General features: G+C 67.3%; 54 protein-coding genes and 1 pseudogene (2 of these 55 running past the window's edge). 26 read left to right on the forward strand and 29 right to left on the reverse strand.

The window, feature by feature from the left end; genetic code table 11:
* From mdcE to RZE77_RS29870, 6 genes are all read right to left on the reverse strand, one after another.
* Positions 1-480 carry the 5' portion of a biotin-independent malonate decarboxylase subunit gamma gene (mdcE, locus tag RZE77_RS29845; protein ID WP_319443309.1) on the reverse strand. 222 nt of this gene lie to the left of the window's left edge, so the window shows 480 of its 702 coding nt (coding positions 1-480); its start codon is at positions 478-480; its stop codon lies off the left edge, out of view.
* A gap of 14 nt (positions 481-494) precedes the next feature.
* Positions 495-1,382: a biotin-independent malonate decarboxylase subunit beta gene (locus tag RZE77_RS29850; RefSeq protein ID WP_319443310.1), complete on the reverse strand. Its 888-nt coding sequence runs from the start codon at positions 1,380-1,382 to the stop codon at positions 495-497.
* Positions 1,379-1,711, reverse strand: a complete 333-nt coding sequence (mdcC, locus tag RZE77_RS29855) for a malonate decarboxylase acyl carrier protein (protein ID WP_319443311.1) — start codon at positions 1,709-1,711, stop codon at positions 1,379-1,381. Before mdcC ends, RZE77_RS29850 begins: the two co-directional genes overlap by 4 nt.
* A 13-nt stretch (positions 1,712-1,724) precedes the next feature.
* The gene (gene mdcA, locus RZE77_RS29860) at positions 1,725-3,407 is read right to left on the reverse strand and encodes a malonate decarboxylase subunit alpha (protein WP_319443312.1); all 1,683 of its coding nucleotides are present in this window, start codon (positions 3,405-3,407) and stop codon (positions 1,725-1,727) included.
* A 42-nt stretch (positions 3,408-3,449) separates the two neighbouring features.
* Positions 3,450-4,823 carry an SLC13 family permease gene (locus RZE77_RS29865; RefSeq protein WP_319443313.1) on the reverse strand — a complete coding sequence of 458 codons (1,374 nt, stop codon included), beginning with the start codon at positions 4,821-4,823 and terminating at the stop codon, positions 3,450-3,452.
* A gap of 159 nt (positions 4,824-4,982) precedes the next feature.
* Positions 4,983-5,897 carry a LysR family transcriptional regulator gene (locus tag RZE77_RS29870; protein ID WP_319443314.1) on the reverse strand — a complete coding sequence of 305 codons (915 nt, stop codon included), beginning with the start codon at positions 5,895-5,897 and terminating at the stop codon, positions 4,983-4,985.
* A gap of 132 nt (positions 5,898-6,029) precedes the next feature.
* Between RZE77_RS29870 and RZE77_RS29875 the strand changes: the two genes are divergently transcribed.
* Entirely contained in the window at positions 6,030-7,055 is a 1,026-nt protein-coding gene (locus RZE77_RS29875; RefSeq protein ID WP_319443315.1) for an AraC family transcriptional regulator, read from the forward strand.
* 13 nt (positions 7,056-7,068) lie between these two features.
* Here the strand turns inward: RZE77_RS29875 and RZE77_RS29880 are convergent, their stop codons facing one another.
* The gene (locus RZE77_RS29880) at positions 7,069-8,256 is read right to left on the reverse strand and encodes an ABC transporter substrate-binding protein (protein WP_319443316.1); all 1,188 of its coding nucleotides are present in this window, start codon (positions 8,254-8,256) and stop codon (positions 7,069-7,071) included.
* Between the two features lie 188 nt (positions 8,257-8,444).
* On the opposite strand from RZE77_RS29880, the gene RZE77_RS29885 reads away from it, so the two are divergent.
* Genes RZE77_RS29885 through RZE77_RS29910 form a run of 6 tightly spaced genes read left to right on the forward strand, consistent with a single transcriptional unit; the run spans position 8,445 to position 13,859 of the window.
* Positions 8,445-9,707, forward strand: a complete 1,263-nt coding sequence (locus tag RZE77_RS29885) for a dienelactone hydrolase family protein (RefSeq protein WP_319443317.1) — start codon at positions 8,445-8,447, stop codon at positions 9,705-9,707.
* The gene (locus RZE77_RS29890) at positions 9,704-10,669 is read left to right on the forward strand and encodes a PDR/VanB family oxidoreductase (protein ID WP_319443318.1); all 966 of its coding nucleotides are present in this window, start codon (positions 9,704-9,706) and stop codon (positions 10,667-10,669) included. Before RZE77_RS29885 ends, RZE77_RS29890 begins: the two co-directional genes overlap by 4 nt.
* 16 nt (positions 10,670-10,685) lie before the next feature.
* On the forward strand, positions 10,686-12,002 hold the full coding sequence (locus tag RZE77_RS29895; RefSeq protein ID WP_319443319.1) for an aromatic ring-hydroxylating dioxygenase subunit alpha: 1,317 nt from the start codon (positions 10,686-10,688) through the stop codon (positions 12,000-12,002).
* Positions 11,999-12,484, forward strand: coding sequence for an aromatic-ring-hydroxylating dioxygenase subunit beta (locus RZE77_RS29900; RefSeq protein ID WP_319443320.1), 486 nt, complete (start codon positions 11,999-12,001; stop codon positions 12,482-12,484). The genes RZE77_RS29895 and RZE77_RS29900 overlap by 4 nt, the downstream gene beginning before the upstream one ends.
* The gene (locus RZE77_RS29905; RefSeq protein WP_319443321.1) at positions 12,481-13,074 is read left to right on the forward strand and encodes a cysteine hydrolase family protein; all 594 of its coding nucleotides are present in this window, start codon (positions 12,481-12,483) and stop codon (positions 13,072-13,074) included. Before RZE77_RS29900 ends, RZE77_RS29905 begins: the two co-directional genes overlap by 4 nt.
* Positions 13,071-13,859 carry an SDR family oxidoreductase gene (locus RZE77_RS29910; protein WP_319443322.1) on the forward strand — a complete coding sequence of 263 codons (789 nt, stop codon included), beginning with the start codon at positions 13,071-13,073 and terminating at the stop codon, positions 13,857-13,859. Before RZE77_RS29905 ends, RZE77_RS29910 begins: the two co-directional genes overlap by 4 nt.
* Before the next feature lie 18 nt (positions 13,860-13,877).
* Here the strand turns inward: RZE77_RS29910 and RZE77_RS29915 are convergent, their stop codons facing one another.
* On the reverse strand, positions 13,878-14,852 hold the full coding sequence (locus tag RZE77_RS29915) for a tripartite tricarboxylate transporter substrate binding protein (protein WP_319443323.1): 975 nt from the start codon (positions 14,850-14,852) through the stop codon (positions 13,878-13,880).
* A gap of 45 nt (positions 14,853-14,897) precedes the next feature.
* Positions 14,898-16,160, reverse strand: coding sequence for a flavin-dependent oxidoreductase (locus tag RZE77_RS29920; RefSeq protein ID WP_319443324.1), 1,263 nt, complete (start codon positions 16,158-16,160; stop codon positions 14,898-14,900).
* Positions 16,161-16,277: 117 nt separating this feature from the next.
* Between RZE77_RS29920 and RZE77_RS29925 the strand changes: the two genes are divergently transcribed.
* Together RZE77_RS29925 and RZE77_RS29930 are read left to right on the forward strand one after the other, a co-directional pair.
* Complete coding sequence (locus RZE77_RS29925) at positions 16,278-17,177, forward strand: LysR family transcriptional regulator (RefSeq protein ID WP_319443325.1); 900 nt, start codon at positions 16,278-16,280, stop codon at positions 17,175-17,177.
* A 158-nt stretch (positions 17,178-17,335) separates the two neighbouring features.
* The gene (locus RZE77_RS29930; RefSeq protein ID WP_319443326.1) at positions 17,336-17,839 is read left to right on the forward strand and encodes a nuclear transport factor 2 family protein; all 504 of its coding nucleotides are present in this window, start codon (positions 17,336-17,338) and stop codon (positions 17,837-17,839) included.
* A 111-nt stretch (positions 17,840-17,950) separates the two neighbouring features.
* Here RZE77_RS29930 and RZE77_RS29935 read toward each other — a convergent pair whose 3' ends face one another.
* Positions 17,951-18,583, reverse strand: coding sequence for an FMN-binding negative transcriptional regulator (locus tag RZE77_RS29935; protein WP_319443327.1), 633 nt, complete (start codon positions 18,581-18,583; stop codon positions 17,951-17,953).
* Between the two features lie 83 nt (positions 18,584-18,666).
* Here RZE77_RS29935 and pdxR point away from each other — a divergent pair, with 83 nt between their 5' ends.
* Positions 18,667-20,223: a MocR-like pyridoxine biosynthesis transcription factor PdxR gene (gene pdxR, locus RZE77_RS29940; RefSeq protein ID WP_319443328.1), complete on the forward strand. Its 1,557-nt coding sequence runs from the start codon at positions 18,667-18,669 to the stop codon at positions 20,221-20,223.
* Here pdxR and RZE77_RS29945 read toward each other — a convergent pair.
* Positions 20,171-21,574 carry a heavy metal sensor histidine kinase gene (locus RZE77_RS29945; RefSeq protein ID WP_319443329.1) on the reverse strand — a complete coding sequence of 468 codons (1,404 nt, stop codon included), beginning with the start codon at positions 21,572-21,574 and terminating at the stop codon, positions 20,171-20,173. The genes pdxR and RZE77_RS29945 overlap by 53 nt on opposite strands.
* Positions 21,571-22,242, reverse strand: a complete 672-nt coding sequence (locus RZE77_RS29950) for a heavy metal response regulator transcription factor (RefSeq protein WP_319435345.1) — start codon at positions 22,240-22,242, stop codon at positions 21,571-21,573. The genes RZE77_RS29945 and RZE77_RS29950 overlap by 4 nt, the downstream gene beginning before the upstream one ends.
* Positions 22,243-22,369: 127 nt before the next feature.
* On the opposite strand from RZE77_RS29950, the gene RZE77_RS29955 reads away from it, so the two are divergent.
* Genes RZE77_RS29955 through RZE77_RS29965 form a run of 3 tightly spaced genes read left to right on the forward strand, consistent with a single transcriptional unit; the run spans position 22,370 to position 24,353 of the window.
* Positions 22,370-23,002, forward strand: coding sequence for a hypothetical protein (locus tag RZE77_RS29955; protein ID WP_405547953.1), 633 nt, complete (start codon positions 22,370-22,372; stop codon positions 23,000-23,002).
* Positions 23,003-23,004: 2 nt separating this feature from the next.
* Positions 23,005-23,619 carry a cytochrome b/b6 domain-containing protein gene (locus RZE77_RS29960; RefSeq protein ID WP_319443330.1) on the forward strand — a complete coding sequence of 205 codons (615 nt, stop codon included), beginning with the start codon at positions 23,005-23,007 and terminating at the stop codon, positions 23,617-23,619.
* Positions 23,616-24,353 (forward strand): molybdopterin-dependent oxidoreductase, encoded by a 738-nt coding sequence (locus RZE77_RS29965; protein ID WP_319443331.1) that lies wholly within the window; start codon positions 23,616-23,618, stop codon positions 24,351-24,353. Before RZE77_RS29960 ends, RZE77_RS29965 begins: the two co-directional genes overlap by 4 nt.
* 104 nt (positions 24,354-24,457) lie before the next feature.
* Here the strand turns inward: RZE77_RS29965 and RZE77_RS29970 are convergent.
* From RZE77_RS29970 to RZE77_RS29985, 4 genes and pseudogenes are all read right to left on the reverse strand, one after another.
* Positions 24,458-25,427 (reverse strand): annotated as a pseudogene (locus RZE77_RS29970) (tripartite tricarboxylate transporter substrate binding protein).
* 414 nt (positions 25,428-25,841) lie between these two features.
* Positions 25,842-26,195, reverse strand: coding sequence for a DUF4148 domain-containing protein (locus tag RZE77_RS29975; protein WP_319443332.1), 354 nt, complete (start codon positions 26,193-26,195; stop codon positions 25,842-25,844).
* Positions 26,196-26,417: 222 nt separating this feature from the next.
* Complete coding sequence (locus RZE77_RS29980; RefSeq protein WP_319443333.1) at positions 26,418-26,867, reverse strand: MarR family winged helix-turn-helix transcriptional regulator; 450 nt, start codon at positions 26,865-26,867, stop codon at positions 26,418-26,420.
* A 21-nt stretch (positions 26,868-26,888) separates the two neighbouring features.
* Positions 26,889-27,479 (reverse strand): TetR/AcrR family transcriptional regulator, encoded by a 591-nt coding sequence (locus RZE77_RS29985; protein WP_319443334.1) that lies wholly within the window; start codon positions 27,477-27,479, stop codon positions 26,889-26,891.
* Positions 27,480-27,688: 209 nt separating this feature from the next.
* Between RZE77_RS29985 and RZE77_RS29990 the strand changes: the two genes are divergently transcribed.
* Genes RZE77_RS29990 through RZE77_RS30025 form a run of 8 tightly spaced genes read left to right on the forward strand, consistent with a single transcriptional unit; the run spans position 27,689 to position 37,163 of the window.
* A complete protein-coding gene (locus RZE77_RS29990) occupies positions 27,689-28,561 on the forward strand; it encodes a branched-chain amino acid ABC transporter permease (RefSeq protein ID WP_319443335.1) in 873 nt (290 codons plus the stop codon).
* Positions 28,562-28,565: 4 nt separating this feature from the next.
* Positions 28,566-29,639: a branched-chain amino acid ABC transporter permease gene (locus RZE77_RS29995; protein ID WP_319443336.1), complete on the forward strand. Its 1,074-nt coding sequence runs from the start codon at positions 28,566-28,568 to the stop codon at positions 29,637-29,639.
* Complete coding sequence (locus RZE77_RS30000) at positions 29,636-30,400, forward strand: ABC transporter ATP-binding protein (protein WP_319443337.1); 765 nt, start codon at positions 29,636-29,638, stop codon at positions 30,398-30,400. The genes RZE77_RS29995 and RZE77_RS30000 overlap by 4 nt, the downstream gene beginning before the upstream one ends.
* Before the next feature lie 4 nt (positions 30,401-30,404).
* Entirely contained in the window at positions 30,405-31,187 is a 783-nt protein-coding gene (locus tag RZE77_RS30005; protein ID WP_319433351.1) for an ABC transporter ATP-binding protein, read from the forward strand.
* A 15-nt stretch (positions 31,188-31,202) separates the two neighbouring features.
* Positions 31,203-32,402, forward strand: coding sequence for an ABC transporter substrate-binding protein (locus tag RZE77_RS30010; RefSeq protein WP_319443338.1), 1,200 nt, complete (start codon positions 31,203-31,205; stop codon positions 32,400-32,402).
* Positions 32,403-32,407: 5 nt separating this feature from the next.
* Positions 32,408-34,180, forward strand: a complete 1,773-nt coding sequence (locus RZE77_RS30015) for an AMP-dependent synthetase/ligase (protein ID WP_319443339.1) — start codon at positions 32,408-32,410, stop codon at positions 34,178-34,180.
* Positions 34,181-34,183: 3 nt separating this feature from the next.
* Positions 34,184-35,368 (forward strand): acetyl-CoA C-acyltransferase, encoded by a 1,185-nt coding sequence (locus RZE77_RS30020; RefSeq protein WP_319443340.1) that lies wholly within the window; start codon positions 34,184-34,186, stop codon positions 35,366-35,368.
* A gap of 16 nt (positions 35,369-35,384) precedes the next feature.
* Positions 35,385-37,163, forward strand: coding sequence for an acyl-CoA dehydrogenase C-terminal domain-containing protein (locus RZE77_RS30025; RefSeq protein ID WP_319443341.1), 1,779 nt, complete (start codon positions 35,385-35,387; stop codon positions 37,161-37,163).
* 34 nt (positions 37,164-37,197) lie between these two features.
* Here RZE77_RS30025 and RZE77_RS30030 read toward each other — a convergent pair whose 3' ends face one another.
* A complete protein-coding gene (locus RZE77_RS30030; RefSeq protein WP_319443342.1) occupies positions 37,198-38,184 on the reverse strand; it encodes an NAD(P)H-dependent flavin oxidoreductase in 987 nt (328 codons plus the stop codon).
* A 7-nt stretch (positions 38,185-38,191) separates the two neighbouring features.
* A complete protein-coding gene (locus tag RZE77_RS30035; protein WP_145746850.1) occupies positions 38,192-38,932 on the reverse strand; it encodes an SDR family oxidoreductase in 741 nt (246 codons plus the stop codon).
* A 158-nt stretch (positions 38,933-39,090) separates the two neighbouring features.
* Between RZE77_RS30035 and RZE77_RS30040 the strand changes: the two genes are divergently transcribed.
* Both RZE77_RS30040 and RZE77_RS30045 read left to right on the forward strand, forming a co-directional pair.
* Positions 39,091-39,681, forward strand: coding sequence for a 2-hydroxychromene-2-carboxylate isomerase (locus tag RZE77_RS30040; protein ID WP_319443343.1), 591 nt, complete (start codon positions 39,091-39,093; stop codon positions 39,679-39,681).
* 27 nt (positions 39,682-39,708) lie between these two features.
* A complete protein-coding gene (locus RZE77_RS30045) occupies positions 39,709-41,349 on the forward strand; it encodes an AMP-binding protein (RefSeq protein ID WP_319443344.1) in 1,641 nt (546 codons plus the stop codon).
* Positions 41,350-41,367: 18 nt separating this feature from the next.
* Here the strand turns inward: RZE77_RS30045 and RZE77_RS30050 are convergent, their stop codons facing one another.
* From RZE77_RS30050 to RZE77_RS30080, 7 genes are all read right to left on the reverse strand, one after another.
* Positions 41,368-42,078: a gamma-glutamylcyclotransferase gene (locus RZE77_RS30050; RefSeq protein WP_319443345.1), complete on the reverse strand. Its 711-nt coding sequence runs from the start codon at positions 42,076-42,078 to the stop codon at positions 41,368-41,370.
* 115 nt (positions 42,079-42,193) lie between these two features.
* Positions 42,194-43,207, reverse strand: coding sequence for a zinc-dependent alcohol dehydrogenase family protein (locus RZE77_RS30055; RefSeq protein ID WP_319443346.1), 1,014 nt, complete (start codon positions 43,205-43,207; stop codon positions 42,194-42,196).
* Positions 43,207-43,785, reverse strand: coding sequence for an amino acid synthesis family protein (locus tag RZE77_RS30060; RefSeq protein WP_319443347.1), 579 nt, complete (start codon positions 43,783-43,785; stop codon positions 43,207-43,209). Before RZE77_RS30060 ends, RZE77_RS30055 begins: the two co-directional genes overlap by 1 nt.
* 10 nt (positions 43,786-43,795) lie before the next feature.
* Positions 43,796-44,767, reverse strand: a complete 972-nt coding sequence (locus RZE77_RS30065) for a tripartite tricarboxylate transporter substrate binding protein (protein ID WP_319443348.1) — start codon at positions 44,765-44,767, stop codon at positions 43,796-43,798.
* Between the two features lie 70 nt (positions 44,768-44,837).
* Positions 44,838-45,701, reverse strand: a complete 864-nt coding sequence (locus tag RZE77_RS30070; protein WP_319443349.1) for a fumarylacetoacetate hydrolase family protein — start codon at positions 45,699-45,701, stop codon at positions 44,838-44,840.
* 43 nt (positions 45,702-45,744) lie between these two features.
* Positions 45,745-46,296, reverse strand: coding sequence for a VOC family protein (locus RZE77_RS30075; RefSeq protein ID WP_319443350.1), 552 nt, complete (start codon positions 46,294-46,296; stop codon positions 45,745-45,747).
* Positions 46,297-46,329: 33 nt separating this feature from the next.
* Positions 46,330-47,049, reverse strand: coding sequence for an FCD domain-containing protein (locus tag RZE77_RS30080; protein WP_319443351.1), 720 nt, complete (start codon positions 47,047-47,049; stop codon positions 46,330-46,332).
* 31 nt (positions 47,050-47,080) lie between these two features.
* Between RZE77_RS30080 and RZE77_RS30085 the strand changes: the two genes are divergently transcribed.
* Positions 47,081-47,680, forward strand: coding sequence for an NADPH-dependent FMN reductase (locus RZE77_RS30085; protein ID WP_319443352.1), 600 nt, complete (start codon positions 47,081-47,083; stop codon positions 47,678-47,680).
* 33 nt (positions 47,681-47,713) lie between these two features.
* Here RZE77_RS30085 and RZE77_RS30090 read toward each other — a convergent pair whose 3' ends face one another.
* Both RZE77_RS30090 and RZE77_RS30095 read right to left on the reverse strand, forming a co-directional pair.
* Positions 47,714-48,256 carry a cupin domain-containing protein gene (locus RZE77_RS30090; protein ID WP_319443353.1) on the reverse strand — a complete coding sequence of 181 codons (543 nt, stop codon included), beginning with the start codon at positions 48,254-48,256 and terminating at the stop codon, positions 47,714-47,716.
* An 8-nt stretch (positions 48,257-48,264) separates the two neighbouring features.
* Positions 48,265-49,374, reverse strand: a complete 1,110-nt coding sequence (locus RZE77_RS30095; RefSeq protein ID WP_319443354.1) for an alcohol dehydrogenase catalytic domain-containing protein — start codon at positions 49,372-49,374, stop codon at positions 48,265-48,267.
* 149 nt (positions 49,375-49,523) lie between these two features.
* On the opposite strand from RZE77_RS30095, the gene RZE77_RS30100 reads away from it, so the two are divergent.
* Complete coding sequence (locus RZE77_RS30100) at positions 49,524-51,104, forward strand: bifunctional 3-(3-hydroxy-phenyl)propionate/3-hydroxycinnamic acid hydroxylase (RefSeq protein WP_319443355.1); 1,581 nt, start codon at positions 49,524-49,526, stop codon at positions 51,102-51,104.
* Positions 51,105-51,111: 7 nt separating this feature from the next.
* Here RZE77_RS30100 and RZE77_RS30105 read toward each other — a convergent pair whose 3' ends face one another.
* Both RZE77_RS30105 and RZE77_RS30110 read right to left on the reverse strand, forming a co-directional pair.
* Positions 51,112-53,046, reverse strand: a complete 1,935-nt coding sequence (locus RZE77_RS30105; RefSeq protein ID WP_319443356.1) for a phospholipase D-like domain-containing protein — start codon at positions 53,044-53,046, stop codon at positions 51,112-51,114.
* 78 nt (positions 53,047-53,124) lie between these two features.
* On the reverse strand, positions 53,125-54,915 hold the full coding sequence (locus RZE77_RS30110; RefSeq protein WP_319443357.1) for a SulP family inorganic anion transporter: 1,791 nt from the start codon (positions 54,913-54,915) through the stop codon (positions 53,125-53,127).
* Positions 54,916-55,009: 94 nt separating this feature from the next.
* On the opposite strand from RZE77_RS30110, the gene RZE77_RS30115 reads away from it, so the two are divergent.
* Positions 55,010-55,036: the beginning of a hypothetical protein gene (locus RZE77_RS30115; RefSeq protein ID WP_319443358.1), read on the forward strand. The gene runs 507 nt beyond the window's last position; only the first 27 of its 534 coding nucleotides appear in the window; its start codon is at positions 55,010-55,012; its stop codon lies off the right edge, out of view.

Below are 55,036 nucleotides of genomic sequence, written 5' to 3' on the forward strand. Positions count from 1 at the left end.
CCTGTCCTCCGGCAGCTTGGTCACGCGCGCCATGGCGGGGATGCGCATCACGCGAATCTCGGCGTCGGGCAGCGCATAGCAGGCATCGGCAATCAACCCCGAGGTGATGAAGCCGCCGGACAGCGCCTGGTCGTACACCAGGCCGAGCACGCGGTGGCCGCGGCGCCGCGCCAGGTCGATGCTGGCGCCCAGGTGCGCCATCGCCCGGTTGATGCCGAGCAGTTCGTCGCGCCGGCGCAATTGCTGGCCCTGGGTGTCGATCAAGAGCAGGATCGGCCGGCCCGGATGCCGTGCGATGGTGTCCAGCACGACGCGGGCCTGCGCGAGCGCGAGCCGGACCCCGATCGGCGCATGGTGGGTGGTGCCGATCACCGCAACAGGCTCGCCATCGAAGATGACTTCGCCCTGCAGGAAATCGCCGTCTTCGCGCATGCCGTGGTACGGGCCGAAGAGCTGGGTGACCAGGGAACTCCATTGCATGTGATGCTCCTCGTTCAGATGGTGCGCAGCGCGCGGACGGCTTCGACCGAAAGCTCCGGCACCTGCTGCGCATCGGCAATGCCGAGTGCGCTCCAGAGCAGCGCCGCTTCGTCGTGGCCGGCGCTGTCGATGCTGTCGGCGGGCAGGGCGTGCAGGCGTGCGGTGAGCAAGGCGTGCTCCTGTTCCAGCGCCGCCAGGGTCAATGGGCTCGATTGCCCGATCGCGGCGATGGCCGCCGCGCGAAACGCGGCCACATCGTCTTCGACCAGCGCATCGCAGTCGCCAATGAGCCAGCGGTGCTTGCCGCCGGTCGTGCGCCAGACCAGCGCCCGGTCGCGCGAGTCGAATTCATCCACGCCGTGGGAGGCCTCGATCACTTCGGGGCCCGACATCGCCAGCCGGCCGACATCGCTCATGACGATGTAGTCGGCACAGCGCGCCACGATGCCCATGCCGCCGAAGCAGCCGTTGGCACCGCCGATCAGCACGAGCACCGGGATGCCGGCGGCGCGCACGTCGAGCAGGGCGCGCATCACTTCGGATACCGCGATCAACCCGGCGTTGGCCTCGTGCAAACGCACGCCGCCCGATTCGGCCAGCAGCAGCACGGCTGCAGGACGGTCGCGCAGCGCGCGCTGCAGCAGGCCGACCAGCTTGGCGCCATGCACCTCGCCCACGCCGCCGCCCATGAACGCGCCCTCCTGCGCGGCCGCGAAGACCTCCCGGCCATCGAGCATCGCGCGGCCCACCGCCACGCCGTCATCGAACGCGGAGGGCACACCGAGCTGTGCCAGGTGCGGGCTCATGACCCGCTCGCTCGGCGGCAGCCATTCGTGAAAACTGCCGGGGTCGAGCAGCAGCGCCAGCCGCTCGCGCGCCGAGCATTCGGCATAGCTGATCATGGTTGGCCTCCGGTGATCTCGGCCACCGCCTGGTCCAGCCGCAGGCTCACCACCGCGGGCGTGGCGCCCATGTCGTTGATCGACACGCGCACGCCGGCCAGCGGATGGCGCGCGTGGAAGTCGTTCATCACGGCCTGCCAGATCGGCCCGAAGCCGCGCGCCGATGTCTCGACACGCACGGCGCAGCCACTGCCGCCGGCGGGCTCGAGCAGCACCTCGAGGTTGCCCGAGCCGACCACGCCGACCAGCACCGGCGCAAAGGCACCGGCCGGCCGGCCGCCGGAAAAGGAAAAGTCCAGGGTTTCGAGCCCTGCGGGAACGTCGCTCATCATGAATCTCCTGCTACCAGTTTCTGAAGCGCTTGGGCGGCTGGTACAAGCCGCCGGAGGCGCGCACCAGGTCGCGCATGCTGCGTGCGGCCAGCAGGTTGCGCGTGGCCTGGCGGGGGTCTATCCCCAAGTCCTGCGGCCGGCGGATCACGCCGCGGTCGCGCAGGTTCTCGACCGCGCGCTTGTCGCGCGCCAGGCCCACCGCGGTATAGCCGGCCACGCCGCGGATGGCCTGCTCGCGCTCCGCGTCGCTGCGGCACAGCAGCAGGTTGGCAATGCCCTCTTCGGTGAGGATGTGCGAGACGTCGTCGCCGTAGATCATGATCGGCGGCAGGTCCATGCCGGCCTGCTCCTGCAGCGTCCAGGCGTCGAGCCGGTCGACGAAGGCCGGCTGCATGTGCTCGCGGAAGGTCTCGACCATCTGCACCACCAGCTTCTGCCCGCGCGGCGTGCCGGCTGCGCCGGTGCGGCCGGCACGCGCCTCGCGCCCAGCCTTGAGCCAGGCCGGGCTCGCATGGCGGCGGCCGCGCGCATCGGCGCCCATGTTGGGCGCACCGCCAAAGCCGGCGATGCGGCCCAGCGTGGCGGTGGAGCTGTTGCCGTCGAGGTCGATCTGCAGGGTCGAGCCGATGAACATGTCGCAGGCGTAGTGGCCCGCCGCCTGGCAGAACGCGCGGTTGCTGCGCAGGCTGCCGTCGGGGCCGGTGAAGAACACGTCGGAGCGCGCGCGGATGTAGTCCTCCATGCCCAGCTCGGAGCCGAAGGAATGCACCGACTCGACCCAGCCCGCCTCGATGGCGGGTATCAGCGCCGGGTGCGGGTTCAGCGCCCAGTGCTTGCCGATCTTGCCCTTGAGGCCGAGCGACTCGGCATAGGTCGGCAGCAGCAGCTCGATGGCCGCGGTGTCGAAGCCGATGCCATGGTTCAGGCGCTGCACGCCGTACTCGGCATAGATGCCCTTGATCGCCATCATCGCCATCAGGATCTGCACCTCGCTGATCTGCGCCGGGTCGCGCGTGAACAGCGGTTCGATGAAGTTCGGGCGTGGTGCCTTGACCACGAAGCTCACCCAGTCGGCGGGAATGTCGATGCGCGGCAGCGTGGTGGTCCTGCCGTCGACCATTTCGTTGACCTGCGCGATCACGATGCCGCCCGAGAACGCCGTGGCCTCGACGATGGCCGGCGTGTCCTCGGTGTTGGGGCCGGTGTACAGGTTGCCTTCGGCATCGGCCGCCTGCGCCGCGACCAGCGCGACCTTGGGCGTCAGGTCGACGAAGTAGCGGGCGAACAGTTCGAGGTAGGTGTGGATCGCCCCGATCTCGATGCGCCCGGCCGACACCAGCTTGGCCAGCCGCGCGCCCTGCGGCCCCGAGAAGCTGAAGTCCAGCCGGGCGGCCACGCCGTTCTCGAACACGTCCAGATGCTCCGGCAGCGCCAGCACCGACTGCACCATGTGAAGGCCGTGGATGCGCTGCGGATCGACCTGCACCAGCGCCTGCGCCAGGAAGTCGGCCTGCTTCTGGTTGTTGCCTTCGAGGCAGACCCGGTCGCCGGGCGAGAGCACGGCTTCGAGCAGGGTGGCGATGGCTTCGGTCTCGACACGCTTGCCGGCGAGCCGCGTCCCGAGCGCATCGGCCGCGCGCGCGAGCCGGGCATTGCGGTCGTCGGCCTTGGAGGTCCAGGAACTGGGGGTCATGAGAGGAGGGGGGTTTGAAGGTCGATCGAACGGGGGAGGGCCTCAGAGCACCACGAAGAGCAGCCACACCACCACGGGAGCCACCAGCGTCACGATGGCGCCGTACACCATCAGCTGCCGGAAGAACACGTCGCGGTCCACGCCCTTGGCATTGGCCAGCACCAGTGCGCCATTGGTCGAGAACGGGCTGACGTCGACGATGGTCGAGGACACGGCCATGGCCGCGATGAAGCCGATGGCGCTGACGCCGCTGTCGCCCTGCAGGAAGGGCACCGCCAGCGGGATCAGCGAACCGAGCACGGCGGTCGACGAGGCGAAGGCCGAGACCACGGCGCCCACGAAGCACAGCAGCAATGCGGCCACCATGGGCGAGGTGAGCCCGGCCACGCTGTGGCCGACGAAGTCGATCGTGCCCATCTTGTCCATCACGCCCACGTAGGTGCTGACGCCCACGATCAGCATGATCTCCGGCCACGACACCTGGCCCAGCGCGCGCTTCTGCAGGTTGGGCGCCATCAGCGTCAGCACGAGGCCGATGGTGATCGAGACGAAGCCGATGTCCTGCTTGAAGAACAGCGTCAGCACGGCCAGTGCCAGCAGGCCGGCCACGGTTGCGATCTGGTAGGCGCGCGAGCCGGCGTTCGCGGCTTCGGCGGGCGCCGATTCCATCAGCGAGTTCTCGGCCCGCGCCGCGGTACGCCGCTCTTCGGGGAACGATTCGCCCTCGGCGTCGCCATACACCTGCGCGCCGCTCTGACCATGCGAGGCACGCGGCACGACCGGCGCGCTGCCGTCGGCATTCGCCCTCTGGCGCATCAGCTTCATGCCGCCCATGAGGAAGAACAGCAGCAGCGACACCGACAGGTTGACGCCAAGGCTGGCCAGCATGGTGGCGATCTCGTTGAGCGGCAGGCCGGCCTTGGCGACGATCTTGTTGGTGATGCCGCCGTAGATGCTGATCGGCGAGAAGCCGCCGCCCTGCGCACCGTGCACGACCATGAGCCCCATGAGCAGCGGATTGATGCCGTACTTGGCGGCAAAGCCGAGCGCGATCGGCGCGATGATGGCCACCGCCGCCGGGCTGACCGCACCCACTGCCGTGAGCAGCGCGGCGATCAGGAACATGATCCACGGAATGGCGGCAATGCGCCCGCGCACGGCGCGCACCGCCAGCCTGACGAGCCAGTCGATGGTGCCGTTGTTCTGCGCCAGCGCGAACAGGTAGGTGATGCCCACCAGCGTGAGAAACAGGTCGGCGGGAAAGCCGCCCATGATCGCCTTCGCGTTCATGCCGGCCACCAGCGTGCCGACCAGGAAGGCGCCGACGAAGGCGATCACGCCCATGTTGATGGGCAGCACCGTGGCCAGCACGAACATGCCGACCAGTGCGTAGATCGAAATCCAATGTGAACTCATCGAGGCGTCTCCGGTGTTTTAGGTGCGGCGCACATGCACCGTGCGCCTGGGTCCGTACGTTACGGACCCCCTCCGGGGCGATCAATGAAGCGGCGTGGCCGACCCTTACGCCTTGCGAAACGATCGAGGGTTAACCCGAACCAGGCCGATGGCGCGCGTTCAGCCGAGTTCGGCTTTGGCCAGCCGGCACACCGACAGCAGCGCAAGCAGGTTGGGATCGCGCTCGCGCGTACGCAGGAAGTTCAGCGCGATGGTCTGGCGCATCAAATACCGGGGCTGCAGCGGGATCAGCTGCACCTTCTGCGGCATGACGCCGCGCACCCGCCCCGGCAGCAGCGTGTAGCCGACGCCGCCGCTCACCAGGTTCATCAGCGAGAAGATGTCGTCGGTCTTCATCACCACGTTCGGCGTGAAGCCGGCGATGCGGAAGGTCTCGACAAAACCCCGGTAGGTGACGAACCCTTCGCTCAGGCTCACGAAGCGTTCGCCGGCGCAGCTGCTCAGGTCGATCTCGCCCAGCGCCGAGTAGGGCGAGCCGACCGGCGCGGCAAACTGGATGTCGTCCTCGAACAGCGGCTCCGACTCGACATCGGAAACATCCTCCGGAATGGCCATCAGCGCCGCGTCGATCGCGCCATCGCGCAGCTTCTGCAGCAGGAGCGCGTTGGAGCCGAGCACGAGCTCGGTGTGCAGGTCGGGCTTGCGCAGCTTCATGCCCATGATCAGCTGCGGCACCGTGCGGCTCGTGAGCGAATAGAGCGAACCGATGCGGATGCGGTCGGCCGAGTAGCCGGCGACCTCCCGCGTGGCGCGGATGCCCTGGGCCATGGTGCGGAGCACCTCGCGCGCCACCTCCGCCAGCGCATGCGCGGCTTCGGTCGGGTGCAGGTTGCGGCCTTCATGCCGGAACAGCGCGCAGCGCAGCCCGGTTTCCAGCGAATGCAGGGCGCGGTGCACGCTGACGGCACTGATCTCGAGCTTTTCCGCCGCGCGCGCCAGGTTGCCGGTCTCCATGAAGGCCAGCAGGATCTCGAGCTTGCGGAAGGTGATCTCTTCGTCGACGTGGAGGAGCATGGGGGGACCTGCGAATGATGTCCGATCGTAATCCTGGAATCGCGAGCGGCCGCGCGCTGGAGCGGGCCCGCAAATTGCGGTACAACGCGGCGCTGAGCAAAACTGTCTCAACGTTGAACCTGAGGAATGCCTATGGACGCGTGGTCGAACGAGCAGCTTTCCCCCTTGTACGAGAGAGAACTCTTCCGTTCGCACGATGCGGAGGAGACGCATGCGCGTGTCTCCCGCGAGCTCAAGCCGCACCGCAGCGTGTGGGGCCGCGGCGACGTCGACGCCATCTTCTGCCGCGCGGAGCTGAGCGCGCTGTCCTTGTGCATCCTGCGCTACGGCTGCGACGTGGACATCGAGCCCGACGCGCTCGGCAACTTCGTGCTGGTGCAGATGCCGCTGCGCGGCCATGCCGACGTCCATACCGGCGGGCACACCCTGCAGATCCATCCCGGCCAGGGCGCGGTCATTTCCGCCCACAAGCCGGTGCGGCTGCACTGGCATGCCGACTGCGAACAGCTGATACTGAAGATCGAGCTCAGCCGACTGCAGGAGGTGGCACGCCATGCCTTCGCCTTGCGCGGCACCGACGACGTGGGCGAGATCGATTTCGCGATGCCCTTTTGCCTGGACGACGCCGCCGGCACGCAGTGGTGCCGCATGGTGGCCGGCCTGGCGTCGCTGCTGCCCTCGGGCGACCTGGGGACCTACGACCCGCGGTGGATGGCGCACTGCGAAGACAACCTGATGCTCTACCTGCTGTGCCACCGGCCGAATTCAGCCCTGCAACGACACGCCGCCGCGCGGCGCGGCTCCGAGGAAGCCGGCCTGCGGCAGCTGCGGCGAGCCGAGGAGTTCATGCGCGAGCGGCTCGACACGCTGCTGTCGCTCGAAGACGTGGCACAGGCCGCGGGCGTCACGCGCCGCAGCCTCGCCTTGCTCTTCAAGCGCTATCGCGACCTCTCGCCCGGCGAGGTGCTGCGCAACATGCGGCTGGACGCCGCGCACGCCCAACTGGCGCGGCACGACGGTGCCAGCGTCACCGAGGTGGCGCTGAACTGCGGCTTCTCGCACCTGAGCCGCTTTGCCGCCTGCTATCGCGAGCGCTTCGGCCAGCTGCCGCGCGACACCTCCCGCGATCCCGCACCGCTGCCGGCCGCGCGGCACTGAAGAGCACGCATCCTCAGGACTTCATCGCGCACTGCGCGGCGGTCCGGTCCTGGTAGCGCTCCAGCACGGTGCCGATCACCTTGTTGGCGATGCGCCCGTTCGCGTCCTTGGCGATCACGCGCAGGTAGTAGTTCTGGATCGGGAAGTTGTTCGGGCCATAGCGGAACTCGCCGCGCACCGACTTGTAGTTCGCCGCCTTGATCGCCTTGAGCAGCGCGGGCTTGTCGGCCACGTTGCCGCCGACGTCGCGCACCGCCGCATCCATCGCCATCAGCACGTCGTAGGCTTGGCCGGCATAGAACGACGGGTTGCGTCCATTGTTCTGCTGGCGGAATGCCGCCACGAAGCGCTGGTTGGCCGCGTTGTCGAGGTCGAACGACCAGTGCGCCGTGTTGAAGAGCCCGAGCATCGGCTCGCCGACGGCGGGGATCATGTCCTCGTCGGCCGAGAACGCGGTGGAGATCAGCGCCACCTCCTTCGACAGCCCCGCGCCGACGAACTGCTTGATGAAGCTCACGCCCATGGCGCCGGGCAGGAAGAAGTACAGCGCATCGGGCTTCGACGCGCGAATCTGCGCCAGCTCGGCCGAGTAGTCGAGCTGCCCGAGCTTGGTGTACAGCTCGTCGCCCACGCCGCCCCTGAAGGTGTGCTTGAAGCCGTTGATGGCGTCCTTGCCGCCGGGGTAGCTGGGCGCGATCATCGCGACCTTCTTGAAGCCCTTGTCCGAAGCGAACTTGCCGGCCGACTCGTAGTACGCATCGTTCGGGTACGAGGCACCGAAGAAGTACGGGTTGCAGCGCGCGCCCGAATAGTCGCTCGGGCCGGTGTTGCTCGACAGGTAGGGCACCTTGGCCGCGAAGAGCGGCGGGCCGACGGCCAGCGCGACCGACGAGCCGATGGGCCCGGTGAACAGGTCGATCTTGTCGCGCAGCAGCATGCGCTCGACCACCTGGCGCGCCATCTCGGGGTTGCCTGCCGTGTCGGCCTCGACAAATTCCACCGGCACGCCGCCGAGCTTGCCGCCCAGCTGTTTCATCGCAACGGCGAAACCGGCCTTGGCCTCGGCGCCGCCCACGGCGAAGGGGCCGGACAGGTCCATCGCCAGGCCGACCTTCACGGTCTGCGCCTGAGAGGGCAATGCCAGCGCGCCCACCAGGACGGTGAGCGCGCACAAGACGGATCGGGGCGTGGCCTGCGACATGAAAGATCTCCTCGGGGTGGGTTCGTTGAACGTGGGTGGGGCAGCAAATGCAGGCCGCAGTCTCTGTGCGGCAGGGGCGGCCCGCTATCCGTTTCGTGCGTCGCAAACCGCTGCACGAAATGGACAGACAAGGGCCCGGCGCGCTCCACAGAATCGCCGCCGACCCCACCACTTCGAGAGACGAACCGATGAGCGACACCATCGACATCCCGGCCGGCGACGGCACCCAGACCTTTCGCGGCTACCTGGCCCTTCCGGCCTCGGGGCGCGGCCCCGGCATCGTGCTGTGCCAGGAGATCTTCGGCATCAACGACTACGTTCGCGAGGTGGCCGACCTCTACGCCGAAGAGGGCTACGTGGTGCTCGCGCCCGACCTGTTCTGGCGCATGGAGCCCGGCGTCGAGCTGGGCTATTCGCCCGAAGACTGGCAGCGTGCCTTCGGCTTCTTCCAGAAGTTCGACATCGAGGCCGGCGTGGCCGATGTCACGGCGAGCGTGAAGGCGCTGCGCGCGCACCCGGCCTGCACCGGCAAGGTCGGCGCGCTGGGCTTCTGCCTCGGCGGCAAGCTGGCCTACCTGGCCGCCGCGCACTCGGGCGTGGACGCGGCCGTGGGCTACTACGGCGTCGGCATCGAGGGCGCGCTCGACCTGGTGCCGCAAATCCAATGCCCGATCGCCCTGCATTTCGCCGAGCTCGACCAGTTCTGCCCGCCCGAGGCCCGCGCCCAGGTGCTCGAAGCCTTTGCCGGCAAGCCCGATGCGCAGATGCATGTCTACCCCGGCGTCGACCATGCGTTTGCGCGCACGGGCGGCGAGCATTTCGACAAGCCCTCCACGCTCATGGCGCACCAGCGCTCGATGGCGCTGTTCAAGGACGCGATCGGCCCGGTGTACGACCTCTCGGCGCTATGGGACAAGCACTGCGAATACGAGTTCGCCACGCGCGACGTGGTCGCCACCATGGCCACGATGGTGGGCGAGCCCTATGTGAACCACATCCCGACCATGACCGGCGGCGTGGGCGCCAGGGAGCTGTCGCGCTTCTACAAGCACCACTTCATTCCGACGACGCCGCCCGACACGCGGCTCACGCCCATCTCGCGCACGGTGGGTGCGACGCAGATCGTGGACGAGATGCTGTTCAGCTTCACCCACACGGTCGAGATCGACTGGCTGCTCCCGGGCATCGCGCCCACCGGCAAGCCGGTGGAGATTCCGCTCGTGGCCATCGTGAAGTTCCGCGGCGACAAGCTCTACCACGAGCACATCTACTGGGACCAGGCCAGCGTGCTGGTGCAGATCGGCCTGCTCGATCCGAAAGGCCTGCCCGTGGCCGGCGCCGAGACCGCGCGCAAGCTGGTCGACGAAACACAGCCGTCGAACACGCTGATGCCGCGCTGGGAGAAATCGGCCGCGCTCACCATCGCCGACCCGGCGCTGCCCTTGGGATGAGCGGCGACCCCGACATGCTGGCGCTGGTCGTGGACGCGGTCACGCCGCTGACGCCGGCCATCAAGGCCTTCGTGCTGCGCTCGGCGAACGGCGAGCCCGTGCCGCCGTTCGCGCCGGGCGCGCACCTGGGCGTGCAGGTGGTGCAGGCCAACGGCCACGCGGGCCAGCGCGCCTACTCGCTCGCCCGGCCGCACGACGGCTCGGACCGCTGCGAGATCGCGGTGCTGTGCGAGCCCCAGGGCGCGGGCGGCTCGGCCTGGATGCATGCGCTGCAACCCGGCGCGTCGCTGGCCGCGCACGCGCCGCGCAACGACTTCGCGCTGCACGCCGGCAGCGCGCCGCCGCTGCTCCTTGCGGGCGGCATCGGCATCACGCCGCTGCTGTGCATGGCGCGTGCGCTGGCGGCCGAAGACCGCCCCTTCGAATTCGTCTATGCCACGCGCAGCGAGGAAGCCACGGCCTACCTGCACGAGGTGCGCGCGCTGGGTGGCACGGTGGTGCACGACGGCGGCGATCCGGCACGCGGCCTCGACCTGCGCGCGCTGCTGGCCGCGCCCGTGCCCGGCCGCCACCTGCATGTGTGCGGCCCGCGCGGCATGGTGCAGGCCGTGGTCGACACTGCCCGCGCGCTCGGCTGGCCCGACGACCATGTGCACTTCGAGCTCTTCGCCGGCGCCATCGAGCAGGCGGGCGACGCGGCCTTCGAGGTGCGCACGCTGCGCTCGGGCAAGACGCTGGCCGTGCCGCCCGGCCAGAGCCTGCTCGACGTGCTCATCGCCGCGGGTCTGGACCCGCTGTACGACTGCCGCCAGGGCGACTGCGGCGTGTGCGTGATCGACGTGGTCGAGGGCGTGCCCGACCACCGCGACCACAACCTCAGTCCGCGCGAGAAGGCGGACGGCAAGACCCTGTGCACCTGCGTGTCGCGCGCGAAGACGCCGCACCTGGTGCTCGACATCTGATCAGGAGACCCACCCCATGACCATCGACCTGCAAGGGCTCGTGCAGCCCGACCGCGTGCACAAGCGCGTCTACACCGACCCCGCCATCTTCGAGCTGGAGATGGACCGCGTGTTCGGCCAGGCCTGGCTCTACGTCGGCCACGAAAGCCAGGTGCCCAAGCCCGGCGACTACTTCACCACCCGCCTGGGCCGCGAGCCCGTGGTGATGGTGCGGCACACCGACGGCCAGGTGCATGTGATGTTCAACCGCTGCCCGCACAAGGGCGCCAAGCTCGTGCCCGACGGCAGCGGCAGCGCCGGCAAGTTCCTGCGCTGCCTGTACCACGGTTGGACCTTCAAGTGCGACGGCAGCCTGCTGTCGGTGCCGCTGCGCAGCGGCTACGAATGCACCGCGCTCGACCTGAAGGATCCGCAGTACGGCGTGCGCAAGGTGGCGCGCGTGGCCACGCACCGCGGCTTCGTGTTCGCGAGCCTGTCGGCGGACGGGCCGGAGCTGAAGGAATTCCTGGGCGGCGTGGCGACGTCGCTCGACAACTTCTGCGACCGCGCGCCCGAGGGCGAAGTGGAGGTGGCGGGCGGCGTGCAGCGCGTGATCCAGCGCAACAACTGGAAGATCTTCTTCGAGAACCTGCACGACACCATCCACGCCGTGGCCACCCACGAATCGTCGTGGCGCGCGGCCAAGGAAGAGCACGAGGCCATGCCGGCCGGCACGCCCAAGCCCTTCGAGGTGGTGATCGTCGACGGCAACGGAGAGCCGCTGGAGTTCTGGGAGAAGCTCGAACTCAAGGGCTACGACCACGGCCACGGCTTCATGGAAGGCATCTTCGTGCCGCCGACCGATCCGGTGAGCCTGGCCTACGTGGCGTCGCTCGAAGCGGCGAAGGGCGCCAAGCGTGCTGACGAGATACTGCGCGTGAACCGGCACAACACCATCGTCTATCCGAGCTGCTCGCCGCACACCTCGTTCCAGCAGATCCGCGTGATTAGGCCGCTGTCGGTGGACCGCACGCTGGTCGAGATCTTCAGCTTCCGGCTGAAGGGTGCACCGGAGGCCACCTTCCAGCGCACGCTCAAGTACACCAACATCGTCAACTCGCCCTCGTCGAACGTGATGCCCGACGACCTGGAGGCCTACAACCGCGTGCAGGAAGGCCTGGGCTCCAACGGCGGCGACTGGGTCAGCATGCACCGCGCCGCGGGGCGCGACCAGCCGCTGCCGGGCGGGCGCGCCTCCAACGGCAACAGCGAGATGCCCTCGCGCAACATGTTCGCGGCCTGGGCCGGCTACATGGGCGTCAAGACGAACGAACACGCCGGGAGCGCCAGATGAACTTCCGCGACTGGAACGAGCAGCAGGACCTCACGCAGTTCCTGCACCACGAGGCTCGCCTGCTCGACGAGCACCGCTGGGACGAATGGCAGAAGCTCTTCACGCCCGACGGGCTGTACTGGGTGCCGCTGGTGCACGGCCAGACCGACCACCTCAACCATGCCTCGCTGTTCTGCGAGGATGCCCTGCTGCGCTCGATGCGCGCGCGGCGGCTCGAGCAGGCCCGCGCCTATTCGCAACAGCCGCCCACGCGCACCGTGCACGTGCTGGGCAACATCGCGCTCGAATCGCGCGACGACGCGGGCTGCATCGTGCGCTCGACCTTCCTGCTGCTGGAGTGGCGCAAGACGGAACAGCGCACCTTCGGCGGCAGCGTGCTGCACACGCTGCGCCGTGCCGACGCCGGCTGGCGCATCCACACCAAGCGCGTCGACCTCGTCAACTGCGACGCGCCGCACGAAGCCCTGCAGGTGTTCATGTGAAGGCCGCGCTGCTGGCCATGCACTACCAGAACGACGTGCTGCACGTCGACGGCAAGGTGCGCGTGGGCGTGGCCGCCGACGACCCCGCGCGCCCGCGCCTCATCGCCTCGGCCGCACGGCTGATCGCCGGTGCGCGCGCGAACGGCGTGCCGGTGATCTTCGTGCGCATCGCCTTCGCACCCGACTACGCCGACTGCCTGCGCAACTGCACGCTGTTCCGGCGCGTGGCCGAGAGCGGCGCGGTGCAGGAAGGCAGCTGGGGTGCCGGGTTCTACGACGAACTCGCGCCGCTGCCGGGCGAAGCCGTCGTCACCCACAAGCGCAACAACCCCTTCTGGGCCAGCGGGCTCGAGGAGGCGGTGCGCGCGACCGGTGCCAGCCGCCTCTACGTGGCCGGCATTGCCACCAACCACGTCGTCGAGCACGGCGCGCGCCATGCGAGCGACCTGGGTTACGACGTGGCCGTGGTCGCCGACGCCTGCAGCACCGCGCAGGCGCACCTGCAGGCCGCCAGCCTCGAAACCCTGGCGATGCTCGCGGACGTGGTGCGCGTGGACGATGCCGTCGCGCAGATGGGAGGCCGGGCATGACGACGCTGCAAGGCAAGGTCGCGATCGTGACGGGCGCCGCCGCGCTGCTGGGCAGTGCCATCGTGCGCGCCTTCGTGCAGGCCGGCGCGCGCGTGGTGGCGGTCGACATCGACGCGGTGCGCGGCGAGGCGCTGGCGGCCGGGTTGGGCGAGGGTTGCCGCTTCGTCGCCTGCGACATCGCGTCGGACGATGCGCTCGACGCGCTCGTGGCCGGCACGCTGCGCACGGAAGGCCGCATCGACTGCCTCATCAACAACGCCGTGGTCTACGGCGACGCGGGGTTGAATGCCGCGCGCGCAGACTGGCTGAGCGCGCTGAACATCAACCTGGTCTCGGGCGCGATGCTGGTGCAGAAGACCGCCGACGCGCTGGCCGCGCACGGCGGCGCCATCGTGAACATGGGCAGCGTCGGCGGCAAGTTCGGCGCGGCGGGCCGGGCGCTGTACCCGGCGGCCAAGGCCGCCATCCTGCAACTCACGCGCAACCAGGCCGCCACACTGGCGGCCCGGGGCGTACGGGTGAACTCGGTGTCGCCGGGCTGGACCTGGTCGGACGCGCTGTCGCGCATGGCGAACGGCGACCGTGCAAGGGCCGACCGCGTCGGCGCGCCGATGCACCCGCTGGGCCGCGTGGGCGACGGCGACGACGTGGCGCAGGTGGTGCTGTTCCTGTGCTCGGACGCGGCGCGCTTCGTCACCGGCGCCGACATTCCGGTGGACGGCGGCTTTTCGATGCTCGGTCCGGACCAAGGTCGATCCGCGGGCGATTGGTTTGGCGCGGCGTAGCGCCTGGGGCGTCTTGCCTCAATCCGCGGTGATGTTGCCTTTCTTCACCACCTCCGCCCAGCGCTGCGCGTCCTTGGCGACCAGTGCCCCGAAGGCCGCCGGCGTGGAGACCGCCGGCACCATGCCTTGCGATTCGAAGGACTTCGCGACATCGGGCTGCCTGAGGACCTTGCCGATCTCCAGGTTCAGGCGCTCCACCACGTCCGCGGGTGTTCCCTTCGGTGCCAGCACCCCGTACCACATGTCGATGTTGTCCGGGGTGACGCCGGCTTCCGCGAGCGTCGGAACATCGGGAAGCTGCGGCAGCCGCTTGGCGCTGCCGGTTGCGATGGCCTTCAGCTTGCCGGCCTGGATGTGCTGCAGCGCGACGTGCACCGGCAGGAACATGTAGTCGATCCGCCCGCCGAGCAGGTCGGTGACGGCACCGGCCGTCCCCTTGTAGGGGACATGCAGCATCTCGGCACCGCTGCGCTGGAGAAACAGCGCCATCGACAGGTGATGGGGCGTGCCGACGCCTGGCGTGGCGTAGGTCAGCTGTCCGGGCTTCGCCTTCGCGGCGTTCACGACTTCGCCCACGGTCGCTGTTTTCTGCACGTTCGGGTTGGCCACCAGGAGCAGGGTTCCCCAGGAGGTCTGGGCGACGGGAGTGAAGTCGCTGATGGGGTCATACGACAAGGTCTTGTACAGGCTCTTGTTCATGACGAGGGTGTTGACCTGGACCAGCAGCGTGTGGCCATCGGGCCTGGCCCTTGCCACCCGTTCGCTCCCGATATTGCCGCTCGCGCCCGCGACGTTCTCCACGATCACGGGCTGGCCGAGCGCGCCCGGCAGGTGCGCGGAGAGCTGGCGCGCGATCAGGTCGATGCCCGTGCCGGGTGTGTAGGGCACCACGAGCGTGACCGGCTGTGTCGGCTGCCACGCGGCCGACGCCGCCGACGCGGCGATGCACAGCGCTGCTGCGGACAGTCGTGGCTTGATCCATCTGGCGAACATGGGAGGTCTCCTTCGATAGTTGTCAGGGTTGCTTCTGGATCGGCTTCAGACGAAGGACGGGCGATTCTTGAGCTGCGCGGGGTCGTAGCCAGCCACGCGCTTGTAGGCATCGGAAATCGCCTGGAGTTCGGCCTGCGGCACGACGTCGTCGATCCGGGCGAACGGCTTGCCGCCGGAACGCTCGTAGACCTCGCGCAGGATCGCGTCGGGCGGCGTGCGCCGGTTCGTGAGCACGACATTGGCCGTGGCCGGGACCCGTTCCTGATCGTAGCTTTCCAGGGCCACGGGGCCCACGCCTTCTTTCTTCAGGCGGCCGGCGAGGCAGCGCGCGTCGATGATGGCCTGGCCGGCACCGTTCGAGCCGCGCGGCACCATCGGGTGCGCGGCATCGCCAAGCAGCGTGATCCGGCCATGCGTCCAGCGCGGCAAAGGGTCCTGGTCGACCATCGGGTATTCCAGGATCGAGTCGGCCGCGCAGATCAGTGCCGGCACGTCCAGCCAGTCGAAGTGCCAGTTCTCGAACGCCGGGAGGAAATCTTCCAGGCGGCCTTCGCGGCTCCAGTCGCGCACGGCCGGCTGCTCGGCTTCGATCTCGGCGACCCAGTTCACGAGCTGGTTGCCATCGGCGTCGATGGCGTCGCGGATCGGGTAGATCACCATCTTGCCGACCGCGAGCCAGCCTGCGCGGATCATGCTTGCGCCCGAGAGGATCGGCTTCCAGCGCGTGGTGCCGCGCCACATGTTGACACCCGAATAGCGCGGGGCACCTTCGTCCGGGTAGAACTTCTTGCGCAGCACCGAATGGATGCCGTCGCAGCCGATCGCGACCGCGCCGCGTGCGCTCGCGATGACCGCGCCCGAGGCGTCCGCAAAGTGGGCGGTGACACCCGCCTCGTCCTGGTCGACATCGACGCACCGGTGGCCGCACAGCACGCTGCCGTCGCCCAGCCGCTCGCGCACCGCGGCCAGCAGGACCGTCTGCAGGTCGCCGCGGTGGATCGAGAACTGGGGCCAGTCGTAGCCGGCCGCGGTGCCGGCCGGCTCCGTGAAGACCAGCTGGCCGTGCTCGGTGAAGAAGACGGCCTCCTTGGTGCGCACCGCAATCGCATCCAGCGCGGGCAGCAGGCCCAGTTCGCTGAGCTCGCGCACCGCGTGCGGCAGCAGGTTGATGCCTACGCCCATCGGCTTGAGCTCGGGGACCGCTTCGTACACACGGCAGGGAATCCCGGCCTGATGCAGGCTCAGGGCCAGGGTGAGGCCGCCGATGCCGGCGCCCAGGATGATGACGTCTTGATTGCTGCTGCTCATGTTCGATTCTCTTGAAGTGCCCGCAGCATGGCGCCCGCGGATGCCGAGTCCGTCATTAGGCGCAATCTGCAAAAATATTGGAAATTTAGATCTGACATGCATTCATAAGAACTTGATATGAACCTGACGACACGGCAGATGCGGGCATTCCGGCAGGTGGCTCGCACCGGCAGCTTCACACGCGCGGCGGAGCTGACGCACATGACCCAGGCCGGGCTGAGCATCCTCATCCGCGAGGTGGAGCGGCAGCTCGGTGCCCGGCTGTTCGACCGCACCACGCGCGCGGTCCAGCTGACGGCGGCCGGGCGGCGGCTGGCACCGGTGGTCGAACGCGTGCTCGCGGAGCTCGACAGCGTGACCCAGGAGATCGGCATCCTGGGCGATGCGGCGCGCCAGAACCTGCGCATTGCCGCTACGCCGCTGGTTTCATCCCAGCTGCTGCCGCAATTGCTGGCGATGTTCAGGCAGGCGCAGCCCCACGTCCAGGTGCACTTGCTCGATGCCGCGCTGGAAGACGTGGAAAGGGCGGTGCTGGCGGACGAGGCGGACCTGGGTCTCGGCTTCTTCTTCAAGGCCGCGCCGGGGCTGGTGCGTACCGAAGTCGCCCGCTTCCAGCTCATGCGGGTGACCGCTGCCGAAGGTACGAAAAGGGGCGTGGGACGGGTGCCGTGGTCGGCCTTGAAGTCGGCGCAGCTGATCGGCTTGCCCGCCGGCAATCCCATCCAGAAGGTCATCGATGCACAGCTAGCCAAGCTGAACATCGTGAATCCGGAAGGCCAGTCGGTGAGCTTCTTCGGCACGCTGATCTCCATGGTGGAAGCAGGCTTCGGCACGGCCGTGATGCCCACGTTTGCCATGGCTGCATGCAAGCGCCATCAGGTCAACGCAGACTTGCTGAGCTCGCCCAAGGTCGAGCTCGCCTTCTACAGCATCACGAAACGGGGTACGAAGGACTCGGAGGCCATTGGAGCCTTCGTGGAACTGCTCAAGCTCCGGCTGCCTTTGATGTCGCGATGACCTTCGGCGCGGCAGAGCTTTCCACCACAGCGCCAGATCGAACAGGCTTGCCGCAGTGCTGCAAGGCTCTGCCGACCCTGGTGCTTTTCAAGGACAAGGCCCGCACCGATCGTCTATAACGGCTGCAGTCCAGCGCTCCTCAACAACCGGCTTGATCCATGAAGAACCCTCTGCTCGCACAACTGCTCCTTGCGCTTGCCGCCATCCTGCCCCTCGCCGCGGCAGCACAGGTCCCGGTTCAGCCGGCCGCCGACCAGGAGGCGCTCCTGGCGAGCGCCGATCCGGTGCTGCGCGCCAACAAGCGCCTGGTCTACGACTTCTGGCGTGAGGTCTTCGAGGCGGGGCAGGTGGCGCAGGCGGACAAGTACGTGGCCGAGTCCTACATCCAGCACAACCCCAACGTGCCCACCGGCCGTGCGGCCATGGTGGGCTTCCTCTCGCGAAGGACCCCGGCGCCGCTGCCGGTGGAGGCTCGCATCAAGGCACCGCTGGTGTCGATCGTTGCCGAGCGCGACCTCGTGATCCTGAGCTTCGTGCGCGAGTACCCCGAACCGCAGGACGCAACGCGAAAGTACACGACGACCTGGTTCGACATGTTCCGCCTCGAGGGCGGCAAGATCGTCGAGCATTGGGACGGTGCCGTGAAGCCGCCGAAACCCTGATCGCGAAAGCGACGGACGGCCGGTCTGGCAAACCTGCTGCGTCGCAAGTTCGATCGTGGCTGCCAGGGCGTCCTTGATCGCATCGAAATACATGAGCTGGCACAGGCCTCGTCAGCGCGTTCCCCCAGCCCTGCGCATCAATGCCCCCAGTTCCTCGCGCCCGCGCGCCTCCAGCGTGTCCGCGGCGCCGAGCCGGTCGCGCGCTTCCTTGTTCTGGCTGAGCTTGGACTTGCCCACCAGCGAGGTAATGGCGATCTCGATGCCCACGATGCTGCGCACCATGCTGTCGATGTACTCGGGTGCGGAGTCGCCCATCTTCCAGGGCTTCGGTTCGGCCGCCTCGTGGCGCCGCGTCAGGCGCGCGATGATGCGGCGCGCAAAGCGCTCGTCGTCATGCACGGTGAGCACGCCGTGCGCGTGCACCACTTCGTAGTTCCATGTCGGCACCTGGCGATGCGCCTCGTGCTTGGACGGATACCAGCTGGGTGAGATGTAGGCCTGGGCGCCGCCGAAGACGACCATCACCGGAGTTCCCGTGGGGCAGCGCTGCCACAGCGGGTTGGCGCGAGCGAGATGCGCCGACAGCAGGCCATGCGTTCCGACCTCGGGATCGAACTCGAAGGGGAGGTGATCGGCGTCCAGGCCCGCGACCCCATGCGTGACCAACGCACCCAGCGGATGGTCGCAGATGATGCGTTGGAGTTCCTCGGGTCTTGATTCGGAGAAGTGCGAGGGGATGTACATCGGGGAGGGTGGAAATGGTGTGGGCAGATCGGACTGTCGCGTGAAACCGGCACAATGAGAAGGTCCAGTTTCATTCCTTTTGCATGGACCAGTTTTCAACACCATCAGGCCAAAGTTCCGGTGCCGACAGGGCCGGACGCCGCATCTACGATCTACTGCGTTCGCAGATCGCCGACGGCACGCTCGCCCCGGGCGCGCAGGTGCCGTCCACGCGTGCCCTGGCGGCCGACCTGGGGGTGTCGCGCACCACCGTCACCGCTGCCTACGAGCAACTCGCAGCCGAGGGCTTCCTTGCCACGTCGGTCGGGCGCGTTGCGCGCGTGGCGAGTCCCCTGGCTGCGCCCGCATGGTCCGACGCGAAACCGAAACGGCGAAGCACGACGGCGCCGACTCTTTCGGACTTCGGTCGTCGCGTGGCGGCGATCGACATGCCGGGGCTTGCTTTTGCGGAGCCTTGCCGCATCGACTTCCTCTACGGCGCGGTCGCTGCTCGCGATTTTCCGGCGCTGGCCTGGCGGCGCGCCTACCAGGCCGAAGTGCTGCGCCATCAACGCAGGCTCTACTACGTTCCGCCCGAAGGGGACGCATCGCTGCGCCGCTCGCTGCAAGGTTACCTTCGGCGCGCGCGGGGCCTGGCCTGCGATGCCGAGCAGATCCTCGTGGTGCACGGCTCGCAGCAGGCCATCGACCTGTGTGCGCGGCTGCTACTGAATCCCGGCGACACCTTCGTGTTCGAGGAGCCCGGCTATCTGATGGCGCGCCGGTGTTTCGAGGCCACGGGCGCCGAGGCCTTGGCAATTCCGGTGGACGCCCAAGGCCTGGACACGGCCAGGCTGCCAACAGACGAACGCACCCGCCTGGCCTATGTGACGCCATCGCACCAGTTTCCGCTGGGAGGCGTGCTGCCCATCGGCCGGCGCCTGGAACTGCTCCGCTGGGCGCGAACGCACCGCGCCTGGGTCGTGGAGGACGACTACGACGGGGAGTTTCGCTACGGCCAGCGCCCGATCGACGCGCTGCAGTCGATCGATACCGACGGCCGCGTGATCTACATCGGCACCTTCTCCAAGGCGTTGTCGCCGCAGCTTCGGCTGGGCTACCTGGTGCTGCCGCCCGAACTGGTGCCGGTGTTCCGGCAGGCCAAGCGGCTGGCCGACCGCCACGCGCCCGTGCTGGAGCAGCGTGTGCTGGCGTCGCTGATCGACAGCGGCGCCTACGAGCGCCACGTGCGGCGCACGCGCCGCGCGCACGAACGCCGCAGGGCGGCACTGCTCGCTGCCATCGCGCGCCACCTGCCCGCCAGCGCCACGGTCATCGGCGCGGCGGCCGGGCTGCATGTGGTGCTCTGGCTGCCGTTCCTGCGGCCGCAGGACGAGCCCGCGCTGGCGGCTGCTGCCCGCAGCAAGGGCGTGGGTGTCTACCCGGTCTCACCGTTGTTCGCCAAGCCGATGTCGCGCATGCAACCCCGGCCGGCCGGACTGATCCTGGGGTATGCCAGCCTGACGGTGGAAGAGATCGATCAGGGGATGCGCGTGTTGGCGGCGGTGATCGCCACCGACGGAGCGCACGCCAGGGAACCTGTGGCACTCACATCCTCATCGCGGGAAAACGCAACTCGAAGCGAATCAAGCCGGGCATAGGGCATGAAGCGCACACTTCGCCGCCGTGCAACGCCATGATCGCCTTGACGATCGCAAGCCCGAGGCCGTTGGATTCGGTGTAGCTGCGTGCTGCGTCGCCCCGGTAGAAGCGGTCGAACAGGCGCCCGAGCTGTTCGGGCGGGACCGGCATCCCTTCGTTCTCGACTGCAATCGTCGCCACGTCGCCGTCTTGCGCACCGATCAACCGCACGGTCGTCCCCCGTGTGCCGTGGCGTACCGCATTCACGACGAGGTTGTTGACCGCACGCCGGCACAACGCAGCATTGACGTAGGCCACACCGCTGGCGTGCACTTCGAACCGAAGCCTGCTCTCATCGGCAGGGCCCTCGAAGTATTCGGCGATCTTCTCAAGCTCGCCTTGCAGCGCAATCGGAGCTCGTTCGATCGTCAGCGATGCATGGTCGGCTTGCGCGAGGAACAGGATGTTCTCCGCAATCTGGCGCAGCCGGTTCAGTTCTTCGAGGTTTGATTCAAGAAGATGCTGGTACTCGTCGGCGCTGCGAGCCCGTTGCAGCGCGACCTGCGTCTGTCCGATCAGTACGCCGACGGGAGTGCGGATCTCGTGCGCGAGGTCGGCAGAGAATTGTGAAAGGCGCTCATAGCCGGTGGCAATGCGGTCAAGCATGGCGTTGAACGCAATGACCATATGCTGCACTTCGAGCGGCGCGTCATGCTCCGGCAGCCGCACGGCGAGATTGATCGGGTTGATCAAGGCCGCCTTGTCGGCAACCCGGTGCAACGGCCTCAGGCCGTGCCGCAGCACCAGATACGCAAGAATGGTCGAAGCGAGCATTGCGATGATGGCGCTGAGGATGACGCGATCCCGGTTGGCGCGAATCATCTTCACCTCGTTGGTCAGCGGGTGGCCGGCCACCACCTCCACCATATCGCCATTGCGGCCCGAACGCGCGAGCGCCGCGACCCAATGCATCGGCACGCCATCTGCCGTCGGAGTGTTCAGCACGTTCCCGATCACCAGATCGCGATCGGCCGCTACCGCGGCGAGCGCGCCGGGCACCGGAAAACCGCGGGGGTTGACGTCGATGAAAGGCGCCTCGCCGGGGCGGCGCAGCAGCAGCACATCGCTCTCGGCACCCAGCATGGCCGTGAACAGCGATGGCCGCTCGTGCAGGTCGGCGATCGTCTGCACGTTGCCCACCAAGCGGCGGAAGTGTTCGACGCGACCGATCAGTCGCGTGTCGAGCTGCTCGGTGATCGCCGAGCGCGCGGAATAAAAAAAATAGGCGCCGAGCATGCCGGTGACCGCGCACGCGATCAGGGCCAGCAGCAGGGTGGCTCGCACTGCCAGCGATCGCGGCAGCCACCTCATGGCGCGTCGCCGAACGAATAGCCGATGCTGCGCACCGTGTGGATCAACTTTTTCTCGAACGGCTGGTCGATTTTCGCGCGGAGGCGCTTGATCGCGACGTCGACGACATTGGTGTCGCTGTCGAAGTTCATGTCCCACACTTCGGAGGCGATCAGCGTGCGCGAGAGCGCCTCGCTCTGCCGCTTGATCAGCAGTTGCAGCAGAAGGAACTCCTTGTTCGTCAGCGCTATCTCCTTGCCTTCGCGAGTGACCTTGCGGCGCAGCACGTCAACCTTCAGATCGGCGAACTCGTAGAACTCGGCTTCGCGCACGATGCCCCGGCGCAGCAGCGTGCGGATGCGCAGCACCAGTTCGATGAACGAGAAGGGCTTGACGAGATAGTCGTCGGCGCCGAGTTCAAGGCCGCGGATGCGGTCGTCCAGGCGGTCGCGCGCGGTGAGGAAGAGCACAGGCAGATCCCGCTTGTCGCGCAAGGCCTGCATGATCTGCCAGCCGTCGATGCCGGGCAGCATCACGTCAAGCACGACGAGGTCGTAGGCGTGCTCAAGCGCCATGTGCAGCCCATCCGTTCCGGTGCGCGCAAGGTCCACGGCGTAGCCGCTTTCCTTCAGGCCCTTCTTCAGGTAATCGCCCGTCTTCGGGTCGTCTTCGATGACAAGGATGCTCATGGGAGTGTGTTGGCCATTCTCTCTCGCGGTGCGGCGCCGGTTCATGACTTTTTTGTCATTCGAATGTCATGCCCATGAGCACGGGCGATCCCTAGAGTGGCCTGTCTTCATTCTCTATGGCTCATCCATGAACATCAGATTCGGAAAACTCCTTCGGACCTTCGCCCTCCCGACCTTGATGAGTGCCGGCCTGCTCGGCGCCAGCTACGCCGTGCACGCCCAGACGCCGCCGCCGGTCGGTGTGCGCGGCGCGATCACCGCCGTCAGCGAGGATGCGATCAAGGTCCATACCAACCGCGGCGAAGACCTGACCATCAAGGTCCACAAGGACACCCAGGTTCGTGCGGTCACGCTCGCCAAGTTGACCGACATCAAGCCCGGCAGCTACATCGGAACCGCGGCGACGCCGCTGCCCGACGGTTCGCTGAAAGCGCTCGAGGTGCATGTATTCCCGCCCGCGATGGCGGGCACCGGCGATGGCCACCGTGCCTGGGACCTCGCACCCAAGAGCACGATGACCAACGGCACCGTGGGCGACCTGGTCGCGACCAACGGCCGCACCTTGATCCTCAAGTACAAGGGCGGCGAGAAGAAGATCGTCGTGCCGGATGACGTGCCGATCGTCAACCTCGAGTCCGGCGACCGCTCCTTGCTCACCGTGGGCATCAAGGTCGTGCTGTTCGCGAAGAAGGAAGCCGATTCCAGCCTGTCTGCAAGCTTCATCTCTGCGGGCAAGGACGGCGTGACGCCGCCGATGTGACGATGAAGCGCACGATGATTCATCCGCTGGCGGTGCGCGCCGCCCATTGGATCAATGCGTTCGCGATGACCTGCATGCTGATGAGCGGCTGGGCGATCTACAACGCGTCGCCGATCCTGCCGTTCCAGTTCCCCGCCTGGATGACGCTTGGTGGTTGGCTCGGCGGGGCCATCGCGTGGCATCTTGCGGCGATGTGGCTGCTTGTCGCGAACGGCCTGCTGTATTTGCTCTATGGCATCGCCAGCGGTCACTTCCGCCGCGAGTTTCTTCCGATTCGCACCAGCGAGTTGCTGCGCGACACCGGACGTGCGCTGGCGTTGCGCCTGCCGCATGAAGTCGGCCGCTACAACACGGTGCAGCGCTTCGCCTACGTGGTCGTGCTGCTGCTTGGCGTGCTGGTCGTCGCATCGGGGCTGGCGATCTGGAAGCCTGTGCAGCTGGCGTGGCTGGCCGGCCTTTTTGGCGGTTTCGATTTCGCGCGCAAGGTGCACTTTGCGGCAATGGCGGGCATCGCCGGCTTCATCGCGATCCATCTGCTGCTCGTCTTTCTCGTGCCGCGCACGCTGCTGCCGATGGTCATCGGGCGTGCGCGGTCTTCTCACCGTACCGCATCATGATCAAGCTCTCCGACCACAAGACGCAGCTCGTGAACCTCGAGCGACGGCTGCTGCTGCGTTCGTCGCTGTCGATTGGCGCGCTCTCGATGCTGTCCGGCTGCAACCTGCAGGACAACGACCAGGTCGACAAGGTCCTGTGGGCGCTGTCGCGCTGGAACGACCGCGTGCAGGCCCGCCTCTTCAGCGGCAGCCGCCTCGCGCCGACCTATGCGGCGAGCCAGGTCACGAAGCCGTTCCCGTTCAACGCGTTCTACCCGGAGTTCGACGCGCCCCAGGTCGACGTGTCGAGCTGGCGGCTCGAAGTCTCGGGACTCGTCGCCGACAAGACGGCGTGGACCGTCGAGCGCCTGCGTACGCTGCCTCAAGCGCAGCAGATCACGCGCCATATCTGCATCGAGGGCTGGAGCGCCATCGGAGACTGGCGCGGCGTGCCGCTCAAGGCCTTCCTGCAGCGCATCGGCGCCGACACGACGGCGCGTTACGTCGGCTTCAAATGTGCCGACCGTTACCACTCGAGCCTCGACATGGCCAGCGCGCTGCACCCGCAGACCTTGCTGGCGCTCGACTTCGGCAACGAAGCGCTGCCGACGGCGAACGGCTTCCCACTGCGGCTGAGTGTGCCGACCAAGCTCGGATTCAAGAGCGCGAAGCACGTCGCCGCGATCTTCGTGACCAACACGAATCCAGGGGGCTATTGGGAAGACCAGGGATACAACTGGTTCAGCGGCATATGACATCGGCAACGCGGCGACCCTGCCGCCGAATGTCGCTGATCCGGTGATACGTGTACGCGGTCCCGCCATGAAACCGGATCGCGGAAGCTGGCGCACGCCGGCCCTCAGCGCAGCGTGATGCCCGCCATCTGGATGGTCCTGGCATAGCGCACGCGTTCGGCGGACAGCGTGCGGGCCATGTCGGAAGGCATGCCGCCTGCGACCTTGAAGCCCATGTCCTCGAGCTTCGCGCGGGTTTCCGGCGCGGAAATCACGGCCTGGATGTCGCGGTTGATCTTCGCCACCACCGCGGCGGGCGTGCCAGCGGGCGCGAAGTAACCCTGCCAGCTTTCCACGGCAAATCCGGGCAGTCCGGCTTCACCCATGGTCGGCACGTCGGGCAGCGCGCTCGAGCGGTAGGCGGTGGTCACGGCCAGCGCGCGCAGCTTGCCGGCGCGCACATGGTCGGTCACCGCGGCCAGGGTGATCAGCGTGGCATCCACATGGCCCGCGAGCACGTCGAGGGTGGCGGGGCCGCCGCCGGAGTAGGGGATGTAGTTCACCTGCGCGCCGGTGTCCTGCGCGATCATTTCGTGCGCCACGTGGGTGGGCAATGCCGCCGTTGCCCGGCAGGCCGAGGCTGATCGACTGTGGCTGCGCCTTGGCGCGTGCCAGGTAGCCACGGAAGTCGTTGATGCCGGTCTTGGGGTTGACCACGAGGATCTGCGGATTCACCACCGCCTTGATCACCGGCGCGAAGGCCTTCTGCCCGTCGTAGGGCAGGCGCTCGAAAAGAATGGCGTTGAGCGTCAGGCCTTCGCCCTGCTGAAGCAGCGTGTGGCCGTCGGCTGCCGCCTTGGCCACGCGCGCGGCGCCGATGGTGCCGCTGGCGCCGGCGACGTTCTCCACCACCACGTTCTGGCCCCAACGTTCGGCCAGGCGTTCGGCGATGAGGCGCGTGAGCTTGTCCGCGCTGCCGCCTGCGGCCACGGGCACCACGATGTGCACCGGCGTCGAAGGGAACCCGGCCGCTTCGTCGGCAGCGGCGGCGGTGAATGGGTGAAGGGCTGCAAATGCCAGCGCGCTCAGCAGCATGGGCATGGCGCGACGTGGGACCTGGGGGAGGAGAAATGTTTGCATCAGGCCGCGCAATCTAGATGCGCGCCTGGTTCCGGCCAACGAAGCAAACCGGATATGCGTAGAAGAAAAACTTCGTTGGAGTGCGCAGCACTGTGCGCGAACCGTTGCAGGAGTTCCGTGGTGGCGCAGCTCGAATGCGAAGCCGGCGCCGGCGGGAAGAATTTCCGGGGTGGAATGCCACCGAGAAAATTATGCAATGTATCTTATGTTAAATAAAAGCCGACGCCGCCGTTGGAGACCATGGTCATCAGCAACATGACAGGCACGCCCAGCGAGGCCGCTGCGATGCGTCGGCACCCCGCCGCCCGCTCACGGCTCTCCTGCCAGCTGCTTTTTTCCACCTCACGCGGAGCGTGAAGCAGTCGTTGCTCAATTGGCTTTGGCGCGCAGATCGGCCGGGTGCGGCATCGTCGAAATGACTTTGCTGTTCACACGAGAGCCGGAGCCGACATTCTGGTCGGGCCGCAAGTTGTAGTGAATGGCTTCGGCCTCAACGAGAGAACGTTCCGTCGAAACAGCCATGGTCTCGGGACCGCGAGAACCGCGAACCACGTTCTGGTCCGGCGCCGTGGCAGTGCGCACGGCTTCGGCATTCACCTCGTCGCGCGTCTTGGTGGAGAAGGCTTTGTGCACACCGTCGTACGCCTCTGCGTGGGCGCAGGCCGCGACCAGGAGGGTCAGAACAGGGACCGATACGATCTTCATGGCTGTCGCGAGTTTCATGGGGGTTCCAAAGAAAAGGGTTGGAGCAAAACGCTTGCGGGTCTCATCTCGAGAACCTGCAGACCAAGTCTTGCGCCAAATTCGACTTCGGCAGTCATGCGATCGGGAGACGTCACGTTTCCGTAGCCGAAACCTACTGCAGTGCAGCAACGAGCCTCCCAACATGCCCATCCCGACGGGCTTTGAGAAGTTCGCACATTGACTCTCTCGAGTGGAGAACGCTTACTCCGCTGCTGACATGCTTCTCAGGCATTGCCCGATGAGTGCATGCAATGCGCTCACGTTTTGGTCTCCCATCAAGTGATGCACCCTGGCCTCCGCCATGGACCAGTGAGGCAACCCCTCGGCACACTTGCGCCGACCAGCGGCGGTGATGCACACGCTGCGTGTGCGCCCGTCGGTACCCGGCCCGAGTTCCAGCCAGCCGGCGGAGACAAGAGGCTTGAGATTGCGTGTCAACGTTGACGGGGAGAGCGACAGGGTCTCTGCGAGATCACAAGGGCGCACAGGCCCGTGTGCCTTGACTTCCATCAACAACCGATACTGCGTCGTTCTAAGACCAACCTTGCAGAGTTCCGCGTCATAGTGCTGCCTGACGAGGCGAGCGAGCTGATGTGTTTTGGCGTCGGTGCACTCTGATTGCTGAAGACTGGCGAAACCAACCGCGTACACCTGATGGGCACCGCGCGGCGGTCAGGACACCTTGGAAGGCTTCGCGGGAAGCTCATCCAATGCATGCGTTTGATCGATGAAGCGGCGGCTGGAAGCCAGGATCTCCTTGCGGGTGCGCTCGGATTCGACAGCGCGAGACAGGACCAGCGCGCCAACACACTGGGCGATCAGCGCCCACGCCGCATCTGGGTCGCCGATCCGCGAACTCCAGCTCTTCTGCAAGCGCTTCAGCCCCTCCTCGACCGCCGCGCGCACCTCGGGCCCTGCCCTCGCGATCTCGGGTCCAAGCGCCGGCAGAACGCACCCGGTTTCGGGATGCAGCGCGTGGTACGAACTCAGGTAGCTGCGCAACCGCTTGGCGACGTGGTCGGGCGGTGAGTCGCGGTCGCCGGCCAGCATGTCGGTGCTGTTGGAGATCTCGTGTTCGAGGAGCTCGGCGAACAGCGCCTCCTTCGACGGGAAATGCCCATAGAAGGCGCCACCGGTCAGGCCGATGCTCGCCATCAATTCATCGACACCCGTGGTTCCGAAGCCGCCCTTCTTCGCGATGGCGCGGGCACTCGCGAGCAGTTTCTTGCGGGTTTCCTCTTTGTGGTTTGTCGGATAGCGCATGAATGGGCCTCAGCAATCGTGGGGCCTCCATCATAACATGCCGCTCGTTTGGTAAACGAACGTACTTTCATCATGGCGCCTGGCCCGGGACCGAGGGTTTGTCCCTGCGCCAAACCGGCTCCGGCGTGTTGACGGTGCCCTCGGCGCAAACCTATAGTTCACCACCGTTTAACAAACGATCGTTATTTAAAGACCGAGCGGATGATCCGATGACCCAACTGACCCAGCTGATCGTGCAAGGCATCTCCAGCGGTGCCATCTACGGGCTCGTCGCGCTCGGCCTCGTTCTCAGCTACAAGGCGACCGAGGTCCTCAACTTCGCGCAGGGCGACGTGGTGATGCTTTCCGCATTCCTCGGCTGGGGCCTCGTCGTGGCTGCCGGACTTCCGTTCTGGCTCAGCTTCGTCGTCGTGCTGTGCATCTCGGCCGCGCTCTGCTTCCTGCTGGAAGCGAAGATCATGCGCAGGATCGTCGGCCGCCCCCAGTTCTCGGGCGTCATGCTCACCATCGGCATCGGCTTCATGATCCGCGGCGGCGTCAGCATGTTCTTCGGGCCCGAGTCGCGCAGCTATCCCACGCCGTGGACGGGCCAGACCATGCAGCTCGGCGGCAGCGTGGTGGCCGAGCTCAACCTGGTGATCGTCGGCGCCGCCATGGGCGTGACGGCGCTCCTGTATTACTTTTTGCGCCGCACAACGCTCGGCATCGCGATCCACGCGACCTCTCAGAACCAGCTGGCGGCCTATCTCTGCGGCGTGCGCGTGAAGCGGCTCAACTCGCTGGTGTGGGCCATCTCCGGTGCGATCGCCGCGCTCTGCGGGCTGCTGCTCGCCCCCATCACCTTGGTCGACCTGGGCTTGTGGTTCGTCATGCTCAAGGCGCTGGCGGCCCTGGTTCTCGGCGGTTTCGGCAGTGCGCCGGGGGCCGTGATCGGCGGGCTTCTCATCGGCCTCATCGAACAGTTCGCCGGCGTCTACCTGCCGGACGGCGTGAAGGACGTGGCGCCTTACCTGGTGCTCATTGCGGTTCTCATCCTGTATCCGCGCGGGATCCTGGGTGAAAGCCACGGCCGGAGGGTCTGACACCATGGCACGCTACGAAACTGGATTCGAAGACGGGCGCCGGCTGCTGCGCGGCAGGCCCGAGCGCATTGCGTACGGCTTGCTCACGCTGGCCCTGCTGGCCGCACCATGGGTGCTGCCGGCCTATCACATCGGCGAGGCGACCTTCATCCTCATCATGTGCGTCGCGAGCCTCGGGCTCATGATGCTCACCGGCTTCACCGGCCAGGTGTCGCTCGGCCAGTCGGCGTTTGTCGGCATCGGCGCGTACATCCACACCCTCCTCCTGACCCAGGGCGTGCCGCTGCCGGTGTCGCTGTTCCTCACCACCGGGGGCGCGGCGCTCGGCGGCTTGCTCGTCGGCATGCCGGCCATCCGGGTGTCGGGGCTGCACCTGGCGATGGTGACCATGGCGTTCGCCATCGTGTGCGAGCACGTGCTCGGCCGGTGGAAGAGCGTCACGGGAGGCCACAGCGGAATGGCCGTGCCGGACCCGGCCCTCTTCGGGCTCAGCCTTGGCGGCCCGCGCGCCTTCTACTTCCTTTGCCTGGTGGTGCTGGCCGTGGTGTTGATCCTGCTGGTCAACCTGATGCGCTCCGCCACCGGCCGTGCCTTCATCGGCATCCGCGACTCGGAGGCGGCCGCACAGGGCCTGGGCATCGACGTCGCGCGTACCAAGGTGCTGGCCTTCAGCCTTTCGGCGGCGTGCTCGGGCCTGGCCGGTGCATTGCTCGCGCACCAGATGCAGCACATCACGCCGGAAGCCTTCGGCCTGGCGCTGTCGCTGCAGCTGGTGCTGATGGTGTTCATCGGCGGACTCGGAAGCCTGCGCGGAGCCATCCTCGGCGCGATTCTGATCGGCCTCTTGCCCTCGTTCATCTCCTCGCTGAAGGAGGCACTGCCCGGGAGACTCGGTGCGCAGTTCGGACTGGAGCTTTTCGTCTACGGCGCCGTGCTGACCTTCTTCGTTCTGCTCGAGCCGGGTGGCCTCAACGCGCGCTGGGTTCGCATCCGCAAGGTGCTCGCCGAATTCCCGTGGGTGCGCAAGAGCAGCATTCACCAGACCAAGGTCTACATGAAATCGGAGCGTTACCGATGAGCGCGGCATTCTTCGAAGTCGAGCGGCTGAGCCTCTCGTTCGGCGGCGTCAAGGCCGTGCGCGACGTGAGCTTCTCGGTGGGTGCGGGAGAGATCCTCGCGGTGATCGGTCCGAACGGCGCGGGCAAGACATCGCTCTTGAATCTCATCACGCGCGTGTTCGACGCCAGCAGCGGCAGCATCCGCTTCAACGGCCACGAGATCTCGCGCCTGGCACGGCACGACGTGGTGCGCCATGGCATCGCACGCACGTTCCAGAACATCGAGCTGTTCGAAGGCGCGACGGTGCTGGAGAACCTGCTGCTCGGCCGCCACCGGGCGAACCACGGCAACTTCTTCTCGCAGATGTTCAACCTGCCCTCCGTGCAGCGCGCGGAAGCCCGCACACGTGAACGCGTCGAAGACGTCGTGCGCCTGCTGGACCTCGCCGCGTTCCGGCACCGGCCGGTGGCGGAACTGCCCTACGGTGTGCGCAAGGTCGTCGAGCTCGGCCGTGCGCTGGCCGCGGAGCCGCAGTTGCTGCTGCTCGACGAGCCAGCCTCCGGACTCAACCCCGAGGAGACACGCAGGCTCGCGTACTGGCTGGAAGACATCCAGGCCGAACTGGGTGTCACCGTGGTCATGGTGGAGCACGACATGTCGCTGGTCGCCGCGGTCGCCAATCGCGTGGTGGTGATGGACCAGGGACAGGTCCTGACCGACGGCACGCCGGCAGAGGTGCAGGCCGACCCGCGCGTGATTGCGGCTTATCTGGGGACCTGATCTCATGGCTTCTCTGCTCTCCGTCCGCAATCTCGAAACCTGGTATGGCCCCGTGCGCGCACTGCACGGCGTGAGCCTCGAAGTGCAAGCCGCGCAGATCGTCACGGTGCTGGGCGCCAACGGCGCCGGCAAGACGACCCTGCTCAACACCATTGCCGGCGTGCTCGCGCCCTCCAACGGAACCGTCGAGTTCGAGGGCCGGCCCGTCGGCGGCAAGGACGCCGACGACGTGGCCCGCGGCGGCGTGGTGCTGGTGCCGGAGGGCCGCCAGATCTTCCCGTTCCTCACCATCGCGGAGAACCTGCGCATGGGCGCGTTCGCCCGAAAGGACGCGGAAATCGCGCGCGACATGGAGCAGATGTACGACTGGTTCCCGCGTCTGCGCGAACGCCAGCGCCAGCAGGCGGGCCTGCTTTCCGGCGGTGAGCAGCAGATGCTGGCGATCAGCCGCGCGCTGATGGGACGGCCGCGCCTGCTCCTGCTCGACGAGCCTTCGCTGGGCCTCTCGCCGCTGTTCACCAAGGACATCTTCGCCATCATCAAGCGCATCCGCGAGCAGACCCGGACCGCTGTGCTCGTGGTCGAGCAGAACGCGGCAATCGCGCTGGCCACTGCCGACCACGGCTACGTCATCGAGCTGGGGCGCGTGGCCGCCGCTGGCAGCTGCGAGGCACTCTCGCAGCGCGAAGACATCAAGGAGTTTTACCTGGGTGGCGCTTCGCACCACCTGCCGCAAGGTGTCGCTGGCGGAATCCGGCCGGCACGGCGACGCCCTTCCTGGAACTGAGAAAAGGACCCTGCCATGACACTCGATCGCCGAACCCTCCTGAAGACAAGCCTGGCCGCGGTGGCACCCGGCGCCCTGTGGACCTCGACATCCGCGCGCGCCGCAGGCGTGGCCGACAAGGAACTGGTGCTGGGCACGCACCTGGACCTTTCCGGACCGGTGGCGATCGGCATGCCCGTGATCCGCAACGGCATCCAGATGCGCATCGACGAGGCCAACGAGGCCGGCGGCATCAACGGCCGCAAGATCCGGCTGGTGATCGAGGACAACGCGAGCCAGCCCTCGCAGGCGGTGCGCGCCGTGGACAAGCTGATCCGCAAGGACGAGGTCTTCGCCCTGCTCTGCCCCTTCGGCTCCGGGCCGAACGTGGCCACGGTCAAGAAGGCGGTGGACGCCGGCGTGATCTGTTTCGCGCCGTACGCAGCCTCGGGGCTGGTGCGCCAGGCGGCCGGCCAGACGCCGCTGCTCTTCACGACCAACCTGAACTACGACAGCACGACCTCGTCCGCCGTCAAGTGGGCTACCGGCACGCTGGGCAGCAAGAAGGTCGGCTTCATCTACCAGGAAGGCCCGTTCGGCGACCTGGTCGGCAAGGGCGTGAAGGCGGCGCTCGCGGCCAAGGGCATGCCGCTCGTGGCCGAAGCCAGCTACAAGGTCGGCGATCTCGATTTCTCCTCTCACGTCGCACGCATGCAGGCCGCGGGCACGGACCTCATCGTCTGCGCGACCACCACGCGCGAGACCATCGCTGTGGCGGCCGAAGTGAAGAAGCTCGGCCTCGCCGGCGTCAACGTCCTGACCGCCAGCCCCGGCCGCGCGGGCCTCACCGTGGCCCTCGGCAAGGATGCGATGGAAGGCGTGTACGGCGTCGGCACCTGGCGCATCGCGACGCCCGACCAGGCCACCGCCGCAGAGAAGTCGTGGGCCGAGGCCTACCGCAAGCGCTTCAAGGCCGAGCCCGACGACGTGGCCGCTGCCTTCTACGACTACACCAGCTGGTTCCTGCAGGAGGTGCGCAATGCGGGCCGCGACCTGACGACAGACAAGCTGGTGAAGGCGCTGCAGGCATCCACTTTCAAGGGCGTGGCTTCGTACGACACGCAGCGCTTCGCCAGCAACCACATCGACCCGGAATGGACCCGGGTCGAACAGGTCGTGCAGGGCCGCTGGACCGCACGGTCGAGCGTGGTCGATCCGGCCAAGAGCGCCCTGTGATCCACGTGTCCGCATCCCTGGCCGCGGACGAGGCGCGCCTTGCGACGCTACCGCAGCTGTGGCGGCGCCGATGCACCCAATGGGGCGATCGGCCCGCGCTCCGGCACAAGGAGCGCGGCATCTGGCAGGGGCTGTCCTGGAGCAGCTATTTCACGGAGGCGCGGGCCATCGGACTGGCGATGGCCGAGGCCGGCCTGCAGGCCGGCGAGGTGGTTTCCATTCTTTCGGACAACCGGCCCCGGTGGCTGGTTGTCGACATGGCCGCGCAGGCCATGGGTTTCGTGTCCCACGGCATGTACCCCTGCAGCACGGCCGCGCAGGTGGGGCATGCGCTCGCCGAGGCCGGGTCGCGCGTGGTCTTCGTGGAGAACGCCGACCAGCTGGTGAAGGTGCTTGCGGTGCGCGACACGTGCCCCGACCTGCACCACATCGTGGTGCTCGAGACACGCGGGCTGCTGCGCTTCACCGATCCGCAGGTCAGCGCCTATGACGAATGGCATGCCCGCGGCGCGCAAGCCGCCGCCCGGGAACCGGCGCTGTTCGACAGCCGCATCGATGCGGGCTCGGGCGACCAGATCGCGTTCCTGGCGGCCACCGCAGGCAGCACCGGCCCGGCGCGGTTGGTGGCACGGCGGCAGCACGAGTTCCTGCGCGAAGTGCGCGTCACGAGCCATTGGCTGCAGCTGCGCCCGGGAGACCGGGCCCTGTCGATCATGTCGCTCGCGCACTATGGCGAGCGCATGCTGGCCCAGAAGTCCATGCTCATGCACGAAGCCCTGCTCCACTTGCCGGAGAATGGGGCCACGGTGTTCAACGACATGGGCGAGGTCGAGCCGCACTTTCTCTTCGCAGCCCCCCGCCTCTTCGAGAAGCTGCAGGGCATGACCGAGCTGTTCATGCAGGAGGCCGTGCCTGTGGCGCGGAGCGCATACGCCTCCTGCCTTTCGGCGCGCAGCCCCGGCTGGCTGCAGCGCAGGACGCGGGAGCGCATACGTTCCGCCCTGGGCTTGAAAAACGTCCGGGTCGCCCTTGCAGGCGGGGCCTCGAGCCCCGCGCAAGTGGCCGACTGGTTCGGCGCCATCGGCGTTCCCCTGCTCGACTGCTACGGCATGGCCGAGGCCGGCTTCTGCAGGATCGCCTCTGCCAGCCGCTCCGTGGAGACGGCAACCGCGCCCATCGAGACTGGCACCCAGCTCAAGCTGGCACCGGACGGCGAAGTGCTGGTGCGCGGCGCAATCGCGCGGCCGGATTACTGGGTGCGCGGAACATTGAGCGCCGCCGAGGCCCTGGCAGACGGCTGGCTGCGTACCGGCGACCTGGGACGTGTCGATGAACACGGCCGCGTGCAGCTGCTCGGCCGCCTGCGCGCGCGGGCCGTCGGAACACGCGGCGAATCCATCAGCCCCGAGATCGCGGAAGACGCGTTCCGGCTCAGTGCCTACATCGCCGATGCGATCGTCGTGCCGGCCAAAGACGGGCATTCCGCGGCACTGCTCGCACTCGACGAGGAGCGCATCAGGAAGCACGCGCAGCAGCAGCGGCTGCCCTTCACCGACTACGCCAGCCTGCTCGGCCTGCCCGAGATCACTGCCCTCATCGCGGCGCAAGCAGACATCGCGAACGGGCGCCTGCCCGAGGCCCATCGCGTGCGCACCATTCGCGTCATTCCGCGCTCGCTGCACCAGGGCGACGAAGAACTCACTCCCGCGATGCGCCTGAACCGCACGGTCGTGGCGACCCGCTACGCCAATCTTTTTACCGAACCCCTTGGAGCCTGAACCATGAGAGAAGCCGTCATCGTTTCCACCGCACGCACGGGCATCGGCCGCGCCTTTCGCGGCGCATTGAACAACATCAAGTCGCCCACCCTGATGGGCCATGCGATCCAGCACTCCGTGCAGCGGGCGGGCATCAATCCCGGCGAGGTGGAGGACGTGGTCATCGGCAGCGCGATGGCCGCCGGCACCGCGGGCATGAACATCGGCCGCCTTGCTGCGCTGGCGGCGGGACTGCCGCAGTCGGTGCCGGGCCAGACGATGGACCGGCAATGCGCCTCGGGCCTGATGGCCATTGCGACGGCGGCCAAGCAGATCATCGTCGACGGCATGGACGTGACGGTGGGCGGTGGCCAGGAGAACATTTCCGCCGTGCAGAACCCCTTCGTCAAGTGGGTGGGTGAAGAGGCCGACCCGATGCTCATCGCGCGCGTGCAGCATGCCTACATCCCGATGCTCAACACGGCCGAGATCGTGGCAAAGAAGTACGGCATTTCGCGCGAGGCGCAAGACGCGTATTCCGCGGAAGCGCAACGCCGCACCGCGCTGGCGCAGGAGCGCCACCTGTTCGACGACGAGATCGTGCCGATCACCGCGCGCATGGCCGTGGCCGACAAGCAGACGGGCGCGATCAGCTATCGCGACGTCACGCTGGACCGCGATGAAGGCAACCGCCCCGACACCACGCTCGAAGGCCTTGCCAGCCTCAAGCCGGTCATCGAAGGCGGCGTGATCACCGCGGGCAACTCGAGCCAGCTGTCGGATGGCGCATCGGCCTGCGTGCTGGTGGAGCGCGCGGTTGCCGAGCGCCGCGGGCTCAAGCCGCTGGGCATCTACCGCGGCATCGCGGTCGCCGGCCTCGCGCCCGAGGAGATGGGCATCGGCCCGGTGCTGGCCGTGCCCAAGCTGCTGAAGACCCACGGGCTCAAGGTGAGCGACATCGGCCTGTGGGAACTGAACGAGGCCTTCGCCTGCCAGGTGCTGTACTCGCGCGATCGTCTGGGCATCGACCCCGAGAAGCTGAACGTCAACGGCGGCGGCATCACCATTGGGCATCCCTATGGCATGACCGGCTCGCGGCTGGTGGGGCATGCGCTCATCGAGGGCAAGCGGCGCGGCGCGCGCTTCGTCGTCGTGACGATGTGCGTCGGCGGCGGCATGGGTGCCGCGGGCCTGTTCGAAGTGGCGTGACGCAAGGAGCAGCACCATGACCTACCAGATCCCGCTGCGCGACATTCAATTCGTCTTGCACGAACTGCTCCAGGTGCCGGCCATGCTGGAATCCTGCGGCCAGCCGGAGCTCGACGGCGAGACCATCGACCAGGTGCTCACCGCGGCCGGCCAGTTCGCGTCCGAGGTGATCGCGCCGCTCAACGCGCCCGGAGACGAGCACGGTTGCAGCATGCCCTCAGCTGGCGTGGTGCAGACGCCACCGGGCTTCAAGAAAGCCTACGACGAGTTCACGAAGAACGGCTGGGCCGGATTGGGGTGCAGCCCCGAGTTCGGCGGACAGGGCTTTCCTTCGGTCGTGGCCAATGCAGTCTACGAAGTGTTCGGCGGCGCGAACATGGCGTGGTCGTCCTATCCGGGCATGTCGCATGCCACCTACGTGAACGTGGCGGCCAACGGATCGGAAGAGCAAAAGGCACTCTATCTGCCGAAGATCGCCTCGGGCGAGTGGGCCGGCACCATGTGCCTGACCGAGCCCAACGCGGGCACCGACCTGGGCCTGATGCGAACCCGCGCCGTGGCGCAGGCCGATGGCAGCTACAGCATCACCGGCAGCAAGATCTTCATCTCGGGCGGCGAGCAGGACCTGACCGAAAACATCATGCACCTGGTGCTCGCGCGCATGCCGGACGCGCCGCCCGGCGTGAAGGGCATTTCTCTTTTCATCGTGCCGAAATTCATTCCCGATGCGAAGGGCGCGGCCGGCGCACGCAACGGGGTGGTCTGCGGCTCCATCGAGCACAAGCTGGGCATCCACGGCAACTCGACCTGCACCATCAACTTCGACGGCGCGACCGGCTGGCTGCTGGGTGCACCCAACAAAGGGCTGGCGGGCATGTTCGTGCAGATGAACCACATGCGCGTGCTCGTCGGCACGATCGCCATCGGCCTGATGGAAGCGGCCTACCAGAAGGCCTTGGCCTACGCGAAGGAGCGCCTGCAGGGCCGCGTGAGCGGGGCAAGGTCGTCCGGCGAAGCCGCCGACCCGATCATCGGGCATGCCGACGTGCGCCGCATGCTGCTCACGCAGAAGGCGAACATCGAGGGCGCGCGTGCACTGGCGCTCTGGACCTCGCAACTGAGCGATGTGCAGCGCCTCCATCCCGATGTCGCCAAACGCGAGGAGACCGCCGAACTGCTGGGCCTCCTGACCCCGCTCGTGAAGGCGCTGTCCAGCGACCTCGCGGTGGAATGCACGCTGCTTGCGATGCAGGTGTTCGGCGGGCACGGCTACATCCGCGAGAACGGCGTCGAGCAGCACCTGCGGGACGTGCGCATCGTGGGGCTGTACGAGGGCACGAACGGCGTGCAGGCCATGGACCTGCTTGGGCGCAAGGTGCTGGCCGACCAGGGCCGGCAGATGTATGCCTTCCTGGACATGGCCGGCACATTCGCCGAGACCTGCCGCCCGCGCGAGGCGATGCGCGAGTTCACTGAGCCGCTCATCAAACTGGTTGCCGACATCAGGCAGCTCACCGGCGAGCTGGTGGCCGCGTCGGCGCAAGACCCGCATGCGGCGGGCGCGGCCGCTGCGCCCTATCTGCGCCTGGTCGGGCATCTGGCACTTGCGTGGACCTGGGCGCGCATGGCCGAGGTGGCGTTCAAAAACGCTGGATCGAGCGACCCGATCTATGCATCGAAGATTGCCACGGCCCGCTTCTACTTTCAGCGGCTGCTGCCGCAGGCGGCGGGGCTCTGCCAGGAGATCCGGGCCGGGTCATCCGCATTGATGGAACCGGCCGTCGATCTCTTCTAGGGCAGCGCCACCGCATCGCTGCCACGGAGCCTGGCTAGGCCAGCGCAGGCTCCAGGAAACCGGCGAGCCGCTGAACGATCAGCTGCTCGGCCTCTTCCATGATGCGATCGATCAGTTCCTGCACCGTCGGAATGTCGTTGATCAGGCCGACCACCATGCCGCAGCTCCAGGCGCCGGCATCCATCTCGCCTTCGAGCATCACGCGCGGATAGACGCCCGCGACCTGGTCGATGATGTCCTCGAACTTGAGATCGGCGCCTTTTTCCTTCTCGATCCGGATCAGCTGCTCGACCGATGAATTGGTCAGCACGCGCTCCGTGTTGCGCAGCCCCCGCATCACCAGCCGCGTGTCCAGCTCGGTGGCCGCCACGATGGCGTCCTTCACGTTCTGGTGGATCGGCGCTTCCTGCGTGGCCACGAAGCGCGTGCCCATGTTCATGCCCTCCGCGCCCAGTGCCAGCGCCGCCACCAGGCTGCGCGCATCGGCCATGCCGCCGGAGGCGACGAACGGAATCTCCAACTCCTCGGCCGCGCGCGGCAGCAGGATCATGTTCGGCAGGTCGTCCTCGCCCGGATGGCCGCCACACTCGAAACCGTCCACGCTCACGGCGTCGCATCCGATCGCTTCAGCCTTCAGCGCATGCCGCACCGAGGTGCACTTGTGGATCACCTTGATGCCCGCCTTCTTGAACGCCGGCATGTAGGCCTCGGGGCTGCGCCCTGCCGTCTCGACGATGCGAACGCCGCCTTCGGCAATGGCCGCGATGTACTCGGGATACGGCGGCGAGGACAGGGTCGGCAGGAACGTGAGGTTCACGCCGAAGGGCTGGTCCGTCATGTTGCGGCAGCGAGCGATTTCCTTGGCCAGCAGCTCGGGCGTGCGTTGCGTGAGGCCCGTGATGAGCCCGAGCCCTCCGGCGTTCGACACGGCCGCGGCCAGCTCGGCAAAGCCGACGTAGTGCATGCCGCCCTGGATGATCGGGTGGCGGATGCCGAAGAGTTCAGTGATGCGTGTTTTCATGTGTCTTTCACCAGGTTTCCATGTAGGGGCGCAGGTCCATCTCGAAGGTCCAGGCGTCTCGAGGCTGGGTGTGCAGGTACCAGTAGTTCTCCGCGATGTGCTCGGGGTTCAGGATGCCACCCTGCTCTTTCAGCGCGTAGCGTTCGGGGAAGTTGCTGCGGATGAACTCCGTGTCGATCGCGCCGTCGACCACGATGTGGGCCACGTGGATGCCGCGCGGGCCGAGTTCGCGCGCCATGCTTTGGGCCAGCGCACGCAGCGCATGCTTGGCGCCGGCAAAGGCAGCGAACTTCGCCGAGCCGCGGATGCCGGCGGTCGCGCCGGTGAAAAGAATCGTGCCGCGCCCTCGCTCGACCATCCTGCGGGCGACCTCGCGCGCATTCAGGAAGGCGCTGAAGGCGGCCATCTCCCAGATCTTCATGTACTTGCGCCCGGTCTCCTCCAGGATGCTGCTGGGCACGTTGGCGCCGATGTTGAACACCATCACCTCGATCGGGCCGCGCTCCTTCTCGATCTGGTCGATGAGGGCCACGACCTCTTCCTCCTTGCGCGCATCGCTGCCGTAGCCGAAGGCCTGGCCGCCGGCCGCGCGGATGCGCTCGACGGCCGGCTCCAGCTTGTCGGCCGAGCGCCGCGTGAGGCATGCGACGTAGCCCTCGCGGGCGAAGCGCGCGCCGATCGCGCTGCCGGTGGCGTCGCCTGCGCCGATGACGAGAGCCACGCCGCGGTGGTTGGCTGATGGGTCCATACGGTCTCCTTTAAAAAACGTTCGTTAGGCCATCGCACGTTAATCATTGAACGTTCGTTTGTCAATCAAGGGCAAGGCCCAAGGAAACCCCGTTGACGAAGGCCGTGCAATCACATAGCTTCCGTTTACCAAACGTCCGTTAACTTAAAGGAGCTTGAATGAGCAAGTCAGTCGATTTCTTCTTCGATGTCGGAAGCCCGTCGTCGTACCTGGCATGGACGCAGCTGCCTGCCCTGTGCGCAAGCCACGGCGCCGAGCTCGTCTACCGGCCGATGCTGCTGGGCGGCGTCTACCAGGCCACCGGCAACGCATCGCCGGCCACCATTCCCGTCAAGGGCCGCTATACGCAGATGGACTACGAGCGCCACGCGCGCCGCTATGGCGTTGCGTTCAGGGGCAACCCGCACTTCCCCGTCATCACGCTGTTTCTCATGCGTGCGGTCACCGGCATTCAACTGCGCCGCCCCGAGCAGCTGCAGCAGCTGCTGGGCTGCGTGTTCAAGGCGCTGTGGATCGATGCGCTCAACCTGAACGATGCGCAGCTCACGGCCCGCACGCTGGTCGAAGGCGGATTCGATCCCGCCGAGATCGAGCGCTTGGCGCAGGACGCCGAAACCAAGGCCGCACTGAAGGCAACCACGCAAGAGGCGATCGAGCGCGGCGTGTTCGGCGCACCCACGCTCTTTGTCGGCGACCAGATGTTCTTCGGCCAGGACCGGATGGACTTCGTTCGCGAAGCGCTGTCCTGACCAAACCTCAAGGAAAAAGGAGACAACGTGGATCAAAGAATCTGGCATGCGTCCTACCCGGCAGGGCTGCCCCGGGATCTGGTGTACGGCGAGCACGACACCCTCGCCACCCTGTTCGAAGGCGCCTTCGCTCGAAACGCCGGCCGCACGGCCGTGACCTGCAACGGCGAATCACTGAGCTTCGCCGAACTCGAACAAGCATCGGCTCGCTTTGCGGCATTCCTGCAGGCGGCGGGGCTGCAGCCCGGCGATCGCGTGGCGCTGCTGCTGCCGAACCACCTTCTTTATCCCGTCGCCTTGGCTGCGATCGCGCGCGCGGGCTTCGTGGGGGTCACGATGAACCCGCTCTACACAGTGCGTGAGGTGGAGTACCAGTTGACGGATTCCGGCGCGTCTGCGCTGGTGGTCGCCGATCCGTTCACGGAACTTGTCGGCGGAGTCATCGAGCGGACAGAAGTCCGGCACGTCGTCACCGTGCCGATGCAAGATGTCCGCCGGTCGCTGCTCGCGTCCTCTGGCGATCAGCCGGTTCGAATCCACGACTCCGGTGTGCATCTCGTCCCGCTCCACGTGGCCGTGGCATCGGTGCAGGGCGTCAATTTCACGGCCGCACAGGTGCGGCCCTCCGATCTCGCGTTCCTGCAGTACACAGGCGGAACCACCGGCGTGTCAAAGGGCGCTTGTCTCACGCACCGCAACGTTCTCGTGAGTGTGTTGCAGATGCAATCCTGGTTGCGGCTGAACCTCGAGATCCAGAACTTCGAGCTGGTCACGCCGCTGCCCCTGTACCACATCTTCCCGCTCGGCATGGCGTTGATGGCGCTGGCGAGCGGCGGACACAACCGGCTTGTGATGAATCCGCGCGACATCACGGCCCTGTGCACCGAACTGCGCCGGGCACCCTTCGACGTGCTGATCGGCGTCAACACAATGTTCAACGGCATGGTGAACATGCCCGAACTGTCATCGGTCGACTTTTCGCGTTGTGGCATGGTTATCGGAGCCGGCGCCTCGATTCAGGCGGCGGTCGCGCGCAAGTGGGAGGCTGCGGGCGGTCCGCCGATCACCGAAGCCTATGGCCTTACGGAGACATCGCCCAGCGCCACCTTCAATGCCCCAGGCTGCAACGGCACCATCGGCGTTCCAGTGCCCTCCACCGACGTGCTGATCGTCGACGATGCCGGCGACCCCGTTCCGCAGGGCACGCCCGGCGAGCTGCTCATCAAGGGACCGCAGGTGTTCGCCGGGTACTGGAAGCGCGAAGACGAGACGCGCAAGGCATTTACCAGCGATGGCTGGTTTCGCACGGGCGATGTCGTCACGATGGATTCCAAGGGATTGATGACCATCGTCGACCGCAAGAAAGACATGATCCTGGTGTCAGGGTTCAACGTGTATCCGAACGAGATCGAGGGCGTGGTCGCGCTGCACCCGGATGTGCTGGAGTGTGCGTGCGTTGGGGTCCCCGACGAGCGCTCCGGCGAAGTCCCTCACCTGTTCGTCGTGCGTCGCTCGCCGGAACTGGAGAAGGACCACGTGGAAACGCACTGCCGCAAGCTCCTGGCCCCCTACAAGGTTCCTCGTCACATCACCTTTCTCGAGGCCTTGCCAAAATCGACCGTGGGCAAGATTCTCCGCAAGGAACTGCGGGCACCAGCGGCGGCCTGACGGCAACGATGGGGCGCTTCAGCCTGCTGCGAAGCGCAGGCGCTCCATCCCGGCGTCGCGTATGCCGAGCGTCTCGAGCTTTTGAATCGTGGCGTCGAAGTACTCGCGGCAGGTGCCGAGGCTGCCCGCACCCGTGTTGATCATCCGGGCCATTTCTTGCAGAGGGAGCGTCTTCGTGTAGCGCGGATGCGCCCGGTTGACCGTAAAGGTAATGGCGCTCACCGGCCGGCCACCCACATCGGCGGTCACCCATCGTGGTTGGTACACCTCGGTCAGCATCTCCCTTCGCCAGAGCACCCGCAACTCATCGCGCACCTTGCGCGGCCCGATCTGCAACAGCACGCCCTGGCACGCACCACCCCGGTCAAGGGCGAGCATCAGTCCGGGACACTCTTGCGACCCACGCCCGATGATCGAGCGCAAGCAGAATGAGCGGTGCCAACCGTGGACCTTTGCCGGATGCATGCCTGTGTGCTCCACCGCGGGGTTCCACATCAGCGATCCATATCCGAACACATGAATGGCCGCATTGCCATCGTGCCGCGAGAGGACGCCTTCGATCGACGCTTCCAGTTCCTCTGCCGTACGCAGCCGCACTCCCGCCGGGAGCTGCGCATAGACCTGGGCCATGAAGGCGTCGTCGAGGAGCTCTTCTCGGGTGACTCGCGTGGGCTCGATCACCGCATTCGACGCAGGTCGGCCATCCTCGCGCGGACTGAGATAGCGCATGAGCTGTCCTCGAAAATCTTGTTCGCAGGACTTGAACGTTAGCATACATATCGTTTATTAAACGACCGTATATTAAGTCGGATGGCTTCCATGGGGAAGCTGCTCAAGAAGAAGCTCACACACCGCCAGGCAGCAGCACAATCTTTCCAAGCGTGCCTCCGCTGTCGAGCAGTTCGTGCGCATGCCGCGCTTCTGCAAGAGAAAAAAGCGTTGGCTTCGGTGCATGCACGCGGCCCTCGGCCATCAGCGCGATCGCGGCCTCCATGAAACCGCGCCGCTGCACGGCGTCGGCGTCGATGGCGTGGATCGAGAAGGTGCGCACGGCCAGGCTCCTGCCCAGCAACCGCCGAAGCTCCTCGAATACGTCGCCCGTCGGCGGGCCGTTGACGATGTTGTAGGAGACCGCCATGCCGAATGGCGCGAGGGCCCGCAGGCAGGCGATGAAGAGATCGCCGCCGAGGTGGTCGAAGGCCAGGTCCACGCCGCGCCCGCCGGTGAGCTGCATGACTTTCTCGGTCAGGCCTTGCGGGTCGCTCTCGATGACCTCGTGCGCACCGTTGGCCCGCGCGAATTCCCGCTTCTGCGGCGTGGACGCGGTGCCGATCACGCGCAGGCCGCGGCCCTGCGCCACCTGCACCAGCGCCGTGGCCACGCCGCCGGCCGCGCCGGGAATCAGGACTGATCGGGCCGGCAGGTTGCCGTTGCTCGACAGCATGGCCAGCGCGAGCTGCAAGTTGCCGAGGCTCACGGCATCCTCGAAGCGGATCGCATCGGGGAGCACGAAGGGCGCGGCCTCGGGCACGCAGATGGCTTCGGCATAGCAGCCGCCGCGCTGCGCGAGCTCGCGCGCGCTCACGAACACGCGCTGGCCGGCCTGCAGCGCGGTGACGCCGGGGCCGACGGCATCGACGATGCCGGCCATCTCGTTGCCGGGAATCGCCGGCATGGGCGGCATCCACTTGTAGGTGCCGTTGCGGATCAGCACGTCGGGGCCGCCGGCGCCGATGGCCATGGCCTTGACCCGCACTTCGCCGGCCTGCGGCTGCGGCAGCGGCAGCTCCACCAGCTGCAGCACTTCGGGCCCGCCCGGTGCCTGCAGCTGGATCGCCTTCATGGTGGGGCGTGGCATCAGCGCTGCCCGTCGTGCACGGACACCTTGTCCTTGGTGAGCCCGCCCAGGCGCGCATGCACCCGCCCTCCCGTGCCCATCACCAGCGCGAACAGGATCTCGTTGGGGCGCGGTGCGTCCTGAATGCCGATTTCCATCGTGTTGTAGTGGCTGCGCACGTACGCGGCGTGGATGTAGTGCAGCGGCACCATCAGCCGGTAGCCGGTGGCGGCCACCGCCTTGGCCGAGGGCACGATCGCCTTCGGCTCGCCGAGCACCTCGCGCATGGCCCAGCCCCCGGCTTCGTGCCAGACGGCGCCGTGCTCCAGCTCGCCGTTCACGCCGACGATCGCGGCCTTGCTGTAGACCTCGACCTTGTCGCGCCCGAGCGTCTCGACCAGCTCCGTGGCCAGCAGCGTGCCGAGCGAGCGCAACTCGGCCATGAAGGGCAGCAGGTCCGGCTCGTAGCGGCCTGCGTAGGGGTTGTGGATGACCGCGCAGGCAGCCGCCAGCCTGAGCGGCGTGGCGGCCGGCGGACCGCCTTCGTGGTAGATGGTTTCGATAGAAAGGCTGCGCTTGCGGATGTCGATCAGGGACATGGAGGGGTCCTCACTGTTTGGGTATGCGTGCATCGTTCACCACGGCGGTCCACCGTTTCAGTTCGGCGGCCACCATGGTGGTCATTTCTTCGGGTGTGCTGCCGCGCGCTTCGCCGCCCATCTCTTCGAGCCGCGCACGCACCGCCGGCGCCTGCAGGGCCTTGAGCGTCTCGGCGTTCAGGCGATCGACGACCGGGCGCGGCGTGCCGGCGGGCGCCATGAAGCCGGCCCAGGAGCGCACGTCGTAGCCGGGCACGCCCTGCTCTGCCACGGTCGGCAGCTCGGGCATCTGGCTCCAGCGCTGCGCGCCGGTTGTGGCCAGCGCACGGAGCTTGCCGGCCTTGATGTTGGCCAGCACGGCCGTGGGCGGCGCGATGATCATCGGCACCTCGCCGCCGAGCAGCGCCGCCACCGAGGCCGCGTCGCCGCGGTAGGGAATGTGCAGCATCTCGACGTTGGCGCTCTTCACCAGCAGCTCGCCCGCAAGATGATGCGTGGAGCCGATGCCCGCCGAGCCGTACGACACGCCCCGCGCATCGGCGCGCGACGCGGCCAGCATCTCGGCCAGCCCGCGATAGGGCGAATCGGCCCGCACCACCAAAAGGAACGGAAAGTAGGTGATCGTCGAGACCATCTGGAAGTCCGCCACCGTCTGGTAGCTGAGCTTGTTGTAGAGCGCGCCAGCCACCGCATGGCCGCCCGTGGCCAGCAGCAGCGTGTAGCCGTCGGCCTTGGCGCGTGCCACCGTGCCCGAGGCAATGGTGCCGCCCGCGCCGGTCTGGGCCTCGACCACGAAGGGCTGGCCGAGCCCCTTGGCCATTTCGGAGCTGACCACGCGCGCGATGGTGTCGGCATTGCCGCCGGCCGCAAAGCCCTGGTAGATCCTGATCGGCTTGTCCGGAAAGCCCTGCGCCAGGCCGTGTAGGGGTGCCGCGCAGGCCAGGGCCAGGCCTGCGGCGACGAGCGATCGTCTGTGCCACATGGTTTTTGTCTCCAATGTTGTGGAATGAAGGCCGCGGCTTGTGCCGCCGCGGTCCGGGTCCGCGGCGGCCTCAGTCCTGCTGGACGATGGGATTGCGCAGCACGCCGATGCCTTCGATCTCGACCTCGCACACATCGCCCGGCTTCATGAAGCGCGGCGGCTTCTTGCTCCAGCCCACGCCGGCCGGCGTGCCGGTGGCAATGACGTCGCCGGGCGCGAGCGTGAAGATGGTCGACGCGTAGCTGATGAGCTTCGGAATGCTGAAGATCATGTGGCCTGTGTGGCTGCTCTGCACCACTTCGCCGTTGAGTCGGGTCTCGAGCTTGAGTTCGCGGCCGGGCGCGATCTCGTCGGCCGTCACCATCCAGGGGCCGAAGCCGCCGGTCGACTCGAAGTTCTTGCCCGAGGCGATCTGCTTGGCATGGAACTGCCACTCGCGCACGCTGCCGTCGTTGTAGCAGGAATAGCCCGCCACGTGATCGAAGGCATCGGCCTCGGCGATGTTGCGCCCGCCCTTGCCGATGATGACGGCGAGCTCGCCCTCCCAGTCGAGCGACTCGGACACGTGCGGCCGCACGATCGGCTGGTTGTGCGCGCATTGCGAGCGCCACACGCGCAGGAAGATCGGCGGCTGCTCGGAGAGCTCGCGCTGCATGCCGGCCGCCAGCACCTCCTGGTGGTGGTCCATGTAGTTGCGCACCGCGCACACGATCTTCTCGGACCTGGGAATCGGCGGCAGGTAAGTGATGTCGGCCAGCCTGGCCGCGATGGGCAGTCCTTCGACATGCTGCGCCGCCTGCAGGTACTCGCCCGAGGCGATGTAGTCGACCAGGCCCGCGTGCTGCGGTCGCGCCTTGCCGAGATCGACCACGCCGTCGCCGACGACGGCGCCCCAGGATTCGCGGCCTTGATGGACAAATGACAAAAGCTTCATGGGAACTCCGGTTGAATATGCGGGTGGATGAAAGGCGGATGCGTCAGGGCGCGGCCGGCGAACGCGACTCGAACTGCGCCTGCCACTGCGCGAGCGGCATGAAGCTCGGGTCCTTGCGGCAAGCCTCCTCGGTCTCGCGCATGAGCGTTTCGTCGTCCTTGGTGAGGTCGAGCGGATCGCCATGCGGCTGCGCGATGTAGAACGGCGTGTCGACATAGATCTCGACCGTGTTGCCTTCCGGGTCCAGCATGTAGACCGAGAGCGCATTGCCGTGGTTCAGGCCGCGGATGTTGGTGGCACCGCGGGCCTCGGCGCGCGCCGAGATGTCGCGCAGGTGCTGGATGCTCGGCACCACGAACGAGATCTGCATCACGGTGCTGAACGTCGCCTCCGGCGGCCGGCCCGAGGCCAGCACCAGCTGGTGGTGCTGGTCCGGGCTGGCACTCGTGAACACCAGCTGGTTCCTGAAGGTGCGGCCCTCGCCGCGGTCGGTGATCGTGAGGTCGAAGGTCTCGGTATAGAAAGCCACCATCCGCTCCAGGTCGGTGACGAAGATGCCGAAATGCGAAGGCGTGGGTCGTGCGACCTTGAGCATGCTGTCTGTCTCCGGTGGCGGGGCTTTGCGCCCCTAGGATTGCGCGGCCTGGGCCGCCTTGAGCGCGGCGATCACGTTGCGCTGCGTGCTCTGGATGTGCTCCTCGAGCAGCGCGCAGGCCGTGTCCGCATCGCGGCGCAAGGCGGCGTCCATGATCTTCCTGTGCTCGTTCGACTTGCGGCGCGCGGTCTTCCGGTGGCGCGCGGAAAAGCGCCGGTAGCGCTCGGCCTGGTCGAACAGGCTCGCGCCCCAGGTGCGCTGGCGCAGCGACGGACAGGCGGCCAGCAGCGAGAGATGGAAGGCGCGGTGCAGCTGCGACCAGTCGTTGTCGAGAATGACCGGGCCGTCGCTCAGGCGCGATTCGACCTTCTCGAGCCGGTGGAAGGCGGCCAGGATGTCGGCCTCCCAGGCGTCGTCGCCGTGGGCAATGGCTTCGCGCAGCGCGGGCACGTCGAGCATCACGCGCATGCGCGTGATGTCGGCCAGGTCCTCTTCGGAGATCGGCGCCACGCGGAAGCCGCGGCGCTCGTCGGCGCGCACCAGCCCTTCCTGCGCCAGGCGGCTGAGCGCCTCGCGCAGCGGGCTGCTCGAGTAGCCGTAGGCCGACTGGAGTTCGTCGAGCTTGAGCTTGGCACCGGCTTCGAAGGTGCCGGCCAGGACGTCGTGCCGCAAGCGGGCGAAGGCCTGCTCGACCAGCGGCGGCTCAAAGGCGGGGGGTATTTCTTGTTTGTGCATGGAAGTAATTTTATGCATAAACTCTCGATTCCTGAACACGAACCTGAACATGACACACGGCACCTCCACCCCTGGCATCCGGCTGCTCGGCATCTCCGGCAGCATCCGGCGCGAATCCCACTGCACCGCGGTGCTGCGCAGCCTGCAGCCACTGCTGCCCGGGACGGCATCCATCGAGCTCTTTCCTCTCGACGACGTTCCGCTCTACAACGCCGACCTCGACGGCGCTGCGCCGCCCGCGGCCGTGGCACGGCTCAAGGCGGCCATTGCAGAGGCCGACGGCCTGGTGCTGTGCTCGCCGGAATACAACTACGGCATGCCGGGCGTGCTGAAGAACGCCATCGACTGGGCGTCGCGGCCCAGCTTCGCCTCGCCGCTCAAGGGCAAGCCGGTGCTGATTGCAACCGCCTCGCCGGGCACCGCCGGCGGCGTGCGCGCGCAGGCGCAGATCCGCGACGCGCTGGCCGCCACGCTGGCGCGGCCCGTGGTACGGCAGCACGTCGCCATTGCGAACATCGCCACGCGCATCCGCGACGGCCACCTCGTCGACGAGACCACGCTCGACTTCCTGCGCGTGGCACTGGCCGACCTGCTGCAGGAAATCGCGCTGCTGGGCGGCGCCGCATCCCGGGCGGCGGATCAGCGCTGACGATGGCGTGCGGCTCATGGGGCGGGCCCTGTTTCAGCCGGCGCGCCGGGCGCCCACCAGCACGAACAGCATGGTCGCGGGCTTGTCGCCGAGGTTGCGCCATGCATGCCGGTTGCCCTGCTGTACGGCCACGTCGTGCCGGCGCAGCAGCACCTGCGCACCGTCGTCCAGCTCGAGCGTGATCTCGCCTTCGAGCACGATGTCGTAGTCGATGCTGTCGGTGGTGTGCATGCCCGGGTGGTCGGGCTCGAAGGTTTCGGCCAGGCCAGGCACCAGGCGGCCGGCCTCGGCACCGAAGGCGGCCGCGTCGAAGTCGGCGCGCATCATCACCGCATCGGGCGGGAAGCTGACCATCATCAGGCGGGTGCCGCCCGCGGCCGGCGCGAAGCCGGCCTCGCCCGTGCGGTCGTCCGCCGCGCCGGCACCTACGGCATCGGCAGCCTCCGAGGCCCACAGCAGTGCCGCGGCATGGCCGGGCAGGGTCGTGAACTCGACGCTGCGCGGCGCCACGCCATCCGAGAGCACCCGGGCCTTGCCGTCGGCGCCCGTACCCGCCACCACGCGTCTGATCTTCATGGCGGGCCTCAGGGGTTGATGACGAAGTTGCTGAAGCCGCCGTTGCGGCTCGCGATGCCCGAGATCGCCTCGTTGATGCGCTCCAGCGGATAGCACACATGCTCGAACACCGAGAGGTCGAGCGTGCCGGCCTCGGCCATGTCGGCCATGTCCTGCCCTTCGCCGGCGGTGAACCAGGCCGAGCCCTCGATGCTCTGCTGCTCGTCCATCATGGTGTGCAGGTCCATGCCCACCATGCCTGCGATGGCGCCGATGTTGAAGGCGCGCCCGCCGCGCTTCAGCGCGCGCACGCCCTGCTGGAAGGTTTCGTGCGGCGCGCCGGGCCCAAGGGCGTCGATGAAGGTGTCCACGCCCAGGCCGTCGGTGCGCGCCTTGGCCCATGCGTCGATCGCCTCGCCGTCGGCGTTGGAAAAAACTTCGATGCGGCCGGGTGCCAGCGCCTTGACGCGCTCCAGCAGCTCGCGATTGCGCCCGGTGCCCAGGATGCGCGTGGCGCCCATGGCCAGGCCGAAGAGCGCACCGCCGATGCCCAGCGTGCCGCTGATGCCGTTGATCAGCACGCTGCGGCCCGGGCCGACCTTCGCCTTGCGCATCGCGGAGTACATGGTGCCCAGGTAGCCGAAGCGCGCCGCCTCGTTGAAGCTCACGTTGTCCGGCAGCTTCACCAGCGCGTACTGCGGCGCGATCATGTATTCGCCGAGGCCGCCGTAGGGATAGTTCTTGTAGAGCTTGAGCGAGTTCTGCGAGAAGCCGAAATAGCCGCTGAACGCATAGTGCGTGCAGTTGACGAGATCGCCGTTGCGGCAGGCGCGGCAACCGCCGCAGTAGAGGCTCGGGTTCACGTAGACGCGGTCGCCGGGCTTCCAGGCGTGCACGTGGGTGCCGACCGCCGTCACCTCGCCCGCCGGATCGAGCCCGAACACCGCGGGCAGCGGCGGCAGCGGCAGCTCCGGGAACCAGGTGGTCCAGTTGGCCAGGATGTTGCCCAGGTTGGGCACGATGCCGCAGGCACGCACGCGCACCTGCACGTCGTTGGCGGCCGGCTGGGGAATCGGCAGCTGCTCGACTTCCATCGGGGCGCCGACCTTGTGCAGTCGGGCGGCTTTCATCGTCGTCATGGTGTCTCCTTGCTGGTGGTTGCCTGATGCACAAAGTGCGTTTTGTGCATTCTTTTCGACCGACCGGCCCGGCGTCATCGGTGATAACCCTTTGCGCATGAAAACTAGTTTTATGCACAATATTTAAATCCATGCATTCAAGGCACGCCATGCTCCAACAGAATCCCGAGCCCGTCGACGTGGCGGTCATCGGCTTCGGCCCGGTCGGCGCAACGCTCGCCGCCCTGCTCGGCCAACGCGGCCTGCGCGTCGCGGTCTTCGACAAGTCGCAGCAGATCTACCCGCTGCCGCGCGCCTTCGCGCTCGACCACGAGGCGCTGCGCGTGTTCCAGGAGATCGGCATCGCCGGCGCCCTGGCGCCGCACATGACGCCCTATCGCCCGACGATCTACCAGGGATGCGACGGCGAGCCGATCCAGCACTTCGACATGGGACCGTCGCCCTACCCGCTCGCATGGGCGCCGTCGTACACCTTCAACCAGCCGGCGTTGGAAGCCTCGCTGCGCGAAGCCGTCGGCCAGCTCCCCACGGTGTCGGTCCACCTGGGGCACGAGGTGCTGCAGCTGGGCCAGTCGCCGGACCATGCGCTGCTCGGCGTGCGCCGGCCCGACGGCACCGAGGTGCAGCTGCGCGCGCGCTATGCCGTGGGCTGCGACGGCGGCACCAGCCCCACGCGCAAGCAGATGGGGCTCACGCTCAGGAGCCTCGACTTCGACGAACCCTGGATCGTGATCGACATGCACGTGGACGAAGACAAGCTCCATCGGCTGCCCGCCACCAACGTCCAGTACTGCCACCCCGCGCGGCCCTGCACCTACGTCGTCGGCCCGGGCACGCACCGGCGATGGGAGTTCCTGCTGCTGGCCGACGAGGCCGAGCAGCGCGAGATGCCGCCCGAGTCCATCTGGAAGCTGCTCGCTCCCTGGCTCACCCCCGCGGACGCGCGCATCTGGCGCGCGGCGACCTACCGTTTCCATGCGGTGGTTGCCGAGCAATGGCGCAACGCCCGCGTGCTGCTCGCCGGCGACAGCGCGCACCAGATGCCGCCCTTCCTGGCACAGGGCATGTGCCAGGGCCTGCGCGACGCGGTCAACCTGGCCTGGAAGCTTCAATGGGTGCTCGAGGAGCGCGCACCCGAAAACCTGCTCGACAGCTACGGCGACGAGCGCGGACCGCAGGTGGAAGATGTCACTGCGACCGTCAAGCGGCTGGGCCAGATCATCTGCGAGCGCGACCCCGTGCGTGCCGCCGAACGCGACCAGCGCCTGCGCGAGCAGCAAGGCGGCCAGGTGCGCATGCAATTGCGCCAGAGCCTGCTACCCGGCGTGCACCACGGATTGATCGATTGCGACGAGCTGCCCGCCGGCACGCCCTTCCCCCAGCCCATGGGATCGATCGACCCCGATGCGGCGCCGCGGATGATGGACGACCTGCTGCCGCGCGGATTCCTGCTGGTACTGCGCCATGCGCCCGATGCCGGCACGCTGCAGGCTCTGCGCAATCCGGTTGCCGCCCTCGGCGCCCAGGTGCTGTGCATCGACGCCGCCGCGGCAGCGCACGGCGTGGCGGTGATGGCCGAAGCCGACGGGATTCTCTCCGCGTGGTTCGGCCGCCACCGGTGCGAGGCTGCGCTGGTGCGGCCGGACCACCTGGTCTACGGCGTGGCGCGCACCCGCGGCGATATCGGCGAACTGGTGCGGCGCGCCGGCACAAGGCTCGGCATCGGGTGACTCGCCATCAATGATCTGCCAGCAGGTACATGCGCAGATCGGCCGGGCCGGGCTCAATGTACTTGTCCTGCCAGGTGTCATCCTCTTTCAGGAAACCCTGGTCCACGGCCTTCTCCACGCTCTTGCCCGCGATCATCGCCTCGCGCCGGATCTCTTCCTGCACGGCCCGGAAGCGGTAGTGCTCGTAGACGTCCAGCACGTGCACCGCGTAGGCGCAGGCCAGCGCCCGGTTGCCGCGGATCAGGGTCAGGTTCTCGTCGTTGGCATAGGACGCCTTGAACCCGAGGTTGTGGCTGCCCGCGGCCACCACGCAATCGTCCGACATGGGGTCGATCACCACCACCTTGTCGTGCACGATCGCATGCCCGATCTTCAGCAGCTCCTTGTCGAAGTTGCCGACCGGGTCCTGCAGGGACGCGGCCCGCACCATCAGCACGTTGGGGGCTCCGGCCGGTGTGTAGATGGCCGGCAGCGGGACCTTGGGCGCTGCCGGGTCGCGCGGGGTGTAGCCCGGCATCGCCGTGGGGTCGCTGATCGCTCCGGCGACGAACAGGCCCGGCCGGTGGCGGCCGAAGGCCAGGGCCGCCGAGACGGCCGTGTTCGCGTCCTGCTGGTCTTCCGCGGTGCGGCCCGGGTTGAAGACGAGGAAGAAGATCGCATGCCTGGCCTTGGACATGAGGTCGAACAGCACCTCCAGGTCCGGCGGCACCGTGCGGGTGGCGGGAGTCCCGCGCTTCGGGGTATTCGGTGAGAACCACAGCTGCACCTGCGTGGCGCCACCATCGACGGCGGCGTCGAACGGCTGGCCGTTCGCCTCGCGCAGCGCGGCGCCCTGGTTGGCGTTGCCGGCCTTGGACAGCGGCTTGGGCACCGGCTGCTTGTCCTCGTGCAGGCGGTTCCAGTAGTCGAGGTAGTGCTGCGCCACGTCGGGCGAGCGGAAGACGATGGTGTTGTTCGTCTGGGCGCACAGGCCGGTGGGCGTCCAGTTGGTGCTTCCCGTCCACACCGCCTCCGGTTGGCCGTCCACCACCAGCACTGCGAACTTGTTGTGGCCGATGCCCGCGGATGTGTTGAACATCCGGTCCTGCATGCTCCGGGTTTGCAGCTGCTTCGTGCCGATGGCCTTGCGCAGCCGCTGGCGGGCCTCGACGTTCGTCGTGTCCCACTCGCCCGAGTCCTTGTCCTTGCCGGCCGTGGAAAGGATCAGGTGCAGGCGGCCGGCATGTTCGGCCAGCAGGTCGATCAGTTCGGGGTCGCTCAGTTCGTACAACGCCGCGTAGATCGTCCCGTCCTGGGCCTCGGCGCGCTCGAACAGTTCGCGCAGCATCGGCAGCACGTCGCCAGCCAGGTAGCGGCGCAACGGGTCGTCCACGGTCTCGATGCGCTTTCGGACCAGCGCCGCGCTGGGCGTCTTGCCCTTGGGGGTGCGCAGTTGCTTGCGCAGGTTCTGGGTCGAGAGGATGCCGTTGTTGAAGCCGACGCTGATCTCGCCCAGGTCGTTGGACGCGACGATCTCGTTGGTCTCGAAGGCCTTGCCGTAGAACGCGAGCGGGATCTTCTTGCCCTTGTACTTGCCAGGCTGGGCCGTGTCGCTCGCCGGAACGGGCGTGAGGCCTGCCTTCATCGGGCCGACCGGTCGGATCTCGTACTTCACGCGCAGGGGACCGGTGCGCGTCGACAGCGTGTTGCGGCTCTTGCGCAGCGTCAGGTCGCGCCAGGAGAACTTCTGGATCGGCCAGACGCTGGTGTCCTGCTCCTCCCAGTCGGGGTTGGACTGGGACTTGAACGCCACCCAGGAGGGCAGCACCCGGCGCTCACCCGAGTCGAGAAAGACGCGGGTCACCATGAAGCCGAGGCACCCCTCGATCCTGCCGTCGGCTTCCCAGGCCAGATAGGCCACCTCGTCGTTGCAGAAGGCCCTTGCCTTGACGATCTTCGCCATGCCGATCTCCTCGTTGTTGTTCGAGATACCCCGGATGGAACGACAAAAGTTTGACACTGGCAAGTCAGGGGCGTGGACTCAGCGCCGCTTGTCCTCCCAGTCCACCCAGTCCACCGGATGGATCTCGAGGTATCCGCTGACGGCGGCACCGAGGGTCGGAAAGAATGCCGCTTCTCCAAGCCGCTCGAAAAGCCCGAACCGCTTCAGCTTGTCCTTGACGGGGTCCTTCATCTCGGCAAGGCAGATCTGGATGTCGGCCGCGTGCAGGGTTTCGATCAACTCGGCCAGCATGTCGGCGGAGGTCACGTCCACGCTGGTGATCGGTTCCGCCGCAACGACCAGCCAGCGCACGGGTGTCGGCGACGAAGCCACGGCGTCGAGGACCTTGTCGTGGAACAGTTCGGCGTTGGCGAAGAACAGCGGCGCATCCCAGCGAAACAGGACCAGGCCCGGAATGAGGCGCGCGTCGGGATAGCGCGTGATGTCGTGGTAGCCCTTGACGCCGTCGGCGCGACCCAGAACCGCTGAATAGGGGCGCCAGGCGTCCCACAGGAATTCGATGACCGCAATCACGATCGCCAGGCCGATGCCCTCGATCGCGCCCAGCACGGTCACGCCAACGGTACAGGCAGCCGACAGCCAGAACTCCCAGCGCTGGATGCGATAGATCCGTCGCAGGTCGGCAACCTCGATCAGGCCGATGGCCGATGCAATCACCACCGCAGCCAGTGCGCTGACGGGCAAGTTCTTCAGCAGGTCCGACGCCACCAGCAGCAACAGGGCAACAGCAAGCGCGCCGACGACGCCGGTCAGCTGGGTCCTGGCGCCTGCGGCCTCGGCCACGGGCGTGCGTGACGAACTGCTGCTGACGGGAAAGCCCTGAAAAAGCCCGGCCGCCAGGTTGGCGGCGCCGAGCGCCACCATCTCCTGGTTCGGGTCGACAGAAGTACGCGTGCGCGCCGCATAGACACGGGAGAGCACGCTGGTGTCGGCGAAAGAGATCAGGGCGACGACGCAACCGCCGATCAGCACGGGAACGATGTCGGCGCTGGTGATCCACGGGATCGCGAATGCAGGCAGGCCTTGTGGAAGAGCGCCGAGGACCGCCACCCCATCGCGTGCCGCGAGGTCCATCACGCCAACGACGGCGGTCGCTGCCACCACGGCGATCAGGATCCCCGGCAAACGCTTGCGGCCCTTGAGCAGCAGGATGACCGCCAGGGTGCCTGCGCCGACCATGAACGCGGTCCAGTTGGTCTTTCCATCCATCACTGCTGCAGCGATGGCCTTCAGGTTTCCGAGCGGTCCGTCACTCTCGATCGAGAAGCCGAAAAGCTTGGGCAGTTGGCTGATCAATACCGTCAGTGCGATGCCGTTCATGTAGCCGTAGCGGATCGGCTTGGAAAGAAGCTCGGTGACGAAGCCCAGGCGCGCGACGCCGGCAAGGATGCACACCGCCCCCGACACGAGCGCCATCATGCCCGCAAGGGCGACCGCGCGATGCGGATCGCCGCCAGACAGTGGCAGGACGACGGCGAGAATGACCGCAACCAACGAGGAATCCGGCCCCAGCACCAGGATCCGGCTGGGCCCGAACACGGCATATGCGAGCAGCGGAACGATGGTCGCGTAGAGGCCATAGATGCCGGGCAAGCCCGACGCTTCCGCGTAGGCGATGCCGACGGGCACCAGCATCGTGGTCAGCACCAGGCCGGCAACGATGTCGTGCCGCAACCAGGCCGCCTGGTATCCGCGCAGCGTGCGGAGTCCCGGCAGCCAGCGGCTCCACCCGGTCTGATCGGCGGCCTTCGACCGCCGCGCGATCCGGCCCGGTTCCGGGAGGGGAGACGAAGGATCCGATTTGCTCATAGGCCGCAGGCTACCTGGTGGATCTTGATAACGGCTCTCATCGCGTTCACAATTATGGTGTAAATCATTTACACCATATCCAGAAAAAACCTCAATGACTGACCTCGGCTTGACCAACAAC

The sequence above is a fragment of the Variovorax sp. SPNA7 genome, from assembly GCF_033807855.1.
GTDB classification, from domain to species: domain Bacteria; phylum Pseudomonadota; class Gammaproteobacteria; order Burkholderiales; family Burkholderiaceae_C; genus Variovorax; species Variovorax beijingensis.

Bases quoted from the DNA above. Each gene is read 5' to 3' on its own strand.
- RZE77_RS29985 (WP_319443334.1), bottom strand. From the start codon at position 27,479: ATGCGCTATCCGACAAACCACAAAGAGGAAACCCGCAAGAAACTGCTC.
- RZE77_RS30095 (WP_319443354.1), bottom strand. From the start codon at position 49,374: ATGACGACGATGAAAGCCGCCCGACTGCACAAGGTCGGCGCCCCGATG.
- RZE77_RS30010 (WP_319443338.1), top strand. From the start codon at position 31,203: ATGACACTCGATCGCCGAACCCTCCTGAAGACAAGCCTGGCCGCGGTG.
- RZE77_RS29990 (WP_319443335.1), top strand. From the start codon at position 27,689: ATGACCCAACTGACCCAGCTGATCGTGCAAGGCATCTCCAGCGGTGCC.
- RZE77_RS29880 (WP_319443316.1), bottom strand. From the start codon at position 8,256: ATGTCGCAGGCCACGCCCCGATCCGTCTTGTGCGCGCTCACCGTCCTG.
- RZE77_RS29915 (WP_319443323.1), bottom strand. From the start codon at position 14,852: ATGTTCGCCAGATGGATCAAGCCACGACTGTCCGCAGCAGCGCTGTGC.
- RZE77_RS30020 (WP_319443340.1), top strand. From the start codon at position 34,184: ATGAGAGAAGCCGTCATCGTTTCCACCGCACGCACGGGCATCGGCCGC.
- RZE77_RS29890 (WP_319443318.1), top strand. From the start codon at position 9,704: ATGAGCGGCGACCCCGACATGCTGGCGCTGGTCGTGGACGCGGTCACG.
- RZE77_RS30080 (WP_319443351.1), bottom strand. From the start codon at position 47,049: ATGCATAAAATTACTTCCATGCACAAACAAGAAATACCCCCCGCCTTT.
- RZE77_RS30040 (WP_319443343.1), top strand. From the start codon at position 39,091: ATGAGCAAGTCAGTCGATTTCTTCTTCGATGTCGGAAGCCCGTCGTCG.
- RZE77_RS30090 (WP_319443353.1), bottom strand. From the start codon at position 48,256: ATGAAGATCAGACGCGTGGTGGCGGGTACGGGCGCCGACGGCAAGGCC.
- RZE77_RS29965 (WP_319443331.1), top strand. From the start codon at position 23,616: ATGATCAAGCTCTCCGACCACAAGACGCAGCTCGTGAACCTCGAGCGA.
- RZE77_RS29920 (WP_319443324.1), bottom strand. From the start codon at position 16,160: ATGAGCAGCAGCAATCAAGACGTCATCATCCTGGGCGCCGGCATCGGC.
- RZE77_RS30085 (WP_319443352.1), top strand. From the start codon at position 47,081: ATGACACACGGCACCTCCACCCCTGGCATCCGGCTGCTCGGCATCTCC.
- RZE77_RS29885 (WP_319443317.1), top strand. From the start codon at position 8,445: ATGAGCGACACCATCGACATCCCGGCCGGCGACGGCACCCAGACCTTT.
- RZE77_RS30065 (WP_319443348.1), bottom strand. From the start codon at position 44,767: ATGTGGCACAGACGATCGCTCGTCGCCGCAGGCCTGGCCCTGGCCTGC.
- RZE77_RS29945 (WP_319443329.1), bottom strand. From the start codon at position 21,574: ATGAGGTGGCTGCCGCGATCGCTGGCAGTGCGAGCCACCCTGCTGCTG.
- RZE77_RS30070 (WP_319443349.1), bottom strand. From the start codon at position 45,701: ATGAAGCTTTTGTCATTTGTCCATCAAGGCCGCGAATCCTGGGGCGCC.
- RZE77_RS29865 (WP_319443313.1), bottom strand. From the start codon at position 4,823: ATGAGTTCACATTGGATTTCGATCTACGCACTGGTCGGCATGTTCGTG.
- RZE77_RS30100 (WP_319443355.1), top strand. From the start codon at position 49,524: ATGCTCCAACAGAATCCCGAGCCCGTCGACGTGGCGGTCATCGGCTTC.
- mdcC (WP_319443311.1), bottom strand. From the start codon at position 1,711: ATGAGCGACGTTCCCGCAGGGCTCGAAACCCTGGACTTTTCCTTTTCC.
- RZE77_RS29870 (WP_319443314.1), bottom strand. From the start codon at position 5,897: ATGCTCCTCCACGTCGACGAAGAGATCACCTTCCGCAAGCTCGAGATC.
- RZE77_RS30105 (WP_319443356.1), bottom strand. From the start codon at position 53,046: ATGGCGAAGATCGTCAAGGCAAGGGCCTTCTGCAACGACGAGGTGGCC.
- RZE77_RS30110 (WP_319443357.1), bottom strand. From the start codon at position 54,915: ATGAGCAAATCGGATCCTTCGTCTCCCCTCCCGGAACCGGGCCGGATC.
- RZE77_RS30035 (WP_145746850.1), bottom strand. From the start codon at position 38,932: ATGGACCCATCAGCCAACCACCGCGGCGTGGCTCTCGTCATCGGCGCA.
- RZE77_RS29850 (WP_319443310.1), bottom strand. From the start codon at position 1,382: ATGATCAGCTATGCCGAATGCTCGGCGCGCGAGCGGCTGGCGCTGCTG.
- RZE77_RS29975 (WP_319443332.1), bottom strand. From the start codon at position 26,195: ATGAAACTCGCGACAGCCATGAAGATCGTATCGGTCCCTGTTCTGACC.
- RZE77_RS29925 (WP_319443325.1), top strand. From the start codon at position 16,278: ATGAACCTGACGACACGGCAGATGCGGGCATTCCGGCAGGTGGCTCGC.
- pdxR (WP_319443328.1), top strand. From the start codon at position 18,667: ATGGACCAGTTTTCAACACCATCAGGCCAAAGTTCCGGTGCCGACAGG.
- RZE77_RS29910 (WP_319443322.1), top strand. From the start codon at position 13,071: ATGACGACGCTGCAAGGCAAGGTCGCGATCGTGACGGGCGCCGCCGCG.
- RZE77_RS29955 (WP_405547953.1), top strand. From the start codon at position 22,370: ATGAACATCAGATTCGGAAAACTCCTTCGGACCTTCGCCCTCCCGACC.
- RZE77_RS29875 (WP_319443315.1), top strand. From the start codon at position 6,030: ATGGACGCGTGGTCGAACGAGCAGCTTTCCCCCTTGTACGAGAGAGAA.
- RZE77_RS29960 (WP_319443330.1), top strand. From the start codon at position 23,005: ATGAAGCGCACGATGATTCATCCGCTGGCGGTGCGCGCCGCCCATTGG.
- RZE77_RS30025 (WP_319443341.1), top strand. From the start codon at position 35,385: ATGACCTACCAGATCCCGCTGCGCGACATTCAATTCGTCTTGCACGAA.
- RZE77_RS29995 (WP_319443336.1), top strand. From the start codon at position 28,566: ATGGCACGCTACGAAACTGGATTCGAAGACGGGCGCCGGCTGCTGCGC.
- RZE77_RS29895 (WP_319443319.1), top strand. From the start codon at position 10,686: ATGACCATCGACCTGCAAGGGCTCGTGCAGCCCGACCGCGTGCACAAG.
- RZE77_RS30060 (WP_319443347.1), bottom strand. From the start codon at position 43,785: ATGTCCCTGATCGACATCCGCAAGCGCAGCCTTTCTATCGAAACCATC.
- RZE77_RS30030 (WP_319443342.1), bottom strand. From the start codon at position 38,184: ATGAAAACACGCATCACTGAACTCTTCGGCATCCGCCACCCGATCATC.
- RZE77_RS29900 (WP_319443320.1), top strand. From the start codon at position 11,999: ATGAACTTCCGCGACTGGAACGAGCAGCAGGACCTCACGCAGTTCCTG.
- RZE77_RS30000 (WP_319443337.1), top strand. From the start codon at position 29,636: ATGAGCGCGGCATTCTTCGAAGTCGAGCGGCTGAGCCTCTCGTTCGGC.
- RZE77_RS29950 (WP_319435345.1), bottom strand. From the start codon at position 22,242: ATGAGCATCCTTGTCATCGAAGACGACCCGAAGACGGGCGATTACCTG.
- mdcA (WP_319443312.1), bottom strand. From the start codon at position 3,407: ATGACCCCCAGTTCCTGGACCTCCAAGGCCGACGACCGCAATGCCCGG.
- RZE77_RS30075 (WP_319443350.1), bottom strand. From the start codon at position 46,296: ATGCTCAAGGTCGCACGACCCACGCCTTCGCATTTCGGCATCTTCGTC.
- RZE77_RS30005 (WP_319433351.1), top strand. From the start codon at position 30,405: ATGGCTTCTCTGCTCTCCGTCCGCAATCTCGAAACCTGGTATGGCCCC.
- RZE77_RS30055 (WP_319443346.1), bottom strand. From the start codon at position 43,207: ATGCCACGCCCCACCATGAAGGCGATCCAGCTGCAGGCACCGGGCGGG.
- RZE77_RS29935 (WP_319443327.1), bottom strand. From the start codon at position 18,583: ATGTACATCCCCTCGCACTTCTCCGAATCAAGACCCGAGGAACTCCAA.
- RZE77_RS30050 (WP_319443345.1), bottom strand. From the start codon at position 42,078: ATGCGCTATCTCAGTCCGCGCGAGGATGGCCGACCTGCGTCGAATGCG.
- RZE77_RS29930 (WP_319443326.1), top strand. From the start codon at position 17,336: ATGAAGAACCCTCTGCTCGCACAACTGCTCCTTGCGCTTGCCGCCATC.